This is a genomic window from Sulfitobacter sp. PR48, from assembly GCF_028807335.1.
GTDB lineage: Bacteria > Pseudomonadota > Alphaproteobacteria > Rhodobacterales > Rhodobacteraceae > Sulfitobacter.
This window is the reverse complement of the sequence record NZ_JARAMM010000004.1, coordinates 111,733-167,406: the sequence shown is the minus strand read 5'-3', so window position 1 is coordinate 167,406 and position 55,674 is coordinate 111,733. Positions and strand designations below refer to the sequence as shown.

General features: G+C 63.2%; 57 protein-coding genes (2 of these 57 cut by a window edge). 42 read left to right on the top strand and 15 right to left on the bottom strand.

Annotation, left to right across the window (positions count from 1 at the left end; genetic code table 11):
* From PVW51_RS07190 to PVW51_RS07175, 4 genes are all read right to left on the bottom strand, one after another.
* Positions 1-477 carry the beginning of an extracellular solute-binding protein gene (locus PVW51_RS07190; RefSeq protein ID WP_274574273.1) on the bottom strand. Its footprint begins 618 nt before the window's first position, so 477 of the gene's 1,095 nt are visible here — the first part of the coding sequence; its start codon is at positions 475-477; the stop codon falls past the left edge of the window.
* Between the two features lie 112 nt (positions 478-589).
* Positions 590-1,690 (bottom strand): ABC transporter ATP-binding protein, encoded by a 1,101-nt coding sequence (locus tag PVW51_RS07185; protein WP_274574272.1) that lies wholly within the window; start codon positions 1,688-1,690, stop codon positions 590-592.
* A gap of 152 nt (positions 1,691-1,842) precedes the next feature.
* Positions 1,843-3,219: an aspartate aminotransferase family protein gene (locus PVW51_RS07180; RefSeq protein WP_274574271.1), complete on the bottom strand. Its 1,377-nt coding sequence runs from the start codon at positions 3,217-3,219 to the stop codon at positions 1,843-1,845.
* A gap of 13 nt (positions 3,220-3,232) precedes the next feature.
* On the bottom strand, positions 3,233-4,453 hold the full coding sequence (locus tag PVW51_RS07175) for an aminopeptidase P family protein (RefSeq protein ID WP_274574270.1): 1,221 nt from the start codon (positions 4,451-4,453) through the stop codon (positions 3,233-3,235).
* Positions 4,454-4,643: 190 nt separating this feature from the next.
* On the opposite strand from PVW51_RS07175, the gene PVW51_RS07170 reads away from it, so the two are divergent.
* From PVW51_RS07170 to PVW51_RS07135, 8 genes are all read left to right on the top strand, one after another.
* Positions 4,644-5,825, top strand: coding sequence for a M24 family metallopeptidase (locus PVW51_RS07170; protein WP_274574413.1), 1,182 nt, complete (start codon positions 4,644-4,646; stop codon positions 5,823-5,825).
* A gap of 2 nt (positions 5,826-5,827) precedes the next feature.
* Complete coding sequence (gene argE, locus PVW51_RS07165) at positions 5,828-6,985, top strand: acetylornithine deacetylase (protein WP_274574269.1); 1,158 nt, start codon at positions 5,828-5,830, stop codon at positions 6,983-6,985.
* Between the two features lie 263 nt (positions 6,986-7,248).
* A complete protein-coding gene (locus PVW51_RS07160; RefSeq protein WP_274574267.1) occupies positions 7,249-8,262 on the top strand; it encodes an NAD-dependent epimerase/dehydratase family protein in 1,014 nt (337 codons plus the stop codon).
* Between the two features lie 10 nt (positions 8,263-8,272).
* Positions 8,273-9,547, top strand: coding sequence for a Vi polysaccharide biosynthesis UDP-N-acetylglucosamine C-6 dehydrogenase TviB (tviB, locus tag PVW51_RS07155; protein ID WP_274574266.1), 1,275 nt, complete (start codon positions 8,273-8,275; stop codon positions 9,545-9,547).
* 252 nt (positions 9,548-9,799) lie between these two features.
* A complete protein-coding gene (gene hisD, locus PVW51_RS07150) occupies positions 9,800-11,107 on the top strand; it encodes a histidinol dehydrogenase (RefSeq protein ID WP_274574265.1) in 1,308 nt (435 codons plus the stop codon).
* Between the two features lie 90 nt (positions 11,108-11,197).
* Positions 11,198-11,704: a thiamine pyrophosphate-binding protein gene (locus PVW51_RS07145; RefSeq protein WP_274574264.1), complete on the top strand. Its 507-nt coding sequence runs from the start codon at positions 11,198-11,200 to the stop codon at positions 11,702-11,704.
* Positions 11,701-12,255 carry a sulfopyruvate decarboxylase subunit beta gene (gene comE, locus PVW51_RS07140; protein WP_269365747.1) on the top strand — a complete coding sequence of 185 codons (555 nt, stop codon included), beginning with the start codon at positions 11,701-11,703 and terminating at the stop codon, positions 12,253-12,255. The genes PVW51_RS07145 and comE overlap by 4 nt, the downstream gene beginning before the upstream one ends.
* Positions 12,256-12,313: 58 nt before the next feature.
* On the top strand, positions 12,314-14,164 hold the full coding sequence (locus PVW51_RS07135) for an FAD-dependent monooxygenase (protein WP_274574261.1): 1,851 nt from the start codon (positions 12,314-12,316) through the stop codon (positions 14,162-14,164).
* Here PVW51_RS07135 and PVW51_RS07130 read toward each other — a convergent pair.
* The gene (locus tag PVW51_RS07130) at positions 14,161-15,087 is read right to left on the bottom strand and encodes a carbohydrate kinase family protein (protein ID WP_274574260.1); all 927 of its coding nucleotides are present in this window, start codon (positions 15,085-15,087) and stop codon (positions 14,161-14,163) included. The genes PVW51_RS07135 and PVW51_RS07130 overlap by 4 nt on opposite strands.
* Before the next feature lie 355 nt (positions 15,088-15,442).
* On the opposite strand from PVW51_RS07130, the gene PVW51_RS07125 reads away from it, so the two are divergent.
* Positions 15,443-17,074 carry an alpha-D-glucose phosphate-specific phosphoglucomutase gene (locus PVW51_RS07125; RefSeq protein ID WP_274574259.1) on the top strand — a complete coding sequence of 544 codons (1,632 nt, stop codon included), beginning with the start codon at positions 15,443-15,445 and terminating at the stop codon, positions 17,072-17,074.
* Between the two features lie 42 nt (positions 17,075-17,116).
* Here PVW51_RS07125 and PVW51_RS07120 read toward each other — a convergent pair whose 3' ends face one another.
* Positions 17,117-17,917 (bottom strand): helix-turn-helix domain-containing protein, encoded by an 801-nt coding sequence (locus PVW51_RS07120; RefSeq protein WP_274574258.1) that lies wholly within the window; start codon positions 17,915-17,917, stop codon positions 17,117-17,119.
* 149 nt (positions 17,918-18,066) lie between these two features.
* Here PVW51_RS07120 and PVW51_RS07115 point away from each other — a divergent pair, with 149 nt between their 5' ends.
* The 6 genes from PVW51_RS07115 to PVW51_RS07090 all read left to right on the top strand — a co-directional run bounded on the left by PVW51_RS07115 (position 18,067) and on the right by PVW51_RS07090 (position 25,041).
* The gene (locus PVW51_RS07115) at positions 18,067-19,146 is read left to right on the top strand and encodes an ABC transporter ATP-binding protein (protein WP_240313039.1); all 1,080 of its coding nucleotides are present in this window, start codon (positions 18,067-18,069) and stop codon (positions 19,144-19,146) included.
* Between the two features lie 4 nt (positions 19,147-19,150).
* A complete protein-coding gene (locus tag PVW51_RS07110) occupies positions 19,151-20,062 on the top strand; it encodes an ABC transporter permease (protein WP_269365738.1) in 912 nt (303 codons plus the stop codon).
* The gene (locus PVW51_RS07105) at positions 20,055-20,855 is read left to right on the top strand and encodes an ABC transporter permease (protein WP_269365736.1); all 801 of its coding nucleotides are present in this window, start codon (positions 20,055-20,057) and stop codon (positions 20,853-20,855) included. The genes PVW51_RS07110 and PVW51_RS07105 overlap by 8 nt, the downstream gene beginning before the upstream one ends.
* A gap of 18 nt (positions 20,856-20,873) precedes the next feature.
* A complete protein-coding gene (locus tag PVW51_RS07100) occupies positions 20,874-21,893 on the top strand; it encodes an ABC transporter substrate-binding protein (protein WP_269365735.1) in 1,020 nt (339 codons plus the stop codon).
* 108 nt (positions 21,894-22,001) lie between these two features.
* Positions 22,002-23,681, top strand: a complete 1,680-nt coding sequence (locus PVW51_RS07095; protein WP_274574256.1) for an amidohydrolase — start codon at positions 22,002-22,004, stop codon at positions 23,679-23,681.
* A gap of 61 nt (positions 23,682-23,742) precedes the next feature.
* Complete coding sequence (locus tag PVW51_RS07090; RefSeq protein WP_274574255.1) at positions 23,743-25,041, top strand: flavin-dependent oxidoreductase; 1,299 nt, start codon at positions 23,743-23,745, stop codon at positions 25,039-25,041.
* 46 nt (positions 25,042-25,087) lie between these two features.
* On the opposite strand, the gene PVW51_RS07085 is transcribed toward PVW51_RS07090, so the two are convergent.
* On the bottom strand, positions 25,088-25,795 hold the full coding sequence (locus PVW51_RS07085; protein WP_274574254.1) for a D-lyxose/D-mannose family sugar isomerase: 708 nt from the start codon (positions 25,793-25,795) through the stop codon (positions 25,088-25,090).
* A 25-nt stretch (positions 25,796-25,820) separates the two neighbouring features.
* Positions 25,821-27,044, bottom strand: coding sequence for an ROK family transcriptional regulator (locus tag PVW51_RS07080; protein WP_269365731.1), 1,224 nt, complete (start codon positions 27,042-27,044; stop codon positions 25,821-25,823).
* Positions 27,045-27,174: 130 nt separating this feature from the next.
* Here PVW51_RS07080 and PVW51_RS07075 point away from each other — a divergent pair, with 130 nt between their 5' ends.
* The 5 genes from PVW51_RS07075 to PVW51_RS07055 all read left to right on the top strand — a co-directional run bounded on the left by PVW51_RS07075 (position 27,175) and on the right by PVW51_RS07055 (position 31,440).
* Complete coding sequence (locus tag PVW51_RS07075; protein ID WP_269365729.1) at positions 27,175-28,194, top strand: sugar ABC transporter substrate-binding protein; 1,020 nt, start codon at positions 27,175-27,177, stop codon at positions 28,192-28,194.
* 169 nt (positions 28,195-28,363) lie between these two features.
* Positions 28,364-29,425 (top strand): ABC transporter permease, encoded by a 1,062-nt coding sequence (locus PVW51_RS07070; protein WP_269365728.1) that lies wholly within the window; start codon positions 28,364-28,366, stop codon positions 29,423-29,425.
* Positions 29,425-29,556, top strand: a complete 132-nt coding sequence (locus tag PVW51_RS07065; RefSeq protein ID WP_274574251.1) for a hypothetical protein — start codon at positions 29,425-29,427, stop codon at positions 29,554-29,556. The genes PVW51_RS07070 and PVW51_RS07065 overlap by 1 nt, the downstream gene beginning before the upstream one ends.
* On the top strand, positions 29,556-30,320 hold the full coding sequence (locus PVW51_RS07060; RefSeq protein WP_269365725.1) for an ATP-binding cassette domain-containing protein: 765 nt from the start codon (positions 29,556-29,558) through the stop codon (positions 30,318-30,320). The genes PVW51_RS07065 and PVW51_RS07060 overlap by 1 nt, the downstream gene beginning before the upstream one ends.
* Positions 30,321-30,861: 541 nt before the next feature.
* Complete coding sequence (locus PVW51_RS07055) at positions 30,862-31,440, top strand: nucleoside/nucleotide kinase family protein (RefSeq protein WP_274574250.1); 579 nt, start codon at positions 30,862-30,864, stop codon at positions 31,438-31,440.
* Between the two features lie 102 nt (positions 31,441-31,542).
* Here PVW51_RS07055 and PVW51_RS07050 read toward each other — a convergent pair whose 3' ends face one another.
* The 3 genes from PVW51_RS07050 to edd all read right to left on the bottom strand — a co-directional run bounded on the left by PVW51_RS07050 (position 31,543) and on the right by edd (position 35,193).
* Positions 31,543-32,493 (bottom strand): 2-hydroxyacid dehydrogenase, encoded by a 951-nt coding sequence (locus PVW51_RS07050; RefSeq protein WP_274574248.1) that lies wholly within the window; start codon positions 32,491-32,493, stop codon positions 31,543-31,545.
* A 246-nt stretch (positions 32,494-32,739) separates the two neighbouring features.
* Positions 32,740-33,378: a bifunctional 4-hydroxy-2-oxoglutarate aldolase/2-dehydro-3-deoxy-phosphogluconate aldolase gene (gene eda, locus PVW51_RS07045; RefSeq protein ID WP_274574247.1), complete on the bottom strand. Its 639-nt coding sequence runs from the start codon at positions 33,376-33,378 to the stop codon at positions 32,740-32,742.
* A gap of 15 nt (positions 33,379-33,393) precedes the next feature.
* Positions 33,394-35,193, bottom strand: a complete 1,800-nt coding sequence (gene edd / locus PVW51_RS07040) for a phosphogluconate dehydratase (RefSeq protein WP_274574246.1) — start codon at positions 35,191-35,193, stop codon at positions 33,394-33,396.
* Positions 35,194-35,451: 258 nt separating this feature from the next.
* Here edd and phnC point away from each other — a divergent pair, with 258 nt between their 5' ends.
* From phnC to PVW51_RS06995, 9 genes are all read left to right on the top strand, one after another.
* Complete coding sequence (gene phnC / locus PVW51_RS07035; RefSeq protein WP_114274978.1) at positions 35,452-36,246, top strand: phosphonate ABC transporter ATP-binding protein; 795 nt, start codon at positions 35,452-35,454, stop codon at positions 36,244-36,246.
* A 57-nt stretch (positions 36,247-36,303) separates the two neighbouring features.
* Positions 36,304-37,215, top strand: a complete 912-nt coding sequence (gene phnD / locus PVW51_RS07030; protein WP_274574245.1) for a phosphonate ABC transporter substrate-binding protein — start codon at positions 36,304-36,306, stop codon at positions 37,213-37,215.
* A 119-nt stretch (positions 37,216-37,334) separates the two neighbouring features.
* Positions 37,335-38,162 (top strand): phosphonate ABC transporter, permease protein PhnE, encoded by an 828-nt coding sequence (phnE, locus tag PVW51_RS07025; RefSeq protein ID WP_443069614.1) that lies wholly within the window; start codon positions 37,335-37,337, stop codon positions 38,160-38,162.
* Complete coding sequence (gene phnE, locus PVW51_RS07020) at positions 38,159-39,442, top strand: phosphonate ABC transporter, permease protein PhnE (RefSeq protein ID WP_274574244.1); 1,284 nt, start codon at positions 38,159-38,161, stop codon at positions 39,440-39,442. Before phnE (PVW51_RS07025) ends, phnE (PVW51_RS07020) begins: the two co-directional genes overlap by 4 nt.
* Positions 39,442-40,059 carry a chloramphenicol acetyltransferase gene (locus PVW51_RS07015; RefSeq protein WP_274574243.1) on the top strand — a complete coding sequence of 206 codons (618 nt, stop codon included), beginning with the start codon at positions 39,442-39,444 and terminating at the stop codon, positions 40,057-40,059. Before phnE (PVW51_RS07020) ends, PVW51_RS07015 begins: the two co-directional genes overlap by 1 nt.
* Positions 40,060-40,135: 76 nt before the next feature.
* Positions 40,136-40,774, top strand: a complete 639-nt coding sequence (locus PVW51_RS07010; protein ID WP_269365711.1) for a lysophospholipid acyltransferase family protein — start codon at positions 40,136-40,138, stop codon at positions 40,772-40,774.
* A complete protein-coding gene (locus tag PVW51_RS07005; protein ID WP_269365709.1) occupies positions 40,767-41,708 on the top strand; it encodes a phosphatidate cytidylyltransferase in 942 nt (313 codons plus the stop codon). Before PVW51_RS07010 ends, PVW51_RS07005 begins: the two co-directional genes overlap by 8 nt.
* Complete coding sequence (locus tag PVW51_RS07000) at positions 41,705-42,106, top strand: hypothetical protein (protein WP_274574242.1); 402 nt, start codon at positions 41,705-41,707, stop codon at positions 42,104-42,106. The genes PVW51_RS07005 and PVW51_RS07000 overlap by 4 nt, the downstream gene beginning before the upstream one ends.
* Positions 42,099-42,743: a CDP-alcohol phosphatidyltransferase family protein gene (locus PVW51_RS06995; RefSeq protein WP_274574241.1), complete on the top strand. Its 645-nt coding sequence runs from the start codon at positions 42,099-42,101 to the stop codon at positions 42,741-42,743. Before PVW51_RS07000 ends, PVW51_RS06995 begins: the two co-directional genes overlap by 8 nt.
* A 6-nt stretch (positions 42,744-42,749) precedes the next feature.
* Here PVW51_RS06995 and phnF read toward each other — a convergent pair whose 3' ends face one another.
* Positions 42,750-43,460, bottom strand: coding sequence for a phosphonate metabolism transcriptional regulator PhnF (phnF, locus tag PVW51_RS06990; protein WP_274574240.1), 711 nt, complete (start codon positions 43,458-43,460; stop codon positions 42,750-42,752).
* A 103-nt stretch (positions 43,461-43,563) separates the two neighbouring features.
* Here phnF and phnG point away from each other — a divergent pair, with 103 nt between their 5' ends.
* The 8 genes from phnG to phnN all read left to right on the top strand — a co-directional run bounded on the left by phnG (position 43,564) and on the right by phnN (position 49,217).
* Positions 43,564-44,019, top strand: a complete 456-nt coding sequence (phnG, locus tag PVW51_RS06985) for a phosphonate C-P lyase system protein PhnG (RefSeq protein WP_269365701.1) — start codon at positions 43,564-43,566, stop codon at positions 44,017-44,019.
* Positions 44,019-44,579, top strand: a complete 561-nt coding sequence (gene phnH / locus PVW51_RS06980; protein WP_274574239.1) for a phosphonate C-P lyase system protein PhnH — start codon at positions 44,019-44,021, stop codon at positions 44,577-44,579. The genes phnG and phnH overlap by 1 nt, the downstream gene beginning before the upstream one ends.
* Positions 44,579-45,664 carry a carbon-phosphorus lyase complex subunit PhnI gene (locus PVW51_RS06975; RefSeq protein ID WP_274574238.1) on the top strand — a complete coding sequence of 362 codons (1,086 nt, stop codon included), beginning with the start codon at positions 44,579-44,581 and terminating at the stop codon, positions 45,662-45,664. Before phnH ends, PVW51_RS06975 begins: the two co-directional genes overlap by 1 nt.
* 231 nt (positions 45,665-45,895) lie before the next feature.
* On the top strand, positions 45,896-46,240 hold the full coding sequence (locus tag PVW51_RS06970) for an endonuclease domain-containing protein (RefSeq protein ID WP_274574237.1): 345 nt from the start codon (positions 45,896-45,898) through the stop codon (positions 46,238-46,240).
* Positions 46,241-46,301: 61 nt separating this feature from the next.
* The gene (locus tag PVW51_RS06965; protein ID WP_274574236.1) at positions 46,302-47,177 is read left to right on the top strand and encodes an alpha-D-ribose 1-methylphosphonate 5-phosphate C-P-lyase PhnJ; all 876 of its coding nucleotides are present in this window, start codon (positions 46,302-46,304) and stop codon (positions 47,175-47,177) included.
* Positions 47,174-47,944 carry a phosphonate C-P lyase system protein PhnK gene (gene phnK, locus PVW51_RS06960; protein WP_269365693.1) on the top strand — a complete coding sequence of 257 codons (771 nt, stop codon included), beginning with the start codon at positions 47,174-47,176 and terminating at the stop codon, positions 47,942-47,944. The genes PVW51_RS06965 and phnK overlap by 4 nt, the downstream gene beginning before the upstream one ends.
* Positions 47,945-47,994: 50 nt before the next feature.
* Positions 47,995-48,675, top strand: a complete 681-nt coding sequence (gene phnL, locus PVW51_RS06955; protein ID WP_274574233.1) for a phosphonate C-P lyase system protein PhnL — start codon at positions 47,995-47,997, stop codon at positions 48,673-48,675.
* Positions 48,672-49,217, top strand: coding sequence for a phosphonate metabolism protein/1,5-bisphosphokinase (PRPP-forming) PhnN (gene phnN / locus PVW51_RS06950; RefSeq protein WP_274574232.1), 546 nt, complete (start codon positions 48,672-48,674; stop codon positions 49,215-49,217). Before phnL ends, phnN begins: the two co-directional genes overlap by 4 nt.
* Here phnN and PVW51_RS06945 read toward each other — a convergent pair.
* Positions 49,199-49,867, bottom strand: a complete 669-nt coding sequence (locus PVW51_RS06945; protein ID WP_274574231.1) for a DUF1045 domain-containing protein — start codon at positions 49,865-49,867, stop codon at positions 49,199-49,201. The two genes, phnN and PVW51_RS06945, sit on opposite strands and share 19 nt — an antisense overlap.
* A gap of 56 nt (positions 49,868-49,923) precedes the next feature.
* Between PVW51_RS06945 and PVW51_RS06940 the strand changes: the two genes are divergently transcribed.
* The 5 genes from PVW51_RS06940 to PVW51_RS06920 all read left to right on the top strand — a co-directional run bounded on the left by PVW51_RS06940 (position 49,924) and on the right by PVW51_RS06920 (position 54,943).
* Entirely contained in the window at positions 49,924-51,069 is a 1,146-nt protein-coding gene (locus tag PVW51_RS06940; protein ID WP_274574230.1) for an alpha-D-ribose 1-methylphosphonate 5-triphosphate diphosphatase, read from the top strand.
* A gap of 636 nt (positions 51,070-51,705) precedes the next feature.
* Positions 51,706-52,725, top strand: coding sequence for a Fe(3+) ABC transporter substrate-binding protein (locus PVW51_RS06935; protein ID WP_269365687.1), 1,020 nt, complete (start codon positions 51,706-51,708; stop codon positions 52,723-52,725).
* A gap of 81 nt (positions 52,726-52,806) precedes the next feature.
* Positions 52,807-53,625: a ChaN family lipoprotein gene (locus PVW51_RS06930; protein ID WP_274574229.1), complete on the top strand. Its 819-nt coding sequence runs from the start codon at positions 52,807-52,809 to the stop codon at positions 53,623-53,625.
* A gap of 9 nt (positions 53,626-53,634) precedes the next feature.
* Positions 53,635-53,946, top strand: coding sequence for an antibiotic biosynthesis monooxygenase family protein (locus PVW51_RS06925; RefSeq protein WP_274574228.1), 312 nt, complete (start codon positions 53,635-53,637; stop codon positions 53,944-53,946).
* A gap of 76 nt (positions 53,947-54,022) precedes the next feature.
* Positions 54,023-54,943 (top strand): MBL fold metallo-hydrolase, encoded by a 921-nt coding sequence (locus PVW51_RS06920; RefSeq protein ID WP_274574227.1) that lies wholly within the window; start codon positions 54,023-54,025, stop codon positions 54,941-54,943.
* A gap of 16 nt (positions 54,944-54,959) precedes the next feature.
* Here the strand turns inward: PVW51_RS06920 and PVW51_RS06915 are convergent, their stop codons facing one another.
* Positions 54,960-55,409 carry a methyltransferase family protein gene (locus PVW51_RS06915; protein ID WP_274574226.1) on the bottom strand — a complete coding sequence of 150 codons (450 nt, stop codon included), beginning with the start codon at positions 55,407-55,409 and terminating at the stop codon, positions 54,960-54,962.
* A protein-coding gene (locus PVW51_RS06910; RefSeq protein ID WP_274574225.1) for a DUF302 domain-containing protein crosses the window boundary here: on the bottom strand, positions 55,409-55,674 show its 3' portion. It continues 163 nt past the right edge of the window; the window shows 266 of its 429 coding nt (coding positions 164-429); its start codon lies beyond the right edge, outside the window; it ends in the stop codon at positions 55,409-55,411. Before PVW51_RS06910 ends, PVW51_RS06915 begins: the two co-directional genes overlap by 1 nt.

Below are 55,674 nucleotides of genomic sequence, written 5' to 3'. Positions count from 1 at the left end.
TTCGCTGGGCGCCGCAGCACCTTCGGGCACCATGTCTGTGCGGTAGCCGAATGTGGTCGAATAGACGATCTGCGGGATGTAGCAGTCAGAGACGATCAGGTCGCCGAAGTCATCTTCTGCGGATGTGCCGTCGGCGCCTTCGGCCAGCAGCTCATTGGGTTCGTATTCCATCGCCAGACCTTCGTCACAGAGGCGAATGGCGTCAGACGCCACCACGTCAACGAGATCCCAGGTGATGTTGCCCGCTTCGTTCATCGCGCGCAGCTTGGCCACGGCTTCATTGGAGCTTTCATCCCATACGACATTCACTTCGGGGTGCAGCGCCTGATAGGGCTCAACATAGGCCTTCAACTGGCTGTTCTGATAAGCCCCGCCCCAGGACACGATGGTCATGTCGTTGGACATTTCCTGTGCCACGGCAACGCCTGCGACTGCGCTGAGCGCGGTCGAAGTTAGTAGGATTTTGGTGAATTTCATTTGGTATTCTCCCAATTTTCTTCCCGTTTTTTCAAGTAAGGCCAATAACAACGGGTTTAGTTACGGGCTTCGTGTTCATCGCGGGCTTGCGCCCGCGACATGACACGCGCGCCTATGCGTCCAGCGCGCGGCAATCTTCTGCCTGCCAGCCGATCTCGACGGTCTGGCCCGGCTCCAAGCGCACCTGGTCGGGCGCATTGCGTGTCTTGACGATGAAGGAATCGTTCCCCGCGACCCTGAGCCGGGTGCGGAAGATGTCCCCCATGTAGATGAATTCGAGCACCTCGGCCTGCAACGTATGCGCGCCGGGGTTGAGACGCTCCATGTTGAACTCGACCCTTTCGGGCCGGATCGACAGCTGCGTGCGCTCGCCTGCCTTGTTCACGTTGACGGGCATCGCGTCGATCAGACTGCCATCGTCCAGCTTGACGACCGCCAGCCCGTTCTTGATTTCCTTGACCTCGCCCTGCAGCGTGTTGTTCTCGCCGATGAACTGCGCCACGAAACTGTTGCAGGGTTTCTCATAAAGCTCGTCCGGCGGGGCAAGCTGCTGAATGCGCCCGTCTTCAAAGACCGCAACGCGGTCCGACATGGTCAGCGCCTCGGTCTGGTCGTGGGTCACATAGACCACGGTGATGCCGAGGTTGTCGGCAATGTGCTTGATCTCGAACTGCATATGCTCGCGAAGCTGCTTGTCGAGCGCGCCCAATGGTTCGTCCATCAGCACCAGATCGGGTTCGAAAACCAGCGCCCGGGCCAGCGCCACGCGCTGCTGCTGACCACCGGAAAGCTGCGCGGGCCGACGGCCGCCGAAGCTTTCCATCTGCACCATGCCAAGGGCGCGCGCGACTTTCTCTTCGCGCTCGGACTTGCCCATCTTGCGCACTTCCAGCGGGAAGCTGAGGTTCTCTGCAATCGTCATATGCGGGAACAGCGCGTAGTTCTGGAACACCATGCCGATGCCGCGCTTGTGGGGCGAGATGTTGTTGATCGGCTTGCCATCCAGCAGGATGTCGCCATGGGTCGCCGTCTCGAACCCGGCCAGCATCATCAGGCATGTGGTCTTGCCGGAGCCCGATGGCCCGAGCATTGTCAGGAATTCGCCCTTGCCTATCGACAAGTTCAGGTCTTTGACCACAAGCGTTTCGCCATCGTAACTTTTCTGTACGTGATCGAACACGACGAAATCGCCGCCAGTGGCTTTCTCAGACAAATCGCACCTCCCCAGGTGTTATGTTTGTTCCCGCCAATTCAGCGAGTGTTTCCGCCGTTTCGGCAGGTTGGCTTTTAGACAACCACATGCCTCAGGGCTTTGCAACCGGGCAGGTGTGACAAGATACGCTCCGGGGAAAGTGCGATTATTCTTTATGCGACGCCTATGACCTCAACGACCGCTTGGGTTGTTTTTGCGACAATCTCGTCCGCTTCTGCCTCGGTCAGACAGAAGGGCGGCGCGAAACCGATGATGTCGCTTTGCGGCATCGCCCGCCCGATGACACCTTTTGACAGCAGCGCTGCCGCCACCTGTGGGCCGATTTTCCTGGCCGGATCATAGAACGCCCGGTCGCCCCGATTCTCGACCAGCTCCACCGCACAGAGCATCCCGGCACCCCGGATGTCGCCCACATGCGGGTGGTCGCCAAGCGCCTCCTGCATCTTGCGGTGCAGATAGGGCCCCACGGTGGCGGCATTCTCTACCAGTTTCTGATCCTCGATCACCTGCAGGTTTGCGACCCCTGCCGCCGCCCCGATGGGATGCGCGGAATAGGTCCAGCCGTGGCCGAGCGGGCCGTTTTCATCCGTGCCCTGCTCTAGCACCTTCCAGACCCGGTCGGACACGATGGAACCCGACAGCGGCGCATAGGCCGAGGTGAGGCCCTTCGCGATGGTGATGAAATCGGGTTTCAGCCCGTAATGATCGGAGCCGAACATGGTGCCCAGACGGCCAAAGCCCGTCACGACCTCATCGGCAATCAGCGCGATGTCGTGCTTTTGCAGCACCGCCTGGATGGCATCCCAATAGCCCTCCGGTGGCGGCACGATGCCCCCGGTGCCCAGAACCGGCTCCCCGATGAACGCCGCGATGGTATCGGCCCCCTCCCGGTCGATGATCGCCTCCAGGTCGGCCACGCAATGGGCCACGAACTCCGCCTCGGTCTGGTCGAGGTTCTCGCGGCGGAAGAAGTCCGGCGCGACCGTATGCAGGACCCCCGCCATCGGCAGATCGAACTTGGCGTGGAACAGCCCCAGCCCGGTCAGCGAGCCGGTCATCAGGCCCGATCCGTGGTAACCGCGCCAGCGGCTGATGATCTTTTTCTTCTGCGGCCGGCCCAGGATGTTGTTGTAGTACCAGAGCAGCTTAATGTTGGTCTCGTTCGCGTCCGATCCGCCAAGCCCGAAATAGACCTTCGACATATGCGCAGGCGCACGTTCCATCACCATCCGGGCCAGCGTGATCGCGGCTTCTGTCCCGTGACCGGCGTAGGAATGGTAATAGCTCAGCTCATGTGCCTGAGCGGCGATGGCATCGGTGATCGCGCGCTGGCCATAGCCCGCGTTCACGCAATAGAGCCCGGCGAACCCGTCGAGGAGCCGGTTGCCGTCACGGTCGATGATGTGACTGCCCTCGGCCCCCTTGATGATCCGCGCCGGGCTTTCGCCGCGCGCATGCTGCGCCAGATGTGTGGACGGGTGAAAGAAATTCTCGCGGTCCCATTTGTCCAATACGTCGTTCGTCAGCATGTTGCGCGTCCTTCTATGCGTCGATGATGTTCGCTTCCGGGCCATAGGCGAATTTGGTGATATTCTCGACCCCGTTGCCGCCAACCACAAGGATGTCGTGCTCGCGGTAGCCCCCTGCCCCGGCAATGCCCTGCGGCACCCAGATCATCGGCTCCATCGACACCACCATGCCCGGCTCCAGAACGGTATCAATATCCTCACGCAGTTCCAACCCCGCCTCCCGGCCATAGTAATGTGACAGGATGCCGAAGGAATGGCCGTAGCCGAAGGATCGGTATTGCAACAGACCCTGATCCGCGAAGAAGCGGTTGATCTCGTCGCAGATCCCCGAACAGGTCGCACCGGGGCGGATCAGCGACAGGCCCAGTTCATGCGCCGCCACATTCGCCTCCCACATCCTGCGGCTGGCCTTGTCCGGTTCGCCCAGAAACAAGGTGCGTTCCAAAGCGGTGTAATAGCCCGAGATCATCGGAAAGGTATTGAGGCTGAGGATATCGCCCCGCTCCAGTTTGCGCGTCGTGACAGGGTTATGCGCCCCGTCGGTGTTCAGCCCCGACTGGAACCACACCCAGCTGTCGCGCAATTCGCTGTCGGGATGGGCGCGGGCAATCTCAAGCTCCATCGCATTGCGCCCGGCCATGGCCACGTCGATCTCCCGCGTGCCAGCCCTGATCGCGGCGCGGATCGCCTCTCCGCCATGGTCGGCAATGCGCGCGCCTTCGCGGATCAGGGCAATTTCCTCCCCGGATTTTATCATCCGCGCGGCCATGGTATCGCCCGCGATATCCACCAGTTCGGGCGCGCCCAACATCTCGGCCAGCGTGTCGCGCGCAGCGAGGGTCAGGTGATCGGCCTCTATCCCCAATCGCCGCGCGCCACCAATCAACCCCGCCACCGCACGCCAGTAATTGTTCCGCGCCCAGTCGGTGTAGATGACATTATCGCCATGCGACCGCCGCCAGGGCTGTCCCGCGTCGATATTGGCGCTGACGGTGGTGCAGGTATCCTGCGTCACCACGCACCCGTAAGGCCGCCCGAAGCTGCAATAGAGAAACCCAGAATAATAAGCGATGTTGTGCATCGACGTCAGCAGCACCGCGGGAATGTCCCGCGCCGCCATGATGTTTCGCAGCCCGGACAGCCGCCGGTCATATTCGGCCGCCGAAAAAGGCAGCGGTGCCTTGTCGCCATTGTGGCTGGTGAAGGTCTGCGGGCGGTTGGAAAGGTCAGGCATCGAAGTATCCTCAATTGGATCGGACGCGCAGGGCGCGGCCAGGTCAAAGAAAATATCCGGGCGTACAGGATGGGGAAAATGGCCGGAAACTGCGACGCCATCGCGGGCCATATACAAACTGGCTAATGTATTGTGTGCCGACCTGTCAACGCGTAGCCTCCGCTGACAACTGCAGGAGGCCCCCTTGACCCTGACCGATCCAACGCCGTTTTCACCACAGGAATATGAGCGCCGCCTGAACCTGACCCGTGCCGCCATGGCGCGCGCCGGGATCGACGTGCTGATTGCCACCGATCCATCGAACCAGGCCTGGCTGACGGGCTATGACGGCTGGTCCTTCTACGTCCATCAGGCCGTGATCCTGCCCATTGACGGCACGCCCTTCTGGTGGGGCCGCAGGCAGGACAGCAACGGCGCCCTGCGCACGGTGAACCGGGCCGTCACGGATGTGGAATTCTACACCGATGATTTTGTGCAATCGACAGAGCGTCACCCGATGCAGGACCTCTCCGCCAAGCTTGCGGCGCGCGGGCTGGCACGGGGGCGGATCGGTGTCGAGATGGACAATTACTACTTCTCCGCCAAGGCCCATACGACCCTTGTCACCTCCCTGCCCGACGCGACAATCGTCGATGCCACGGCCCTGGTGAACTGGCAACGCGCCATCAAGTCGGAGGAAGAGCTGACTTTCATGCGCAGGGCCGCGACGATCACCGAAAAGATCATCCAGCTGGCCATCGACCGCGCCGCACCCGGCCTGCGCAAGAATGAACTCGCGGCAGAGATCATGGCATCGGGCATCACAGGCGTTGGCGAAACCTGGGGCGATTACCCCGCGATTGTGCCGCTGATGCCCTCCGGCACCGACGCGGCCGCCCCGCATCTGACCTGGAACGGCGATGTGATGAAGACGGGCGAGGTGACCTTCTTTGAACTCGCCGGCTGCTACCGCCGCTATCATGTGCCGCTGTCACGCTCTGTCATGCTCGGCACCCCGCCCGACCACATCAAACGCGGCGAAGAAGCGCTGATCGAGGGGCTGGAGGCAGGGCTGGACAAGGCGCACGCAGGCAACCGGACCCAGGATGTCGCCAACGCCCTTGGCGCCGCGATGGACAAGGCCGGCATCGAACGCGGCGCGCGCTGTGGCTATTCCATCGGCCTCAGCTATCCGCCCGACTGGGGCGAACGCACCATGTCGCTGCGCCCCGAGGACGAAAGCGTGCTGAAACCCGGCATGACCTTCCATTTCATGCCCGGTCTCTGGATGGACGACTGGGGGCTGGAAATCACGGAAAGCATCCTGATCACCGAGGACGGCCCGGCGCAGCCCTTCTGCGGCATCGAACGCAAGCTCTTCATCAAGGACTGACCATGCTACCTCTAGACTCCACCACGGCAATCCTGTCCGATCTCATCGGCTATCCCACCGTTTCCTCGGACAGCAACCTTGCGATCATCGACGATCTGGCCGCGCGTCTGGAAGACGCAGGCGCGCGGGTGGATGTGTATCACGACGACAGCGGGGCCAAGGCCAACCTATATGCCACCATGGGGCCGGAAGTGCCGGGGGGCATCCTGCTGGCCGGACATACGGATGTGGTGCCGATCACCGATCAGATCTGGGCGAGCAATCCCTTTGCCATGACCGAAAGGGACGGCCGCCTGTACGGGCGCGGCACCTGCGACATGAAGGGCTTTATCGCCGCCACTGTCGCCCTTGCCCCCCTGTTTGCGGCGAAAGCCACCCGCCGCCCCGTTCACTTTGCATTCACCTATGACGAGGAAACCGGCTGCCTGGGCGCCAAGGCGCTGGCCGACCAACTGGCAACGCGTGGCGACCGTCCTTCGCTTGCCATCATCGGGGAACCCACCGAAATGCGGGTGATCGAAGGCCACAAGGGCTGCTGCGAATATTCCACGCATTTCACCGGGCGCGAGGGCCACGGCTCCCTGCCGCACCTTGGCGTGAACGCGGTGGAATACGCCGTGCGCTACATCACCCGGCTGATGGAGCTGAACGACGAATTGAAAGCCCGCGCGCCTGCGGGCAGCGCCTTTGATCCGCCGCACAGCACCATCAACGTCGGCTCGCTGCACGGGGGCGTGGCGCACAACGTGATACCGGGGTTTGCATCGGTGGAATGGGACATGCGCCCGGTCCAATCCGCCGATTTCCACCACATCAACAAGACAATGCGCGACTATGCCTCCAACGTCCTGCTGCCGCGGATGCGCGCGGTCTGGCCAGACGCCGATATCGTCACCGAAGTCATCGGCGAAACCATCGGGCTTGAGGTCATGGCCGAGAACGCCGCCCGTGACCTGGTGATGTCGCTGACCGGCGCGAACGGGACCGATGTGGTGTCTTTCGGGACGGAGGCAGGCATTTTCCAGCAGCTTGGCATGGCCGCCGTTGTCTGCGGGCCGGGGTCCATCGAGCAGGCCCACAAACCCGACGAATACGTCGCGATCAGCGAACTTGCGGCCTGCATCGACATGCTGGAAGGGCTGGCAGACCGTTTGGGATAGTGCTGCATCGGGATTGTCCGCCGCCCGGCACAGCGGCGTCTTCAGCCGTGCCAGCGGGCGCATGCATAGCACCCTTGCGCTTGTATTCCCGCCCCGGCAGGTTGTAAGTGGCCCGCAATTGCCTATTTCCCTGAGGGTCGCCGAAACGCGAGCCCAGCCACCGTGGCACAAAACAAACCCAATCATGTGTCAGGTGTCGCCTTGATCCATTTCCAGATTCACACCCCGGCCCGCCCCGACGCGGGACATGCGGGAACAGGCCGATGACACGCGTACTTGTCACCGGCACCGCCGGCTTCATCGGCTTTCACCTTGCCCGCCGCCTGCTGGCCGAAGGGTTCGAGGTGCAGGGCTATGACGCGCTGACCGATTACTACGACGTCACGCTGAAGGAAAAGCGCCACGAGATGCTGCTGGAGAACCCCCGTTTCTCGGCCACGGTGGGCAAGCTGGAAGACGAGGAACTGCTGTGGTCCGTAGCCGAGGCGTTCCAGCCCGAGATCATCGTGCATCTCGCCGGACAGGCCGGCGTGCGTTATTCGCTGGAAAACCCGCGCGCCTATCTCGACAGCAATGTGATCGGCACGTTCAACGTGATGGAAGCGGCGCGCAAGCTGAAGGTCAGACATCTGCTGATGGCCTCGACCTCTTCGGTCTATGGCGCCAACGAAGAAATGCCCTTTGCCGAGATGGACCGGACCGAAACCCAGCTGACCATCTATGCCGCCACCAAGAAGGCGAATGAGAACATGGGCCATGCTTATGCCCATCTGCATGACCTGCCGACGACGATGTTCCGCTTTTTCACGGTTTACGGCACCTGGGGGCGGCCCGACCTTGCGCTGTTCAAATTCGTGGATGCCATTCTGGATGGCCGGCCCATCGACATCTACAACCACGGCGACATGTTCCGCGACTTTACCTTTGTCGACGACCTGGTGCGCGGCATCATGCTGCTGATGGAGGCGGTGCCCCAGCGCCCCGCCAGCAAGGACGACATTCCCGAATGGGACAGCCTGTCGCCGGTGGCACCCTTCCGGGTGGTGAATATCGGCAATTCGCAGAAGGTGCGCCTGCTGGATTTCATCGACGCGATCGAGGCCGAACTGGGCATCGAGGCCAAGCGCAACTACATGCCGATGCAGACCGGCGACGTGCCCGCGACCTGGGCCAATGCGGAGCTGCTGCGCAACCTCACCGGTTACCAGCCCCGGACAGATGTGCGTGACGGCATCGCGCAGTTCGTGGCATGGTTCCGCGACTATTACGGCAGGTAAGGTGGCCAGGATGGGTGCCGGGGCGGAAAAGATCGCGATCATCGGACTGGGCTATGTCGGCCTGCCGCTCGCCGTGGCCTTTGGCAGGCAGCGCCCCGTGGTCGGCTTTGACATCAGCGCCGAGAGGATCGCGGACCTGCGCGCGGGCCGTGACCGCACGCGCGAGACCTCGGCGGAGGAGCTGGCAGAGGCCCGGCACCTCGGCTTTGCCACCGACCCGGCAGAGATCGCCGATTGCACCATTTACATTGTCACCGTGCCCACCCCCATCGACGCCCACAAGCACCCCGATCTGGGGCCCCTGCGTGGTGCCGCAGAGACCGTCAGCCGGGTGCTGAAACCCGGCGACCTCGTGATATTCGAAAGCACGGTCTATCCCGGTGCGACCGAAGAAGACTGCGTGCCGATCCTCGAACGTGGCTCCGGCCTGCGGTTCAACGTCGATTTCTTTTGCGGCTACAGCCCCGAGCGGATCAATCCCGGCGACAAGCTGCACCGCCTGCCCGACATCCGCAAGGTCACCGCCGGTTCGACGGCCGAGGCGGCGGACCGCGTTGACGCGCTTTATGCCCAGATCATCACCGCGGGCACCTACAAGGCCGAAAGCATCCGCGTGGCCGAAGCCGCGAAGGTGATCGAGAACACCCAGCGGGACCTGAACATCGCCCTGATGAATGAACTGGCGATCATCTTTGGCCGGATGGGCATCGACACCGACGCGGTATTGCGCGCCGCCGGGACCAAGTGGAATTTCCTGCCCTTCAAGCCCGGTCTGGTGGGCGGACATTGCATCGGGGTCGATCCCTACTACCTGACCCACAAGGCCGAGCAACTGGGCTATGATCCCCAGATCATCCTGGCGGGGCGGCGGCTGAACGACGGGATGGGCGCCTATATGGCGGGCCAGCTGGTCAAGGCAATGATCAAGCGTGACATCGCCATCGGCGGCGCGCGGGTGCTGGTGCTGGGGCTGACCTTCAAGGAAAACTGCCCCGACCTGCGCAATACCCGCGTGATCGACCTGATCCGCGAATTGCGCGACTATGGCGCGGAGGTCGATGTGCATGACCCCTGGGTCGATCCGGCAGAAGCCCAGCGCGAATTCGGCATCGACATGGTGCAAACCCCCGCCGAGGGTGCCTATGATGCGGTTGTCCTCGCCGTTGCCCATGCGGAGTTCAGCGAGGCCGGAGCCGCCGCCCTGCGCGCCCATGGCAAAGCTGCGCAGGTTTTCTACGACATCAAGAGCGTCTTTGGCCCCGGGGACAGCGACCTGCGGGTCTGAACCTGCCGCGCCCCCGCGGGACGCCCCGATATTTCGCATAGCCAATTGACAGATTTCGATTTGCTTAATCTGAAAACTGGACTCATAAGATTATCCGCAAAAACGCCGCGGCTGCATTGACGCGGCACATCCTCCAGATGCACAGATTAACTGCGACTTCTGGCAGGAACCGCCGGGACGCTCTCTGACAGATCGCCAGAGGGCAGCCCTTCCGGACATGCCGTTTTCTGAAAACTGCAAACAGGAATCCCCATGGCCCGTGAATACCTGAAGAAAGCCACGCTGACCGCAAAATCCGATGCCTCCGAAGTGCATGAGACGGTCAAGACGATCCTTGCCGACATAGAGACGGGCGGCGATGCCAAGGCGATGGAATACGCCGCCAGGTTCGACCGCTACGAAGGCAATGTGCTGATGACCCCGGAGGAGATCGAAGCCGCCTGCGCGCTGGTGCCGGAGAAACTGAAAGCAGATATCCGGTTTGCACATGACAACGTGAAACGCTTTGCCGAAAAGCAGAAAAGCACCATGTCGGACATGGAGATCGAGATCGTGCCCGGCCTGATCGCGGGGCAAAAGGCGATTCCGGTGGATGCGGCGGGCTGCTATGTGCCCGGCGGGCGCTACAGCCATATTGCCAGTGCGATCATGACGGTGACCACCGCCAAGGTCGCAGGTTGCCGTCACATCACCGCCTGTTCGCCGCCGCGCCCGGGTGTCGGCGTGGCCCCTGCCATCGTCTATGCCGCCCACATCAGCGGCGCGGACCGGATCATGGCAATGGGCGGTGTGCAGGGCGTGGCCGCGATGACCTTTGGCCTGTTCGGCCTGCCGCCTGCCAATATCCTTGTCGGTCCCGGCAACCAGTTCGTCGCCGAGGCCAAGCGCATCCTGTTTGGTCGCGTGGGCATCGACATGATCGCCGGCCCCACGGACAGCCTTATTCTGGCCGATGCGCAGGCCGATCCGATGGTGGTGGCGACCGACCTCGTGAGCCAGGCGGAACATGGCTACAACTCTCCGGTCTGGCTGGTCACCGATGACCGTGCGCTGGCAGAGAAGGTCATGGAACTGGTGCCGGGGCTGATCGAGGACCTGCCCGAGGTGAACCGCGAAAACGCCTTTGCCGCGTGGCGCGACTATGCAGAGGTGATCCTGTGTTCCGACCGCGCGGAAATGGCCGCCTGTTCCGATGGTTATGCGCCCGAGCACCTGACCGTCCAGGCGGATGATCTGGATTGGTGGCTGACGCATCTGACCTGCTACGGCTCGCTGTTTCTGGGCGAGGAAACCACCGTATCTTATGGCGACAAGGCAACCGGGACCAACCACGTGCTGCCGACCTCCGGTGCGGCCAGCTATACCGGCGGGCTTTCGGTCCACAAGTACATGAAAATCGTGACATGGCAGCGCGCCACGCGCGAAGGCTCCAAACCCGTGGCGCTGGCCACCGCCCGCATTTCGCGGCTGGAGGGGATGGAGGGACACGCCCGCGCGGCAGACGTGCGTCTGGCGAAGTATTTCCCGGACGAAACCTTTGATCTGACCGCGGATGGCTGATCGCCGCAGCCGCCGCATGTTACAGTGCGTGCCAGACCTCTTCCCGTTAATCGCGCGCCCCGGCGCGCCCACCGAAAGGCAAGACAACCGATGAACATCGACAGGAAGATCGCGGATGATCTTGTTGCCAACGACATCTCCTTTGTCACCACCGTGCCCTGCAAGCAGCTGGCCGGCGTGATCGAGGAGATCGACGCGCGCGACGACATCTTCCACATTCCCTCCAACAAGGAGGACGAGGGCATGGGCCTCTGTGCCGGGGCCTTCATGGGCGGCAAACGGCCTGCCATCATCATGCAGAACACCGCCATCGGGGTGACGATCAACACGCTCGCCACGCTGATCCAGTATTACCGGATGCCGCTGCCGATGATCATCTCCTACCGGGGCGAATTGCGCGAACCCGTGGCCTGTCAGGTGGAGATGGCGGTGCACACCAAGGCACTGCTGGCGCAGCTGAACATCCCCACCTACCACTTCCACTGGCAGAAGGATGTCGAGGAGTTCGACAACATCCTGAAATACACCTTCATGTGCAACAAACCCGTGGCGATCCTCACCGATGCCAATTTCTGGGGAGGCTATGGCGACCAATGATCCGTTCCGAAATCCTGAAAGAGATCGCACCGATCATCCGTGACCATCTGGTGGTCTGCAACATCGGCATCCCCAGCCAGGAGCTGCATGCCATCGACGACCAGCCCACCAATTTCTACATGCTGGGCACCATGGGGCTGGCCTCCTCCATCGGGCTGGGGCTGGCGCTGGCGCAACCCAAGCCGGTGATCGCCATCGACGGCGACGGTTCCGTCCTGACCAACCTCGGCACCCTGCCCACCATCGCCAATAACGTGGCAGACAATTACATCCTGATGATCATCGACAATGGCTCCTATGGGTCCACCGGGGATCAGCCGACCTATGCGGGCAAGAAGACCAGGCTTGAGAAAGTGGCCGAGGCCTGCGGCTGCGAAAACGTGGTGACCTGTCAGGGCGAAGATACCGGCAAGGTGCTTCAGGCGGCGCTGGCGTCGGGAAAGATGACCGTGATTGTCGTCAAATGCGACAGCGGCAATGCCAGGCATCCGGTGATCACGATGGACCCGGTGGTGATCCGCGACCGCTTCATGAAGGCCGTGCAGGCATAAGGCGCAGCCCTGGGGGACCTGTCAGGCGCATACCACCCTGGCCGCAAGGAGGACTTTCATGCAATTCCATCTGAACGGTTTCCGCCCCGGCGACCCGGCAGTCGCTGACCATACCGCCAGGCCGGCACCGACCGATACATTGGACGTGCTGATCGTGGGCTGCGGCCCGGCCGGGCTGACGCTGGCCGCGCAATTGTCCGCCTTCCCCGAGATCGCCACCCGCATCCTGGAACGCAAGCCCGGTCCGCTGGAGGTTGGTCAGGCCGATGGCATCGCCTGCCGCTCTATGGAGATGTTCGAGGCATTCGGATTTGCCGAAAAGGTGCAAAAGGAAGCCTATTGGGTGAATGAGGTCGCCTTCTGGCGGCCCGGTCCCGATCGCAAGGAGATCACCCGCGCCGACCGCATCCTGGACACGGAGGAAGGCCTGTCGGAATTCCCCCATACCATCCTCAATCAGGCACGGGTGCATGATTTCTACCTCGACGTCATGCGCAACAGCCCGACCCGACTGGCACCGGATTATAACCGGTCACTGGTGTCCCTGACCCGGACCGATGATGCCGATTACCCGGTCCGGGCCGTCTTTGACTGCCTTGACGCCCCCGGTACGCAGGAAACCCTGCGCGCCCGCTATGTGGTCGGATGCGACGGCGCGCGCAGCACGGTCAGGGCCGGAATGGGCCTTCACCTCAAGGGCGAAGCGACCCGGCAGCTGTGGGGGGTGATGGACATTCTGGCAGTCACCGATTTCCCCGACATCCGTCTGAAATGCGCCATCCAGTCCGCGGATCAGGGCAGCATCCTGATCATCCCGCGCGAGGGCGGCTACATGGTGCGGATGTACATCGAAATGGACGTGCTGCATGGCGATGAGCGCGCCGCCGACAAGAACCTGACCGCCGAGGCGCTGATCGCCCGGGCGCAGGCCATCATGGCCCCCTATGCGCTTGACGTGAAACAGGTCGCCTGGTGGTCGGCCTATGAGATCGGGCAGCGGGTCTGCGACAGTTTCGACGATGCAGCTGAAGGCGGGCAGACCCCGCGCATCTTCATTGCGGGTGACGCCTGCCATACCCATAGTCCCAAGGCGGGACAGGGCATGAATGTCTCCATGGCCGATGCCTTCAATCTGGGCTGGAAGCTGGCCGCCGTCTTGCGCGGACAGGCGGATGCCGCGCTGTTGAATACCTATTCAGAAGAACGCCGCGCCAAGGCGAAGGAGCTGATCGACTTTGACCGCGACATGGCCCGGCTGTTCAGCGCCAAACCGGCCTCCCCCGCCGAGGCCGCGCAATTCCAGCGCTATTTCCGTCAGCACGGCCGTTATACCGCAGGGGTCGAGACCCGATATGACCCGTCGGTCCTGACGGCGGACGGGACGCATCAAGCGCTGGCAACCGGTTTGCCGATCGGGATGCGGTTCCATTCCGCCCCGGTGATCCGTGTGGCCGATGCAAAACCCCTGCAGCTTGCCCACACGATCAAGGCCGATGGCCGCTGGCGTCTCTTCGCCTTTGCAAGCCGGGACGATACCGGCGCTGAGGACGGGCCGATGGCTCAGCTTTGTGCGGGGTTGGCACTGCGGGTGCCCGACGGTGACCCGGACGGGGTGCTCGACGTCAGGGGTGTTTTCCAACATCCCCACCGCAGCCTGCAGATCGACCGGATGCCTGCCCTGCTGCTGCCCCGCAAGGGACGATATGGCCTGATCGACTATGAGAAAATCTTTGCCGCCGATCCCGCAGCGGGCCGGGATATCTTCGACCTGCGCGGCATCGACCGTGACAGGGGCGCGATGGTGCTGGTGCGGCCCGACCAATATGTCGCGGCTATCCTGCCGCTGGGCGATCGGGCGGGGTTTGATACCTTCCTTGAAGGCACGCCCCTGCGCTGGGGTAGGCCTTAGAGTTCCCGCGCCCAGGGCGGGTTCGCGCCCGCGCGGGAGACGGTCACCGCCGCCACGCGCGCGCCAAAGGTCAGCGCATCAGTCACCGCCTGTGTCGTCAGCCCGCGCAGGGCGTCTTTGCTGAGCAACCCCTGCTCGGTGAGGCTGGCCAGAACGCCCGCGTTGAAAGTATCGCCGGCCCCCACGGTATCGACCACCTCGGCCCGCAAGGCGGGCACGGTCACCTCGGTGCCATCGGCCAAATAGGCCGTCGCCCCTTCCCCGCCGCGCGTCACAATGACCAGCGCCGGCCCGTGACCCAGCAGCGCCCTGACCTTGTCCGGCACGGGCATCGGATCAGGGTGAAGCCAGGTCAGATCCTCGTCAGAGACCTTGACGATATCCGCCTGCCGCAGCATCGCCCCCAGCCGGGTGCGAAAGCGGTTCGCATCGCGGACAAAACCGGGGCGGATGTTCGGGTCGATCATCACCGCACGTCCCGCCCCCGCCTGCGCCAGCAGATCCGCATAGGTATCGGCACAGGGCTCGCAGGCCAGGCTGATTCCGCCAAAATAGAGCGCCGTCACATCATCGCCCACCTGCGGCAGTTCCTGCGGCGACAGCATCCGCCCGGCAGAATTCTCATCATAGAACATGTAGCTGGCCTGCCCGCCGTTCAGCTCGACAAAGGCCAGTGTCGTCGGTCGGTCGGCATGGACCACATGGGCGGTATCCACCCCGTTTGCCGTCAGCGCCGCCGACAGCAGCTTGCCGAAGGAATCGGTCGAAATGCCCGTCAGCATCCCCGCAGGCACGCCAAGACGCCCCAGCGCGATGGCCGTGTTGAAGATCGCCCCGCCCACATGCGGCGCAAACCCGCTGCCGCCCGATGGACCGGGGATTGGCAACATGTCAATCAGGGCCTCGCCCGCGCACAGGATCATGAACCTTCCCCCCGGAGTACCGCCGCGCCCGCGCGCGGCCTTGCCCCATAGGGGATGAAAGCCTGGCCTCCGGATGTCAAGAATAATAAATCAATCTAGTTTATTAATTCGGCAAATCAGGTAGCGCAGCACCGGTTTTCCGTTGAGGCCCATGGATGTCCGCTCTATTCGGATCAGGTGTGGTGCTGCATCGCGGCACAGGCCGGAACCCTTTCGTGCCGCCGGGTGTTCCCTGACCAGCGTGGTTACGCCGGCCTGCTCAACCGCCCCTTGCACGGGCCGCCAACTTGCTGTCCGATGCAGCCAGGCCAATTCCAGACCGAAGAACAGTTAGTTTAAGACAAAAGGTTATTTCATGACGACACTCACCCAGGACTGCACCCCTTTCGAGGGGCAAAAACCCGGCACTTCGGGCCTGCGCAAGAAAACCCGCGTCTTCATGGAGCCGGGCTATGTGGAATGTTTTGTCCAATCCGTTTTCAACGCCATCGAAGGGGTCGAGGGCAAGACCCTTGTCATCGGGGGGGATGGCAGGTTCTTCAACGCCGAGGCGATCCAGACCATTCTGCGGATGGCTGCAGCCAACGGGGCGAAACGCGCCATTGTCGGCAAGGACGGGCTGCTCTCCACGCCGGCGGCTTCGCACCTGATCCGCAAGCGCGGCGCCTCCGGCGGGCTGATCCTGTCGGCCAGCCACAATCCCGGCGGGATCGATGCGGATTTCGGCCTGAAATACAACGTCTCCAACGGCGGCCCGGCCCCCGAGAGCGTGACCGCCGCGATCTATGACGAAACCAGGACCATCAGCAGCTACAAGACGCTGGACACCGACGACATCGACCTGGGCGATCCGGGCGAGACGACACTGGGCGGCATGACGGTCGAAATCGTCGACCCGGTTGCCGCCTATGCCGTGTTGATGGAAAAACTCTTTGACTTCGACGCCATCAAAGGGCTGTTTCAGGCCGGGTTCACCATGCGCTTCGATGCCATGCATGCCGTCACCGGCCCCTATGCCAGGGCGATTCTTGAGGAAAAGCTGGGCGCGCCCGAAGGCACCGTGCTGAACGGCGTGCCCTCGGTCGATTTCGGCAAGGGCCATCCGGACCCGAACCCGATCTGGGCAAAGCCGCTGGTCGACATGGTGATGGCCGAAGACGGCCCCGATTTCGCTGCCGCCTCGGATGGGGACGGGGACCGCAACATGATCCTCGGCCGCGGCGTTTACGTGACCCCCTCTGACAGCCTTGCCGTGCTGGCGGCGAATGCCCATCTGGCGCCGGGCTACAAGGCGGGGATTGCGGGCGTTGCGCGCTCGATGCCCACCAGCCGCGCCTGTGACCGCGTGGCAGAGGCCATGGGCATCGCCTGTTTCGAAACCCCCACGGGGTGGAAGTTCTTCGGCAACCTGCTGGACGCGGGCAAGGTGACGCTCTGCGGCGAGGAAAGCGCCGGCACCGGCAGCAGCCATGTGCGCGAAAAGGATGGGCTCTGGGCGGTGCTGCTCTGGCTCAACATCATCGCGGTGCGCGGCCAGTCGGTGCATCACATCCTCAAGGATCACTGGAAGGAATACGGCCGCAACTATTACTCGCGGCATGATTACGAGGCCGTCGACGCCACTGCCGCAGCCGGGCTGATGGGTGCGCTCGAAGCGGCATTGCCCGACCTGCCCGGCCAGCGCCCTGCCGGGCTGATGATCACGGAGGCTGACCAGTTTTCCTACCACGATCCGGTGGACGGTTCGGTGAGCGAGAACCAGGGCCTGCGGATCAATTTCGAAGGCGGCGCGCGCGGCGTGCTGCGCCTGTCCGGCACCGGGACCGAAGGGGCGACGCTGCGGGTCTATCTGGAACGCTATGAACCCTCCGGGGGCGATCTGGAGATCGAAACGCAAGCAGCCCTGGCCCAGGTCGCGGCGGCGGTGGCGGAACTCAGCGATCTGGAAAAACGCACAGGCAGGACAAAACCGGACGTGATGACCTGAGGGTGGCGGGTGGTGTGACCTGAAGTGCCGCACCCCACCCGTTCAGAACAGGTCTTTCAGCGCTGCGAACAGTTCCGCCTGCGAGGAAATGTCGAGCTTTCGGTAGATGTTGCGCCGGTGCACCTTGACCGTTGCGCGCGCGATACCAAGGTCAAGCGCCGCCGACAGGTTCGAATGCCCCTGCAGGATCAGCGCAGCCAGTTGCGCCTCCCGCCGGGTCAGGACCGTGCCGGACAGGGCGGTGACGTGATCGCGGATGATCGTGTCCAGCGGGCTGTGGACCGGCGGCTGAACCCTTTCGCCCAACTGGTCCTGACGAAACTCGCAGTACTGGCGCAGCAGTTCCAGCATGACAGGGCTGAAATGGCGCAGGCATTGCAACTCCTTGCGTTTGAAACGCCCCTGCCCGGCTTGCCTGCTCATCGACAGATGGCCCGTGGCACCACCCTTGAGATCGACCAGCAGACCAACCTCGTCGCAGATTTCGGTCTTGCAGTAGTATTGAAGGTAATATTCCCCGGAAAAGAACCGGTCCGGCGCGATCTCGGACAGCCGGTACATTGCACCGGGCGAGGCCCGCTTGCGCATCTGGAAAAACGGATCAAGCCGATAGGATCCGTCGAGGTAATGGCGCGGATAGGAGGTCTTGAGCGAGCAATCCGCCAGCCAGCTGTCCAGCGCCTGCGGCGTGCCGCTGTCGCTGAACCGCAGGATCAGGAAGGTATCAAAGCGCAGTCGCGCGCGCAGCAGCCTGCGAAAATGCTCAAAGAACGATTCGTCCTTGCAATGGGCAAATGCCCGCTGGAGGCGAAGCACATCACCCTCTCTGAGCATCTCTGTCATTTCTAACCCCCAAAAGACCAAACATTAGTCATTTAATACCCCCGTGGGGGTATTTTTTCGCCAGACTATTGCAGCAATCATTCGATTGCATGGTGTTTGCCCAAGTCTCGGGCGACGTTGAGAAGACCATAACAGGGGGAACGCTAAAAGTGGCGACAGCCATCAGTGTACGCAATCTGCGCAAGGTCTATCCGGGACAACCGCCCGTCGTTGCGTTGGCGGATGCCAGCATCGACATCAAGGACAACGAATTTTTCACCCTGCTGGGTCCGTCGGGCTGCGGCAAGACAACCTTGCTGAGGATGATCGCCGGGTTCGAGCATCCGACGGCGGGCAGTCTGACCATGCATGGTGAAAACCTGCTGGAGTTGCCGCCCTACAAGCGGCCGGTGAACACGGTATTCCAGAGCTATGCCCTGTTCCCGCATCTGACCGTGGCCCAGAACATCAGTTTCGGCCTTGAGATGCTGGGCAAACCCAAAGCGGAGATCAGGCAGACCGTCGACGAGATGATGGCGCTGGTCAAGATGACGGAGATGGCAGACCGCCAGACCGGTCAGATCTCCGGCGGCCAGCAGCAGCGCGTGGCACTGGCCCGTGCCCTGGCCCCCAAGCCGCGTGTGCTGTTGCTGGACGAACCGCTCAGCGCGCTGGATTTCAAGCTGCGCAAGGACATGCAGCTGGAACTCAAACGCCTGCAGATGGAGACCGGGATCACCTTTGTCTTTGTCACCCACGATCAGGAAGAGGCGCTGACCATGTCGGACCGGATCGCGGTGATGAACGCGGGCGAAATCCGGCAGATCGGCAACCCCCGGCAGATCTACGACCAGCCCGCCGAGCGCTTTGTCGCGGATTTCATCGGGGATACCAATTTCCTGCCAGCAGAGCTGATCGAGACTGCCGGGCAAACCGCCACGATACGCCTGTCATCCGGCAAACAGATCGCGGCCCGCGCCGCCGAAAGCGGATCGCAAAAGGGCAAGGTCACGCTCGCCGTGCGGCCCGAACACGCCAGCATCGGCCCCGAGGCCGAGGGCCTGCTGGCCGGCACCCTGGGCGAAGTTGTCTATTTCGGGACCGACACGCATTACCATGTGGCGCTGGAGGACGGGACCGGCTTCGTGGTGCGTCAGCAGAACCGCCCGGATGCGACCGCGCAGTTTTCCTCCGGCGACCGGGTCGGCGTGCATTTTGCACCCGGCATCGGTCAGGTCCTGAAGGATTGACCTGATGGCCGATCTGTCCTCTGCCGCCGAGACTCAGGCCAGCCGCCGCCGCTGGCTGCTGCTGGCACCTGCCCTGTTCATCCTTGTCTTCGCCGCAGCCGGGCCTTTGCTGATCACGCTGGTCTATTCCTTCCTGACCCCCGGCGATTACGGCGGTGTCGAATGGCAGGCTTCCTGGCAGGCCTGGTTCAACGTGGTCATGGAACGCGACATCTTCGACGATACGCTGGGCTGGTCCGACGCGCATCTGAGCATCTTCTGGCGCTCGGTGAAACTGTCGCTGATGACCACGGTGCTCTGCCTTTTCTTCGGCTTTCCCACCGCCTATTTCATCGCGACCCGCCCGAAAAAGCAGCGCGATCTGTGGATGCTGCTGATCATCATTCCGTTCTGGACCAACCTGCTGATCCGCACCTTCGCGGTGGTGGAGCTGATCCGGGCGGAAGGCACGGTCAACACGCTGCTGATCTGGCTGGGTATCATCGACACACCGATCCAGATGCTGTTCACCGAATTCTCGATCCTGCTCGGCATGGTCTATGTCTATCTGCCCCTGATGGTGCTGCCGCTCTATGCTTCGATGGAGCGGCTGGATTTCAGCCTGGTCGAGGCGGGATACGACCTTTACGCCACGCGCCTGAAAGTGCTGCGCCGGGTGATCCTGCCGCTGGTCAAACCGGGGGTCATCGCCGGGTCGATCCTGGTCTTCGTGCCTTCGCTGGGCGCCTACGTGACGCCCCGCGTCATGGGCGGCGGCAACCAGCTGATGATCGGCAACCTGATCGAGCTGCAGTTCGGCCAGGGCCGCAACTGGCCGCTGGGGGCGGCGCTGTCGATCACGCTGCTGGCCATCGTGATGGTGGCCCTGATGGCCTATGTCCGCGCCGCCGGAAACCAGGAGCCGCATCGTGTCTAAGGCATTCAACGTCAGCCGGCAAAACGGCTTCACCACCATTGCGATCACCTGTTTCGTACTGCTTTACCTGCCGATCATCCTGCTGGTGGTCTATTCCTTCAACTCCGGCACCTCCGTCGCGATCTGGGAGGGGTTCTCCTGGCGCTGGTATCAATCCGCATGGCAAAACGACCAGGTGCAGGAGGCCACCGTGCGCAGCCTGATCATCGCGCTTTGGGCCTCTGCCATCTCGACCACCTGCGCGGTGCTGGCCGCCCTGGCCACAACCCGCACGCGCAAGTTCAAGGGGCAGGCGGCGGTCTTTGCCATGATCAACCAGCCCCTGATGGTGCCCGAGATCGTGACCGCGGTGGCGCTGCTGATCTTCTTCGCGATGATAAAGGTCGCGACCGGCTATACCGGGCTGGCCTATCTGATCGTCGCGCATTCCGCCTTTTGCATCCCCTTTGCCTACCTGCCGATCCGGGCGCGGCTGCAAGGCATGGACCTGAGCCTGGAACAGGCCGCCGCCGACCTCTATGCCACCCCTTTCAAGGTGTTCCGCCGGGTCACCCTGCCCCAGCTCTGGCCGGGAATTCTGGCCGGGGCGATGCTGGCCTTCGTGATTTCGCTGGACGATGTGGTGATCACGGAGTTTGTTAAATCCGCAGGACAGGATACGCTGCCGACCTACATGCTCGGCCAGTTGCGGCGGGTGGTCACGCCAGAGGTCAATGCGATCTCGACCGTACTGTTTGGCATCTCGGTGACCTTCGTCATCGCGTTCACCGTGCTGGGCAAAATCAAAAACTAAGCCAACGGGAGTAAGACAATGAAAAAGACACTGACGGCCCTGACACTGGTGCTGGCCACACCTGCCTTTGCCGAAGGGCAGCTGAACATCTACAACTGGGGCAATTACACCAGCCCCGAGATGATCGAGAAGTTCGAGGCAGAAACCGGGATCAAGGTGACGATCACGGATTATGACAGCAACGATACCGCGCTGGCCAAGATCAAGGCCGGCGGTCACGGGTTTGATATCGTGGTCCCCTCGGGCACCTATGTGCCGATCTTCATCGGCGAGGGGCTGCTGATGGAAAGCAAGCCCAACGAGATGGAGAATTTCAAGAACATGGATCCGCAATGGGTCGATGTGGAATTCGACCCGGGCCGGAACTACACCGTGCCATGGCAATGGGGCACCGTGGGGGTGACCGTGAACACCTCGATTTATGACGGCGACATCAATACCGCTGCCATGGTCTTTGACCCGCCCGAAGAGCTCAAGGGCAAGATCAACGTGGTCCCTGAAATGAATGACGTGATGGGCATGGCGATCCATTATGTCGGTGGCGACCAATGCACCGCTGACAAGGAAGTCCTGAAAAAAGTGCGCGATACCCTTGTCGAGGCCAAGAAGAACTGGCTGTCGATGGACTATGGCATGATCGAGAAATTCGCCAAAGGCGATGTCTATGCCGGCGTGAACTGGAACGGCGCCTCCATGCGGTCGCGCAACCAGAACCCGGACATCGCTTTCGGCTATCCGCAGGAAGGCTATCCGGTCTGGATGGACAATGCCGCGATCCTCACGGATGCGCAGAACGTGGAAGAGGCCAAGACCTTCCTCAACTTCATCATGGACCCCGAAAACGCCGCGATGCTCTCGGCATTTGCCCGTTATGCAAACGGGATCGCAGGGTCCGAGGCCTTCATGCCCGACGACATGAAGACCGCGCCGGAAATCGTGGTCCCGGAAGAGCTGAAAGGGGCCGCCTATGTGGCCAAGACCTGCCCGCCGGAAGCAACCAAGATCTACACCGCGATCTGGACCGAACTGCAGAAATAAGCTGAGAGGCAGCCGCGATCCTGCATCGCGGCTGCCGCCTGCCCCGGAGTTTTCAAAAACTCCGGACCGATTTCTTCAAAGAAATCGCCCCCTCCACGGAGCTATTGAATGACCCCCGACATCATCATCCACAACGGCAAGCTGATGACCTTCGACCCCGATCAGCCCGAGGCGCAGGCGCTTGCGATCACGGGTGGGACGCTCACCGCCGTGGGCACCGATGCGGAGGTAACGGCGCTGGCCGGTGACACCACCCGCATGATCGACGCAAAGGGCGGCACCGTGCTGCCGGGTCTGATCGACAGCCATGTGCATCTCTTCGGGGGGTCGGTCGAACTGGAAAGCCTCAGCCTTTACGGCGTTGAAGGGCTGGAGGCGATGGCCGAAATGATCCGCCCCCATGCCGCGGCCAATCCCGGTGATGACCTCGTTTTCTGCGTCATGGCCGATTACGGCATCCTTGGCACAGGCCGGACCCCGACCCGCCATGACCTCGACACCATCCTGCCGGACCGCCCGCTGGCGATGTTTGCGCCGGATCACCACACCGTCTGGGCCAATACCGCCGCCCTGCAGGCCGCGGGCCTGTTGCAGGGCGGCGCGGTCGATGCCGGATCGGAAATCGTGATGGGCGACGACGGGCTGGCCAGCGGTGAACTTCTGGAACCCGGCGCCTACAGCCCGGTTCTCGCCCTGACCCGTCACGCGGGACGCGAGATGATGGGGCTGACCACGGGCAAGGATCCGGTCCCGGCCCCGACGCCCGCGCAACGCGAAATGGACAAGGACGTGATCGCCCGGGGCCTTGCACATTGCGCTGCACAGGGCATCACCGGGCTGCATCTGATGGACGGCAACCTCTACCAGCTGGAACTGCTGAGCGAGCTTGAGGCCGAGGGCCGCCTGCTCTGCCGCTGCATGGTGCCCTTCCACTTCAAGGGCACCGATCCGATTGACCGCATCGCCGCCGAAGGCGTGCCCATGCGCGACCGCTACCGGGGTGACAAGGTCTGGTGCGGGCATATGAAGATGTTCATCGACGGGGTGATCGAAAGCGGCACCGCGCTGATGCTGCAACCCTATCCCGGTGATCTGGGCAAGGACGGCAACATGGGTGATGAGGTCTTTACCCAGGCGCATTTCGTCGCCGCGGCGCAGGAGGCCGACCGCCACGGGATGCAGATTGCCGTCCATGCCATCGGTGACGCAGGCGTGCGCCGCACGATCGACGCCTATGCCGCCGCCCAGGCCGCCAATGGCAAGCGCGACAGCCGCCACCGGATCGAACACCTTGAGGTCATGCATGTGCAGGATATCCCGCGGCTGGCCGAACTGGGCATCGTCGCCTCGATCCAGCCGGGCCACGCCCCGCGCGGCCATATCTTCCCCCCCGGCGCGGTGGGACAATATCTGCATGCCGACCAGATCGCCGGGGCCTATGCCTGGCAGGACATCCGCAACACCGGCGCGCGGGTCGTGTTTTCCACCGACTGGCCGGTGATCCCGCTGGATGTCATGCCCAATATCAAGGCCGCGATTGCACCGCTGGACCTTGGCCCCGACTGGCGCGACCAGACCCAAAGCCTGCATGACACGCTGGCCAGCTATACCCGCGACAATGCCTGGGTGGAGTTCAACGAGGACCGCAAGGGGCAGATCAAGGCGGGCATGATGGCCGACATCGCAGTGATGAGCCATGATCTGAACACCCTGCCGCCGGCGGAGATCACCCGGGCGCGGGCGCAGGTGACAATCTGCGATGGCAAGGTGACCTTCGAACGGGGCTGACCCCAGGTGGAAACCTGCCTATAAGGTCGCGACGCAAGCCAATCAGACCAGCCGAGGGACCATGCCAGAGAACAGAGTTATCATCGCCGGGGCCGGTATCGGCGGTCTCGCCCTTGGGCTGACGCTGCACCAGATCGGGGTGCCCTTCACCATTTTCGAATCCGTCAGCGCGCTGCGCCCCCTCGGCGTGGGCATCAACCTGCAACCCAATGCGGTGCGCGAATTGTTCGAGATGGGCATCACGGCCCCAGAGCTGGACAAGGCCGGGGTGCCCGCGCGCGAATGGGCGCTGGTGGGCCAGCAGGGCCAGGAAATCTATGCCGAGCCGCGCGGGCTGGAGGCAGGATACAACTGGCCGCAATATGCGATGCACCGGGGGCAGTTGCAGATGCTTCTGGCACAGGTCCTGATGGACCGGGCGGGTCAGGATGCGGTGCAACTGGGCAGCCGTGTGGCAGGATACGAAAAGACGCCCGGCGGCAGGGTCAGCGCCATCGTGACCTCCGCCGACGGATCGGAACGGCGCGAGGCCGGGGCGCTGCTGATCGGTGCCGACGGCATTCACTCCAAGGTGCGCGCGCAGATGCACCCCGACCAGCCGCCGATCCATTGGGGCGGTGCCGTCATGTGGCGTGGCACCAGCATGGCCAGACCCGTGCGCACCGGGTCATCCTTCATCGGGCTGGGCACCCATCGCCAGCGCATGGTGATCTACCCGATCTCGCCGCCCGATCCCGACACCGGTCTGGCACAGGTCAACTGGATCGCCGAGGTCACCATGGACGATCCCGGCGCGCGCGATGACATCGGCTGGTTCCGGCAGGTGGAGATCGACGACTTTGCCCATCATTTCGACGATTGGGTTTATGACTGGCTCGATGTGCCTGCCCTTCTGCGCGGCGCGGATGTGGCCTATGAAAACCCGATGATCGACCGCGACCCGGTGGAGACCTGGGTTGACGGGCCGGTGGCCCTGATGGGCGATGCCGCCCATGCGATGTATCCCACCGGGTCGAACGGGGCCAGCCAGGCCATCGTCGACGCGCGGGAACTGGGCGCGGCTTTCCTCGCCCATGGGGTGACACCTGCGGCGCTGGCGGCCTTCGATGCGAAACTCTGCGCGCCGATCTCCGCGCTGATCCTGCGCAACCGGGGTGCCGGTCCCTTCGGGCTGCTCAACATGGTGAACGACCGCTGCGGCGGCAGTTTCGACAATATCGACGAGGTGATCTCGGCCGCGGAACGGGCCGAATTCATGGCAAAATACAAGGCCGCCGCCGGTTTCGCCATCGAGGCACTGAACAGCGCCGCGCCCACCATCCCCGAAGGCGCGCAGGTGCATCAGCGCGCCGCCGAATAGCGCTAACGCGCCCCGCCTTAAACGTGAATCGCCGATACCGGGTGTTTCAGGTTAAAGGCGGGACGCTGTCACCAGCCAATGCCGCGTAATCGCTGACCAGCAGGCGGCGGGGGGCCACGTCTTCTTCCACCTTTGAGAACCGGGCGATCGGTTCGCGAAAGACATTGTCGGTCTCATCGTCGTTCACCGTGCTGACCTCACCGATCAGCACATCGCCCCCCTCGCCCCAGAAGGCATGCCAGTCCCCGGGCCGCAGGGTCACGCTTTGCCCCGGTGCCAGACGCAGCTTTTCTCCCGGCTGATAGGGGCGCAGCAGACCGTCGCACATGACCTGGCCGCCCCGGTCGGGGGCAAATGCCCCGGTCTCGTCCGAGCCGAAAAGCTCGACCACCAGGGTCGCACCGCCCCGGTTGATGATGTCTTCGGCCTTGATCACATGGGTGTGCATGGGCGACAATTGATCGCGCTTCGAGATCAGCAGTTTCTCGGCATAGCACATGCCGCGCCCCGCGGTGAGATCGCTCGGCAGACCATTGCGCAGGGTGAACAGCACCAGCCCCATCTCATCGAAACGCCCGGCGCCGTAGTCGGTCACATCCCAGCCGCAACGCGCGGTGACGACATGGGGCGCGGCGGCGGCGCGTTCCGGGAATTCTTCCGGTGTCCAATCGGCAAAGGGCGGCAGGACAAAGCCGTGACGGCGGATCATTTCATCTGCCTCGGCCAGCAGTTCGTTGATGCGGGAGCGTTTCATCTAGGGTGCCTTTGGTATCGGACGGTCAGTCCACGGAAAAGGAATGGGCCATCAGAAAATACTGGCTGAAGATCGGCGCGCAAGCCGCCCCGATGGCGCGGGCATCCCCGCCGATCCCCCCCGCCTCCAGGCGTGGCAGGATCAGGCCGCGGCTGTCCTCGGTCGCCATGCAGGCGCGGACCTGCTCCACAAGCCTGCTGCGAATGGTCTGGGGGAAGGCACCGTCGATGACCACCGCCTCGAAATCAATCACCGCGCAGGCGGACAGGGCCGCGCGCGCGATTTCGGAGGCAATTTCCTCGATCCATTCCGCAACCAGCGGCTCGAAGTCGGACCAATCCTGCGGCTGCACCCATAACGCGCGGGGGTCGATCCCTGCCGCGCTCAGCTTGGTTTCCAGAAGATGAATGGATGCCACATCGACCAATTGCCGCGTGCGCCCGTCCTTGTCACCCACACGCAGTGACCCCAGGGCGCCTGCATTGCCGGAAGCCCCCTCATAGACCGAATGGTTCAGGACAATCCCGCCGCCAATGAAGGTGGAGACAAAGAAATAGGCGAAGTCCCGGAACTCCTTGCCCCGGCCATAGACATATTCGGCCCAGCAGGCACTGGTCGCGTCGTTCACCATGAAGACGGGCAGATCGGAAAACTCCGCCACACGCTCTTCGAATACCGTGTCTTTCCAGGTCATGAACTGATCGTCCGCATTGCCCCCGGACACGGCCCATTTCCAGATCTCGAAAGGCGCCGCGATGCCGATGCCGCAGAGCCGTTCGGCCTGCGCCGGACCGATTTCCGCCACCGCCGCCTCAAAGGCCTCTTTCATGAAGCCAAAGACCCGGTCCGGGATCGCCATATCGTAAGCGATGCGGCGTTCGAACAGGATTTCGCCGGTCAGATTGGTCAGCAGCAGCTCACTGCTTCGTCGCCCCAGCTTGAAGCCGACCGAAAGCGCCCCGGCAGGGTTCACCACCATCGGCACCGAAGGCTTGCCCACCCGCCCCTTGACCGGTTCCCCCTTGAGCACCAGACCGTCGCTTTCCAGTTTGCGCAGGATCACCGACACGGTCTGGGCCGACAGATGGGTGTCGCGGGCGATGTCGCTGCCCGGCATCTGACCATGGCGATGCAACAGCGACAGGATCAGCCGCTCGTTGTGATTGCGCAGACCTTTCTGGTTCGCACCATTGCTGAGCGGGCGGATCGCGACCGAAGAGTCCATGTCATTTTCTTCCGGGTTCTGCATGGGCCAACCTTGATCTGGATTAATTAGTAAATCAAGTTTATTTATTAATTGACACACGCTATGGTTTTGCTCAGTCTCTACACAGCAGCACTCGATTCGAGGCGCTTGTTGGACATTCTGGGAGGAAACCATGAAAAAACTCATCGCCGGCACCGCATTGGGCCTGATCGCCATGACCGGAGCAGCCTTTGCCGACGCACATGCCGTATCGGCCTGCCTGATCACCAAGACCGATACCAACCCCTTTTTCGTGAAAATGCGCGAAGGGGCCACCGCCAAGGCTGAAGAGCTGGGCATGACCCTGAACACCTATGCCGGCAAGATCGACGGCGACCACGAAACACAGGTTTCCGCCATCGAAACCTGCATCGCCAATGGCGCGAAGGGCATCCTGCTGACCGCCTCCGACACCTCTTCCATCGTGCCTGCGGTCCAGCAGGCGCGCGATGCGGGCATTCTGGTGATCGCGCTGGACACCCCGCTTGACCCGATCGACGCGGCAGACATGACCTTCGCAACCGACAACTTCCTGGCCGGTGAGCTGATCGGGAAATGGGCCGCTGCCACATTGGGCGACGACACCGCCGATGCCAAGATTGCGATGCTGGACCTTGCCGTCAGCCAGCCCACCGTCGGCGTGCTGCGCGACCAGGGATTCCTGCAGGGTTTCGGCATTGACCTGGCCGACCCCAACCGCAACGGCGATGAGGAAGACCCCCGCATCATCGGCAACGATGTGACCGCCGGCAATGAAGAAGGCGGGCGCAAGGCGATGGAGAACCTGCTGGCGCAGGATCCGATGATCAACGTGGTCTATACCATCAACGAACCGGCAGCCGCGGGCGCCTATGAGGCGCTGAAAGCCATCGGTCGTGAAAACGACGTGCTGATCGTCTCTGTCGATGGCGGCTGCCCCGGTGTCGCCAACGTCGCCGATGGCGTGATCGGTGCCACCTCGCAGCAATATCCGCTGCTGATGGCCTCCAAGGGCATCGAAGCCATTGCCGCCTTTGCCAAGGACGGCACCAAACCCGCCGCGACAGATGGCAAGGACTTCTTCGACACAGGCGTGGCTCTGGTGACGGACAAGCCCGTGGAGGGCGTCGAGAGCATCAGCGTCGCGGAAGGCAAGGAACTTTGCTGGGGCTGAGCAAGCGCCAGGGAGGCGGATCTTTTGACCTGCCGCCTGCAAATACGTTAATCTCGGGCCAGTAACGACACGCTGGCCGACAACCCAAACGCAGACCGGGGGCGGGCCACGGCCCGCCCTTCTTGCATCCGGCGCCTGACAGGTCGCGGATTTTCAACGGAGAGAGCACATGTCGCAATCCGATAATTTCGAGGCCGCAGCCTCCACCGCCGCGACCGATGTGGCGCGGTTCGAAGAAGACGACAAGGGGCTGTTCGGCCGCTTCCATCACGCCCTGCATACGACACCTTCGCTTGTACCGCTGATCGTGTTGCTGGCATCCATCGTGGTCTTCGGCAGCATCCTGGGCGCCAAGTTCTTTTCGCCCTTCGCGCTGACGCTGATCCTGCAGCAGGTGCAGATCGTGGGCATCGTCGCCGCTGCGCAAAGCCTGGTGATCCTGACGGCAGGCATCGACCTGAGTGTCGGCGCCATCGCGGTGATCTCTTCGGTGATCATGGGGCAATTCACCTTCCGCTACGGGCTGCCTGTCGAGATCGCGGTGGTGTGCGGCCTGGCCTTTGGCACCGCCATCGGGGCGGTCAACGGCTGGCTGGTGGCGGCCATGAAACTGCCCCCCTTCATCGTGACCCTGGGCATGTGGCAGATCGTTCTGGCGGCGAATTTCCTCTATTCCGCTAATGAAACCATCCGCAGCCAGGACATCGCCGAACAGGCGCCGCTGTTGCAGATGATGGGGGCCAAGTTCAATATCGGCGGGGCGGTCTTTACCTTCGGCGTGGTTTTCATGCTGCTTCTGGTGCTGGTGCTTGCCTATGTGCTGAAACACACGGCCTGGGGCAGACATGTCTATGCCGTGGGCGACGATGCGGAGGCCGCCGAACTGTCCGGCGTCAACGTGCGCGGCACGCTGATCTCGGTCTATGCCATCGCCGGGCTGATCTGTGGATTTGCCGGCTGGGCGCTGATCGGACGGATCGGATCGGTCTCGCCCACCTCCGGGCAGCTTTTGAACATCGAGAGCATCACCGCCGTGGTGATCGGGGGCATCTCGCTTTTCGGCGGGCGCGGCTCGATCCTCGGCACCTTCTTCGGCGCATTGATCGTGGGTGTCTTCACCCTTGGTCTGCGGCTGATGGGGGCGGACGCACAATGGACATTCCTGCTGATCGGCCTGCTGATCATCGCAGCGGTGGCCGTCGATCAGTGGATCAGAAAGGTGGCAGCATAATGGAACAGATCAAATTCTCACATCAACCTGTCCCCGACATCGTGACTGTGGACCAGTGCCCTCTCGGCGATGCAGGCATCGCCTGCCGGGTACGCGGCAAAGCCGCTGAGATCAGAAAGGTGGCAGCATAATGGAACCCATTCTCAAAGCACGCGGACTGGTCAAACGCTACGGGAAGGTGACCGCGCTGGATCACTGCGACTTCGATCTTTATCCAGGTGAGATCCTGGCGGTGATCGGCGACAACGGCGCGGGCAAGTCATCGCTGATCAAGGCGGTGTCGGGTGCAGTCATCCCCGACGCAGGCACCGTAACGCTGGAGGGGCGCGACATCCGCTTCACCTCGCCCATCGACGCACGCAATGCTGGAATCGAGACGGTCTACCAGACCCTGGCCATGTCCCCGGCCCTGTCGATCGCGGACAATATGTTCATGGGCCGCGAGATCCGCAAACCGGGGTTCCGGGGCAAGGTGCTGCGCCAGCTCGACCGCAAGCGGATGGAAGAAATCGCCCGCGAAAAGCTGAGCGAGCTTGGCCTGATGACGATCCAGAACATCAACCAGGCGGTTGAAACCCTGTCCGGCGGCCAACGCCAAGGCGTGGCAGTGGCGCGGGCAGCGGCCTTTGGCTCCAAGGTGATTATCCTGGACGAGCCGACCGCCGCACTTGGCGTCAAGGAAAGCCGCCGGGTGCTGGAACTGATCCAGGACGTGAAAAGCCGGGGCATCCCGATCATCCTGATCAGCCACAACATGCCGCATGTCTTTGAAGTGGCAGACCGCATCCATGTCCACAGGCTGGGCAAACGGCTCTGCGTCATCGACCCGAAAGAACACACGATGTCCGATGCCGTGGCCTTCATGACCGGGGCCAGGGAACCGCAGGCGGCCTGATCCCTTGCTGGAGAAGCTAGTATTGCGGAAACGAAATGCGCACCATTTCCCCATGCCTCCGGATCGCTTGCGATCCGGTTCGCACCCGACCCCGCCCCCCAGGGCGGGTGCGAAACTCCGACCTCGCAAGATGCTGCGAAGTATGGAAAAATGGAGATGCCCCGCCAAATGGAGGGCCGCCCTCGGGGTCGGGCGCGAACCTGCCGTTGAGAGCTGCATTCAATGAACCGAACTTTGAGTCCGGCTGACTAGGGCCTGTGGACATTCATCTTCGCCCACCCGCGCGAGACGGATTTTGCCGCTGGCACCCTGATGTGAGCACAGCAATGTGATCATTGGAAGCGAACATCCGGGAGGGCAGAGGCAAAATCCGCCGCGCCCCGATGGGGTTTCGCCAAAATTACCCATTTCTGCGCAAAGAGAGCTTGAAGTAGCTGACTATTCCGCGCTCTCTTGCCTGGAACTGAGCAACTTTGGACTGAAACGGGTGGGCGACACTGAATGTCAACACGACCTAGTCACCCGCATCAAGGCGGCCCCGATGCGCGGCAAACGCAGGCTGGTCGCCGTGGCGGGTGCCCCGGCCAGCGGTAAATCCACGCTGGCGGAGGTTCTGGCAGGGGCGGATGCCTCCTTTTGCATGGTGCCGATGGACGGGTTTCACCTGGACAACGGCGTGCTGCGGGACCGCGACCTGCTGCACCGCAAGGGCGCGCCGGAAACCTTCGATGTGGCGGGGCTGCGCCATCTGGTCACCCGGCTGGCGCAGGAGGACGAGGTGATCTATCCCGGCTTCGACCGCAGGCTGGACCGCGCGATTGCGGGCAGCGGGGTGGTCGGGCCGGCCATTGAAACCGTGATCCTGGAAGGAAACTATCTGCTGCTGGATCGCCCCGGATGGCGCGATCTGGCAGCACTCTGGGATCTGTCGATCCGGCTGGATGTCCCGGCGGAGGTTCTGGAAACCCGGCTGATGCAGCGCTGGCTGGACCATGGATATTCACCGCAGGACGCTGCCCGCAAGGTCCATCAGAACGACATGCTGAACGCAAACACCGTGATTGCCGACGCGCTGCCCGCCGATATCACCCTGACACCCGACGATGTGCAACAGCGCTAGAGCGTTGTGGGATATACATAAATCACGCATTCGCGGCCTCACCCTTTGGTTGAAGGCGAAAAGTGATCTGCGACTTCTCAAGTTTATCCCGAAACGCTGTGGTCAGACCGGGTTCAGCACCTTGCCCTCTTTGAAGAAGGCAACGAGATTGGCCACTGCCATCAGCCCCATGTCCTCGCGCACCTCCTGCGCCGAGGTGCCCAGATGCGGCAGCAGCGTGACATTCTCCATCCTGCGCAGGGCTTCCGGCACCTTCGGTTCGAACTCGTAGACATCCAGCCCCGCCCCGGCAATGCGCCCCTGCTCCAGGGCTTCGATCAGCGCCGCTTCGTCCACCACATCGCCGCGCGCGATGTTGATGAGCACGCTCTCGCGCTTCATCATGCCAAGTGCGGCGGCGTCGATCAGGTGATGGGTCTCGGGCGTGGCAGGCACCGCCAGCACGACCACATCAGCCGCTTGCAGGACATCTTCCAACCCGGCCAGCTGTGTGGCGTCAAAGGGCAGCCCCGCCACGGTGGAGCGGTTGTAGAATACGATCTTCATGCCAAAGCCCAGCGCCGCCCGCTGCGCAATCGCCTGGCCGATCCGCCCCATACCGATGACGCCCAGCGTCTTGCCGGTGACATGCATGCCCAAAAGCTGCGTCGGATGCCAACCGGGCCAGTTGCCCGCACGGACCATCCTTTCGCCCTCGCCCGCACGGCGACAGGTCATCAGCATCAGGGTCATGGCGATGTCAGCGGTTGCATCGGTCACGGCACCCGGCGTGTTGCTGACCGCCACCCCGGCGACGCGGGCGGCCTTTGCGTCAATGTGATTGAACCCCACACCAAAATTGGCAAGGATCCGGCATCGTGGCCTATCCTTGAAAAAGGACGCATCGAATGCATCCCCAAGGGTCGGCAGAACAGCGTCGAATTCAGCCAGCGCGCGCAGCCGTTCGGCTTGGGTCAGGGGCAGGGTTTCCGCCCGGACTTCCACGTCGAAATGCCGCCGTGCCTCGGCGATCACCTTGTCCGGCAGGGGCCGCGTGATCCATAGTTTCTGCATGTTGTCCTCCGGCTGCTCCGCGACCTGTTTAAGCCGGGTGCCTGGCAGAGACCACGGCTTCCGCACGTCTTTCTGCGCAAAACACGCCAAAGTATGCGCCGCAGCGGGACCATGCGCCATCGGTACAGCCCAGCCCGCCCGGAACGATGACATGTCAAAAATGACATGTCATCATTTGCAGTGCCGAAGGTCCCGCACCTGCGGCCCCGCGCGGCGCTTCCCGATTTTAGAGAGACTTCCGCTAGGTTACGCCAGCGCCGCTGCTTCCCGCGCCAGTTCGGTGATGGCACGCCAGTCGCCAGCCTTGACCAGCGCAGCGGGCGCAACCCAGCTGCCGCCGGCGCAGACCACATTTGGCAGGCTCAGATAGGACTGGGCATTCGACGGGCTGATCCCGCCCGTGGGGCAGAAACTGATCTGCGGCAAGGGGCCACCCAGAGATTTCAGCATCCCCGCGCCGCCCGCCGATTCCGCAGGAAAGAATTTCAACATGTCATAGCCCCGCGCCAGCAGGCGCATGGCCTCGCTCGCCGTGGCCGCCCCCGGCAACATCGGCAGATCCGCCGCCTCTGTCGCTGTCAGCAATGCATCCGTCGCCCCCGGCGACACGCCAAACCGTGCCCCGGCCTTGACGGCAGCGGCCACATCCTGCGCGGTGATCAAAGTCCCGGCGCCCACAACCCCGCCTTCGACTTTCGCCATCTCGGCAATCGCCGCCAGTGCAGCCTCGGTGCGCAAGGTCACCTCAAGCACCGGCAGCCCGCCCTCGACCAGGGCTTCGGCCAGGGGCCGGGCATGGGCCACATCCTCCACCACGAGCACGGGAATGATGGGGGCCATCTGGCAAAGCGCGCGGGCCTCCCGGCTGCTTTCGGCTGGGGTCATGATAGGTCTCCGATCCTAGATGCTGCTTGCGCCGGTATCGGCAGAGCCGACCAGCGTTCTGAAATGGTTGAACAACTCGCGGCCCTGGCCAAAGCCGTTCGCAGTCAGGTCCGCCGTCACGCAGTCACGCTCCAGCACGCCTTCGGTCAAGATATCCAGCCTGCCCTTTGCCGCGTCCACACGCAGGATATCACCGTCGCGCAGCTTGGCGATGGCACCGCCATCGACGGCCTCGGGGCAGACATGGATCGCGCTCAAGACCTTGCCCGAGGCACCGGACATCCGGCCGTCCGTCACCAGCGCGACCTTCAGCCCCCGCGCCTGCAGATTCGCCAGCACCGGCGTCAGGCTGTGCAGTTCCGGCATGCCATTCGCCTTGGGCCCCTGGAAACGGACCACGACGATCACATCCTCCACGAACTCCCCGGCCTGATAGGCCGCCTTCACGGCCTCCTGATCGTGGAACACCCGCACCGGCGCCTCGATCACGTGATGCTCGGGCTTGACCGCCGACACCTTGGTGACGGCCGCCCCCAGCGCGCCATCCAGCCGCTGCAATCCGCCGGTGGGCTGGAACGGGTCTGTCACCGGGCGCAGGATGCGGTCGTTCAGCGTCTCTGCCGCGCCTGCTTCCCAGGTCAGGGCACCGTCCTTCAGACGGGGTTCGCGCGTGTAACGGTCCAGCCCAGGCCCCATGATCGTCTTCACGTCCTCATGCAGCAGACCCGCCGAAAGCAATTGCCCCATCATGAAGCCAAGCCCCCCCGCCGCGTGGAAATGGTTCACATCCGCCAGCCCGTTGGGATAGACCCGCGCCAGCAGCGGCGTCACATCGGCGAGGTCCGAAAAATCCTGCCAGTCCAGGATAATCCCCCCCGCCCGCGCCATGGCGACCAGGTGGATCAGCAGGTTGGTGGATCCGCCGGTCGCATGCAGCCCGACGATGCCGTTCACAAAGGCTTTCTCGTCCAGCACCTGGCTGGTCGGGATATATTCATTGCCCAGATGGCTGATCGACAGGGCGCGCCGCGCCCCCGCATCGGTCAGCGCATCGCGCAGCGGCGTGTTCGGATTGACAAAGCTGGACCCCGGCAGATGCAGCCCCATGAATTCCATCAACATCTGGTTGGTGTTCGCGGTGCCGTAAAAGGTACAGGTCCCCGGCCCGTGATAGGCGCCCATCTCTGCCTTCATCAGCGCGGCGCGGTCCACTTCACCCGCCGCGAATTTCTGGCGCACCTGTGCCTTTTCGTCATTGGAAATGCCCGAGGTCATCGGCCCCGCAGGCAGAAAGACCGCCGGCAGATGGCCAAAGACCTGAGCCGCGATCACCAGCCCCGGCACGATCTTGTCACAGACGCCCAGATAAACCGTTGTGTCGAAGGTGTTGTGGCTGAGCGCCACCCCGGCGGCCAATGCGATCACATCGCGCGAAAACAGGCTCAGCTCCATCCCGGCGGTGCCCTGGGTCACGCCATCGCACATCGCGGGCACCCCGCCCGCCACCTGGGCGGTGCCGCCTGCGGCGCGGGCCGCGGCGCGGATCAACTCGGGATAGCGCTCAAACGGCTGATGCGCCGAGAGCATGTCGTTATAGGCGGTGACGATCCCGATATTTCCCGCCGACTGCGTCGCCAGCGCCTCCTGGTCCGGGCCTGCCGCCGCATAGGCATGGGCCTGTCCGCTGCAGGACAGATGCGCGCGCGCCGGGCCGTCCTGCGCGGCCCTTGCCATCCGTCCGAGATAATCAGCCCGACCCGCGCTGCTGCGGGCGATGATACGGTCCGTGACGCGGGCAACGGTCTGGTTCAGCATGGGATCCTCCATCGATTCGTATCAGGGCCGCCCATCGCGGGCGCACCGGCCAATCACGTATTGTGCATGTGTTCTTCACGCTTCGTCAGCGCCTTGTTAGCGCTAACAGATCGAAAAGTCCAGCACCTCCACATCATCGCGCAAACCTTCGCCCCCTTGCAACCGGGGCTGCGCGCCCGGCGTTACAAAAGTTTCGTCAAACCGACATATCTCTGAAAGCCCGCCCTGACAGATGGTGCCTCAAACCACGGGGGCAACATGCTGAAACTGACCGACCTGACCAAGTCCTTTGGTCCCAATGTCGCGGTACGCGCCGCGAACCTGGACATCGACCGCCCGGCCATGATCGGGATCATCGGCAGGTCGGGTGCCGGCAAATCCACCTTGCTGCGGATGCTGAACCGCCTCACCGACGCGACCTCGGGCGAAATCAATTTCGAAGGCCGCAACATCACCGCACTCTCCGGCAAGGACAAGCGCGACTGGCAGTCCCGCTGCGCAATGATCTTTCAGCAGTTCAACCTGGTGCCGCGCATGGATGTGGTGTCGAACGTGCTGCACGGCACCCTCAACCGCCGTTCGACCCTTGCCAGCATGTTCAGCATCTACCCGACGGCAGACGTGCACCGGGCCATCGACATCCTCGACCGCCTCGGCATCGCCGAACATGCCACCAAACGGGCAGAGGCGCTGTCGGGCGGCCAGCAACAGCGCGTGGCGATTGCCCGCGCCCTGATGCAGGATCCCCGGATCATCCTCGCGGACGAACCCATCGCATCGCTTGACCCGATGAACGCCCAGGTGGTGATGCAAAGCCTGCGCCGCATCCACGAAGAGGACGGCCGCACCATCATCGCCAACCTGCACACCCTCGATACCGCGCGCCGCTACTGCGACCGCGTGGTGGGGATGCGCGACGGCAAGATCGTCTTTGACGGGCTGCCCGAACAACTGACCACCGCGATGGCGCGCGAAATCTACGGCGCCGACGCCTCCTTTTCAGAAGCTGCAACCTCGACCTCGATCGAGACCCTCGACCATGCGCTTGCCTGAATGCCCAAGCCGCACCGGCAAGACCGGGCGGAACATCCAACCAACCGGAGACAACATATGAACAAGCTTCTCGCAGCTGCACTCGCCACCACCGCCCTGAGCACGGGCGCGCTGGCCCAGACCAACGACATTAGCGAATTCCGCATCGGCATCCTGGGCGGCGAAAACGCGCAGGACCGCATGAACAGCTTTCAGTGCCTGGCCGACTACACGTCCGAGGAACTGGGCGTCGAAACCAAGCTTTTCGCCCCCGCCGACTACAACGGCGTGATCCAGGGACTGCTGGGCGGCACGCTTGACATGGCATGGATGGGCTCTTCCGGCTACGCCGCCGTCTACCTTCAGGACCCCGAAGCGGTCGAGCCGGTGCTGGTCAAGATCAACCTCGACGGCTCCTACGGCTACCATTCCATCGGCTTTGCCCGCAAGGACAGCGGCATCGCCTCGCTTGCCGACATGAAAGGCAAGGTCTTTGGCTTCGGCGACCCCAACTCCACCTCCGGCTACCTGATCCCCTCCATCGAGATCCCGCAGGCGGGCGAAGGCATCACCATGGACTCCGGTGACTACTTCGGTGAGGTCAAGTTCACCGGCGGTCACGAACAGACCATCGTCGCGGTCGCCAATGGCGAAATCGACGGCGGCGTGACCTGGGCCGACGGCCAGGGCAACTGGGAAGACGGCTATAACTCCGGCGCGCTGCGCAAGGCCGTGGACGCAGGCCTGGTCGACATGAACGACCTGGTGGAAATCTGGCGCTCCAAGCCGATCCCGGAAGGCCCCGTTGTCCTGCGCAAGACCCTCCCCCAGGAGGTCAAGACCAAGATGACCGCATTGGTCGACAACCTGTATGAGACCGACCCCGATTGCGCCTATGGTGTGGCGTCGGGCGATACTCTGGGGTTCGATCCGATCACACATGACGCCTATGTGTCGATCGTCGAAGCCCGCAAGGCGAAATCGAATTGATCAAAGACATTTAAGTTGAGCTGCAGGTCCCGGTGTCACATCGGGGCCTGCAATTTTTTGAAAGGGGTGGGGTAATGGCCGAAACGGTCCAGGACATCCGCACGGAGTACGTCGCGGCGATGCGACAGAAACGTGTGTTGAACATGCTTTTGCTGGTCATCTTCGTGGCCCTGATGGTGGCGGGTTTCGCCACCGCAGATGCGCGCAATGCCGGTGGCTTCTGGGACGGATGGCGCAATGTCCTCGACTTTCCCGGTGACGTGATCGGCGAGGCGCTGTCCCGCGCCCAGCTGCTGCCCGGCTATTTCCTGAAATACCTGCCGTCGCTGATCGAAACCATCAACATCGCCGCCGCAGCCACGCTGCTGGGCGCTTTGCTGGCGTTTTTCGCGGCCCTGCTGGCCACACGTGGCCTGGCCCCCCTGCCCTGGATCGTCGCGCCCGTCCGCCGGGTGCTGGACATCCTGCGCGCGGTGCCGGAAATTGTCATCGCCCTGATCCTTATCTTCCTGCTGGGCGGCGGCCCGGTGCCCGCCATGATTGCGATCTGCCTGCATACCATCGGCGCGCTTGGCAAATTGTTCTCCGAAGTGAACGAGAACGCCTCCCTCAAACCGGTCGAAGGGCTGGCCTCTGTCGGTGCGTCCTGGCTGCAACGCATGATGCTGGGCGTCGTGCCCCAGGTCGCGCCCAACTACCTCAGCTATGCGTTGCTGCGGTTCGAGATCAACATCCGCGCCTCCGCCATCCTCGGCTTCGTGGGTGCCGGCGGCATCGGCTATGACCTGCGCAACACCATGTCCTGGGGACAGGGCAAGTTCGACGAGGCGGCGGCGATCTTCCTGCTGCTCTTCGGGGCCATCGTGATCGTGGATCAGCTCTCCAGCTACGCCCGCAACCGCCTGACCCATGGCAAGGCCTACAAGGACAAGGGAGCCCTCCTGTGACCACCGCAACCCTCACCCTGCAGGCCGAGCGCCTGATTGCCCGCAAGAAACTGGTCGCGCTTGCCGCCCCTCTGCTGATCGCGGCCTATCTGATCTATGTCTTCTTCGCCTTCGACGTGCCGGGCCTGCGCGACCGGGTCAGCCTGGACAACATGAACACGCTTTTGCGCGACACCTACAGCTACAAGACCCATGTCACGCAGGACAACCGCAACGGCGAGGTCAGCATCGCCATCGAGGGCGAGCGCAAGGGGACCTACCCGCAGGGCGACAGCCCGGACTGGGTAAAACTTGGACCTGCCACATCCGTCGATCTGGGCGACGGCCACCTGATCACGCTGGGCGAAACCGTGCGCTACGACATTCCCGGCTATGGCACCGTGACGGCACGGCCGGGCCGCAGTGGCGTCAACGCCGAACTGCCCCCGGGCGCGGTGCCCGACTGGATCAACGCCGCAAGGAACCGTATCGCAATCACCACCGACGCGGGACGACTGACCATCACCCGCAACCGGACCGAGGTGTTCCGCTATTTCACCGGCTGGGAGTTGTTCTTCTTCACCCTCGACAGCCCGTTCCATGACCTCAGCCTGACGCAACTCATCGCAAACGGCGACTACGGCGGGATGTGGTCGGATTTCTGGAACAACAAGATGTGGCGCCACGCCGATGTCGCCTGGGCGCTGGTCGAAACCGTGCTGATGGCTTTCCTCGGCACCTTCGGTGCCGCCATCATCGCCCTGCCCATGGGCTTTCTCGCCGCGCGCAACTTCACGCCGCTCGGCGCCGCCCGCTTTGCCGCGCGCCGCATCTTCGACTTCCTGCGCGGGGTTGACGGGCTGATCTGGACCATCGTGCTCAGCCGCGCCTTTGGCCCCGGCCCGCTGACCGGGTCGCTGGCGATCATGCTCACCGACACCGGCACCTTCGGCAAGATCTTTTCCGAGGCGCTGGAGAACGTGGACGACAAGCAGATCGAGGGCCTGACCTCCACGGGGGCCAGGCCGCTGCAACGCTACCGCTTTGGCGTGATCCCCCAGATCACCCCGATATTGCTGAGCCAGGTGCTCTATTACCTTGAATCCAACACCCGCTCTGCCACCATCATCGGCGCGATCACCGGCGGCGGCATCGGATTGTTGCTGACACAGGCGATCATCACGCAGAAGGACTGGGAAGAAGTGACCTATTACATCGTGCTGATCATCCTGATGGTCATGATAATGGACAGCCTGTCAGGCTGGCTGCGGCGGCGTCTGATCTCCGGAGACGCGTCCTGATGGCACGGCTGAAACCGCACGTTCCCTACCTGCACCCCGATTGCGAGATCACCGACAGCACATTTGGTGCCTATGTGGAGATCGGCCGCGCCTCGCGCGTGGCGCACAGCCACATCGGGGATTATTCCTATTGCGACCGCTTCGCCGACATCGCCAATGCCGAGATCGGCAAATTCTCCAACATTGCCTCCGCTGTGCGCATCGGCGCGACCGACCACCCGATGGAAAAAGCCAGCCTGCACCATTTCCACTACCGCTCTGCCGATTATTTCGACGATGCGGAGCCGGACCACGCATGGTTCGCCCACCGCCGCAGCCGCCGCGTGCAGATCGGGCATGACACCTGGCTGGGCCACGGCGCGCAGGTCCGCCCCGAAGTCACCATCGGCCATGGTGCGGTGATCGCAGGCGGCGCCATCGTCACCCGCGACGTGCCCCCCTATATGATCGTTGCCGGCATCCCCGCCGTGCCCCTGCGTGCCCGGTTTTCCGACAGCATCGCAGAGCGCATGATGGCGCTCGCCTGGTGGGACTGGCCCCATGTCCGCCTGCGCGAGACCTTGCAGGACTTCCGCACATTGCCCGCCGAGGCGTTTTTGGAGAAATACGAAGGCTGAAAACAACTGCGCGGGCCGGGGCCCCAGAGCAACTATTGCGATTGCCTTCGCAAACCCTCTCATGCAAATTCAGCCGATGTTTGGCCAACTTGTCGCATTGCTGATTATCACGTTTGCAAGGCTGATCACGGCAGTGCGCGCGATCTGGCAGGGTGCCGCTCCGCTCCCGGAAAAGCGGGTCTATTTTGCCAACCACGCAAGCAATGGCGATTTCGTCCTGATCTGGACCGTGCTGCCCGGCAAGCTGCGCGAGAAAACCCGCCCCGTCGCCGCTGCGGACTACTGGTTGTCCTCCAAACTGAAGACATTCATCGGCAGATCGGTGTTCAACGCCCTGCTGATTGAACGCAACCCCGAAGAACGCACCGCCGATCCGGTGCAGCAAATGGCGGATGCGCTGGATGCGGGCGACAGCCTGATCCTCTTCCCCGAGGGCACCCGCAACATGACCCAATCGCCCCTGCTCCCCTTCAAGACCGGGCTCTTTCACCTGGCCACAAAAAAACCCGAGGTCGATCTGGTGCCGGTCTGGATCGAAAACCTGAACCGCGTGATGCCAAAGGGAAAGCTGGTGCCGATCCCGCTGATCTGTACCATCACCTTCGGGCAGCCGCTGCGGCTGAAGCAGGGCGAAACCAAAGCAGACTTTCTGGAACGCGCGCAGGCGGCGCTGCTGGCGCTGTCGATAACCGCAAAGGAACAGGTGAATGGCTGACAGCTTTCTCTTTCTGCTGGGCTGCGTTCTGGCGGTGTTGCTGGTGGCATCGGCCATCGGGCAATTCCTGAAATTCAAGGCCGGGCCTGACGGGCCTGATCTGACAATCGAAAACCTGAATGCCCGCATCAATGCCTGGTGGGTCATGGTCGGCCTGACGGCCCTTGCCTTTTCGGCCGGCAACACCGGCGTTGTCATCCTTTTCGCGCTCTGCTCATTTGCCGCATTGCGCGAATTCCTGACGCTGACCAACACCCGTGTCTCGGACCATTGGGCCATTGCCGCCGCCGCCTTCATCGTCCTGCCGATCCAGTTCATCGCGGTGGGCATGAACTGGTACGGCTTCTACTCGATCTTCATTCCCGTCTACGCCTTCCTGCTGATGCCGATCGTCTCCATGCTCAGCGGCGAAACCGACAATTTCCTGATCCGCATCGCAGAGGCGCAATGGGCGCTGATGATCAGCGTCTTCTGCGTGTCGCATGTGCCTGCGCTGCTCAGCCTGAACATCGCGGATTTCGAAGGGCGCAACCTGTTCCTGATCTTCTTCCTGGTGGTCGTGGTTCAGTCCAGCGACGTGTTTCAATATGTCTGGGGCAAGCTGCTGGGAAAACACAAGATCGCGCCAAAGGTGTCACCATCCAAGACCTGGGAAGGGCTCATCGGCGGTGTCGTCACCTCCAGCCTGCTTGGGGCATCGCTCTATTGGATCACGCCCTTTACCGTGATGCAGGCGGTTGGCATGTCCATCGTGATCACCCTCATGGGCTTTCTGGGCGGGCTGGTCATGTCCGCCATCAAGCGGGATCGCGGTGTAAAGGACTGGGGCCATCTGATCGCCGGACACGGCGGTTTCATCGACCGGCTGGATTCGGTCATCTTCTCCGCCCCGATCTTCTTTCACATCGTGCGCTTCTACTGGGACATTCATTGAAGAACGCCCTGTCAGCAGCGTTGAAAAGCACCCCGCTGCATGTGGCCTTTGCCTTTGTCGCGATGGGGGGCTGGGCCATCTTTGCAAACAGCACCCATGCCATGCCCAAACCCTTGCTGGCCGGTCTTGTGCAGGGCAGCATCTCGGCGGCACTGACGCTGTTCCTCAAACGAACGGTGGACTGGATGCGCCCCCGGTTTTCCTATGGGACGGGCCATGTCGCGCCTGCCCTGATCGCCTCTATGGCCTCTGCCATGCTGCTTGTCACAGCGCATCTGCTGGCCGGCACGCCCGAAGTGGCCAGGACAATTGCAGTGCCGCTGCTGGTATCGGCCTCCTATATTTTCACCTACAATTTTCTCAGCCAGCACAGATCGGAAGACAGGACTCATGACTGACCTGAAAAACCGCCGCCCCCTGCAAAGCCGCAAGTCAGGCTGGGCCAACAGGATCACAGCCTTTCTGGCCGAGCGCGCGATCACGCCGAACCAGATCTCGCAGGCGAGCATTGCGGCGGCACTCCTGGCCGGTCTTGCGTTCTGGATGACCGCCTATGCGGACAGCACCAACTTGAAGGGGGCGCTGCTGATCCTGGCCGCCCTGGCCTGCCAATTGCGCCTGCTCTGCAATCTGTTCGACGGAATGGTCGCCATCGAAGCCGGCAAAAGCGCGCCCGACGGGCCGTTCTGGAATGAATTTCCGGACCGTATCGCAGATATCATCATCTTCATCGGCATCGGCTTTGGCCTTGGCTCCCCCACCCTCGGTTTTGCCGCAGCCACATGTGCCGTCCTGACCGCCTATACCCGTGAACTGGGCGCCAGCATCGGACTTGCGCCCGACTTTTCCGGCCCGATGGCCAAGCAGCACCGGATGGCAACTGTCACGCTGGCCGCGGTGCTGGCGGTCTTTGAGCAGCATTTCCTGCCGCAAGGCACAATTCTGACCGTCGCGCTTTGGGTTGTGATCATCGGCTCCATCGTCACGGTCGGACGGCGCGCCAATCATATCCGGGCCAGCCTGCTCGGGGGGTGAAATCCCCTACTCCCCTTCCAAGGTCAGCGTGATCCTGTCCCCGGCAAACCAGGTGCTGCCGAACTCCACCGGCGTGCCCTCCGGATCGACATTGACCGAGGTCGAAAGCAGCACCGGCGCGCCCTCGGCGATCTGCAGATGCAAGGCCTGCGTGGCTGTGGCCAGCTTGGCTTTCAGCCGGGTCGAGGCGCGGGTATAATCACGCACGCCGGAACGGCGCAACGCCTCGGTCACCGAATTCACCTCTTCCAGATACACCGGCAAATCGGGGAAACGCGCCGCCGGGAAGACGCTGTTGAAAACCGCAACCGGCATGTCATCGGCCAGGGACAGCCCATCGACCACATGCACCTGGGCGCCTTCCTCAAGCGCCAGCAGGTTGCGCTCCGTTTCCGTGGCGCTGCGGGTCTGCATGGTGAGGATCCGCCTGCCCGGGACCCGCCCCGCCGAAGCAAGGTTCTGGTGAAACCGCACCCGCTTGCCGAGGGGATATTCCGTCGGCACCTGGGTGACATAGACCCCGGCACCGCGCCGGGCAAAGACCACCCCCTCGTCGGCCAGCGCCGCCAGCGCATGGCGCACGGTGTGCCGGTTCACCCCGAAACGCGCCGCCAGCACGGCTTCGGTCGGCAGCTTGTCCCCGGGGGCGTACTGCCCGGCGCTGATTTCACCGCTCAGCGTGGTTGCAATGGATCTCCAGATCGGGGTGCGGGCCATGTGTCACCAAAGTTTCACAGTTGCGGGGCTTGTGTCAGAACGGCGAATCCGTCATGATTTGTCTAGTTGTATAGTATAGTAGACAAATCCACAAGGTGTCTAGATGACCGTCATTCAAGACCAGAACGCAGACCGCAAGCAATGGATGAGCCTTCTGGCCAAATGCGATCCCGCCGAGCTGGATGTTGCCTGGTCCGCCCTGGACCTCAGCTTTGATCACCAGGTGCTGCGCGCGCCCGAGGTTGGCAGTGTCATGGTCCGCGGCCGTGCGGGCGCGGTGGGTGCCGCCTTCAACCTGGGCGAAATCACCGTCACCCGCTGCTCGGTCCGCCTGTCCTCCGGTCAGGACGGCCACGCCTATGTGCAGGGCCGCGACAAGACCAAGGCCCTGCGCGCCGCGCTGCTTGATGCCGGAATGCAGACCGCCGCCGCCACCGAGATCCGCGAGAAGGTGCTGACACCGCTCTCGACGGCAGCAACCCGCCGCCAGACCACCCGCGCCGCCAAGGCCGCCGCAACCAGGGTCGATTTCTTTACCATGGCCCGGGGGGAAGACTGATGCAGACACAGGCCCTCACAGGCGGCTTTGCCGACGCCCCGATCGAGGCGGCCACCGCCTTTCGCGCCATCATGCAGGTCATGGCCCGACCGGGCGAGATTGCACCCCTCGCAGGCGCCATGCCACCGGCCCCCCTTTCCGTCGCCGCCGGGACATTGATCCTGACACTCTGCGATCCGGACACGCCGATCTTTCTGGCACCGGGCCATGACACGCCGCAGATAAGGGACTGGATCACCTTCCACACCGGCGCACCCTTTACCGGCGCGGCAACTGCCCGCTTTGCCCTGGGCACATGGGAGGCGCTGACGCCCTGCGACTTTGCCATCGGCACCCCGGAATACCCCGACCGCTCCGCCACGCTGATTGTGGAGGTGACACATCTCGCGCAATCCGGCGCCACCCTGCGCGGCCCCGGCATCAGGGATGTCACGCAGCTCTCGCTGCCAGAGATCAAGCGGTTTCAGGACAATGCCGCCCTGTTCCCCCTGGGTCATGATCATTTCTTCACCACGGGCACGCAGATTGCGGCCCTGCCCCGCAGCACAAAGGTGTCCTGATGTATGTCGCAGTAAAAGGTGGCGAGCGCGCCATCGACAACGCCCATGCCTGGCTCGCCGAAGAACGCCGCGGTGACAGCGAGGTGGCGGAACTCTCCGTCGCCCAGATCCGTGAACAGCTGAAACTGGCGGTGAACCGGGTGATGGCCGAAGGGTCCCTTTTCGATCCCGACCTGGCCGCGCTGGCCATCAAACAGGCGCGCGGGGACCTGATCGAAGCCATCTTCCTGATCCGTGCCTATCGCACCACCCTGCCCCGCTTCGGTGCCTCACATCCCATCGACACCGGCGCAATGCGCTGCGACCGCCGTGTCTCGGCCACGTTCAAGGACGCCCCGGGGGGCCAGTTGCTGGGCCCGACCTTCGACTACACGCACCGTCTGCTCGACTTCAAACTGGCCGCCGAAGGTGACGTGCCCGCAGCCCCCGAGAAACCCGCCGATGCCGCCCGGACACCCCATATCATGGGGTTCCTGGATCGGGAAAATCTGATCCGGACCGAGGAAGCGGGTGCGGAAACTCCCCCCGATCTGACCCGCGAACCGCTCGAATTGCCTGCAGAACGCCCCTTGCGCCTGCAGTCCCTGACCCGCGGCGACGAGGGCTTCATCCTCGGCATGGCCTATTCGACCCAGCGCGGCTATGCCCGCAACCACGCCTTCGTGGCGGAACTGCGCATCGGCACCGTCGCGGTGGAAATGGACGTTCCCGAGCTGGGATTCGCGATCGAGATCGGTGAGATCGAGGTGACCGAATGCGAAACCGTAAACCAGTTCAAGGGCTCCAGAACCGAACCGCCGCAATTTACCCGCGGCTATGGCCTGGTTTTCGGCATGTCCGAACGCAAGGCGATCTCGATGGCGCTGGTGGATCGGGCCCTGCGGTGGAAGGAACTCGGAGAAGACAACCTGGGTGCTCCGGCCCAGGACGAGGAATTCGTGCTGAGCCATGCGGACAATATCCAGGCCACCGGGTTCCTGGAACACATCAAATTGCCCCATTACGTGGACTTTCAGTCCGAACTTGAACTGATCCGCAAGTTGCGCCGCGCAGTGTCGGATACAATCAGGGAAGCCGCCGAATGACCGTGTTGCCCCCCTCACCCCCAACCCCCTCTCCCCTTGGGGAGAGGGGACGCCGTACCCCACGCAGCGCAGCGCCCGAAGCAACAGGATGTGCTAACGGCGATAGCGTGGCTCCCCTCTCCCCAAGGGGAGAGGGGCCGGGGGTGAGGGGGTCACGGCGCGACAACAAACTTCGACCTGATACTTGTGTTGTTAATCCGTGGTTCACGAATTCAGTGCCACCCTACCCGGATGGCCAGATCCCATCCGCAGATCAGCAAGGCGCGTGCGCAGCGTCGTTGGATGACGGCGCCCGAAGACAAATTATGGCAGGCCCTGCGCAACCGGCAGCTGGCCGGTTTGAAATTTCGCCGCAAGGCGCCCCTGGGACCCTGCGTTGTGGATTTCCTGTGCCCTGCGGCGCGGCTGGTGGTGGAAGTCACCGTGCAGGCGCAACATCGTGCCTTGCTTGTCCAGCGGGACATGGCGCTGCAGGCGCTTGGATATGGGGTGATCCGCCTCGCCCGCGAACAGGTCGACAGCGATTTTGCCGGCCTGTTGGCAGAGATCGCGGCCATAGCGCATCGCAGGCATTGACGCGGGCGCGCCACCGGGCCTCCCCCCTCAGTTTCCCGGTCAGACAGGAGCGGCATTTCGCATGAATGTTTCAGCCTATAACTTTGCCTATCTCGATGAGCAGACCAAGCGGATGATCCGCCGTGCCATCCTCAAGGGGCTGGCGATCCCCGGCTATCAGGTGCCTTTTGCGAGCCGCGAGATGCCGATGCCCTATGGCTGGGGCACCGGTGGCGTGCAGGTCTCAGCGGCGGTGCTGGTGCCCGAGGACACATTCAAGGTCATCGACCAGGGGGCGGATGACACCACCAATGCCGTGTCCATCCGACGCTTTTTCGAGAAAACCGCAGGGGTCGCCGTGACCGAAGACACCGCCAGGGCCAGCGTGATCCAGACCCGTCACCGGATCCCCGAAATGCCGCTCCGGTCGGATCAGATCCTTGTCTATCAGGTCCCCATCCCCGAGCCGCTGCGGTTCCTGGAGCCTTCCGAGGTCGAGACCCGCAAGATGCACAGCCTGGAGGAATACGGGCTGATGCATGTCAAGCTTTACGAAGACATCAGCCAGCACGGGGCGATTGCCACCGCCTATGCCTATCCGGTCAAGGTCGAGGGGCGCTATGTCATGGATCCCTCGCCGATCCCGAAATTCGACAATCCGAAACTGACCATGGATGCCATCCAGTTGTTCGGCGCCGGGCGCGAGCAGCGGATCTATGCGCTGCCGCCCCATACCCGGGTCGTCAGTCTTGATTTCGAGGATTTCCCGTTCGAGGCCAGCAAGGCGGATCATGCCTGCGATCTTTGTGGCGCCGGGGACAGCTATCTTGACGAGCTGATCGTCGATGACGCGGGCGGGCGGTTGTTCATGTGTTCGGACACCGATTATTGCACAACCCGCCGCGCGGCGGGCCATGTGGGCGCCCAGGGTGTTCCGGCGAAGGAGGATGTGGCATGACGCCCTTGTTGCAGGTTGACGCCGTTTCGAAATTCTATGGTGCGCGGATCGGCTGCGCGGAGGTGTCCTTTGATCTTTATCCGGGAGAGGTCATGGGCATCGTCGGTGAAAGCGGATCGGGCAAGTCGACGCTGCTCAATTGTCTGGCGGGACATTTGCAGCCTGACGCAGGCGCAGTTCGTTTCGACACCCGCGCCGGGGGGTTGCGCGATACGATCACCATGTCGGAGCCCGAGCGCCGGATGCTGGGGCGCACGGACTGGGCCTTTGTCCATCAGCACGCCCGCGACGGGCTGCGCATGAACGTGAGTGCCGGCGGCAATGTGGGTGAGCGGCTGATGGCGGTGGGCGCACGCCATTATGGCGATATCCGCAACACCGCGACGGACTGGCTGGGCCGGGTCGAGATTGCCGCCGATCGGATCGACGACCGCCCCAGCGCCTTTTCGGGGGGCATGCAGCAGCGGTTGCAGATTGCGCGCAACCTGGTCACCGGGCCACGGCTGGTGTTCATGGACGAACCGACCGGGGGGCTTGATGTTTCGGTGCAGGCCCGGTTGCTTGATCTGATGCGCGGTCTGGTGCGCGAGATGGGGTTGAGTGCGATCATCGTGACCCATGACCTTGCCGTGGTGCGGTTGCTGGCCGACCGGCTGATGGTGATGAAGGACGGTCATGTGGTCGAGACCGGGTTGACGGACCAGGTGCTGGACGATCCGCAGCATGGCTATACGCAATTGCTGGTCTCATCGGTCCTGCAGGTATGAGACTGGTTTCGCCGCGAAATCTTTCCCCTTATTAACAACAGGTTAATCTGATGATCCAAGTCGAGAAACTCTGCAAGTCCTTCACCCTGCACAATCAGGGTGGCGCGGTGATCCCGGTGATGCAGGATGCGGAATTTGCAGTGGTGCCCGGCGAATGTGTCGGGCTGGTCGGGGCCTCCGGCGCCGGAAAGTCCACCCTGATGCGCATGCTCTACGGGAATTACCTGGCGGCCTCTGGCCATATCCGGATTGGCGGGGTCGATGTGGCCCGCGCCGAGCCGCGCGAGATCCTGGCGCTGCGCCGGGACAGGCTGGGCTATGTCAGCCAGTTCCTGCGGGTGGTCCCGCGGGTCTCGACGCTGGATGTAGTGGCCGAGCCGCTGTTGCGCACGGGCTGCGGCGCGCAGAGCGCCAGGGCGCGGGCGCAAGAGCTTCTGGAGCGGTTGAACATTCCCCGGCATCTGTGGACGCTCAGCCCGACCACCTTCTCGGGGGGCGAACAGCAGCGGGTGAACATTGCGCGCGGCTTTGCCTATGCCTATCCGGCGCTGCTGCTGGATGAACCGACCGCGAGCCTTGATGCGGGCAACCGGGAGGTTGTGCTGGCGCTGATCGAAGAGGCCAAGGCGCGCGGGGCTGCCATTGTCGGGATATTCCACGATGAGGCCGCGCGGCACAGGGTCTGTGACCGCGAGGTGGATGTGACCCGCTTTACCCCCGGGCTGGCATGAGCGCCGGGCGTTTCATCGCGGTTGTCGGCCCTTCGGGTGTCGGAAAGGATTCCGTCATGGCCGGAATGGTCGCCCGGGCGCGTGATCTTGTGGCGGTCCGCCGGGTCATCACCCGGCCGGTGGCGGCGGGGGGCGAGGATTATGAGGCGGTGAGCGCGGCTGAATTTGCGCGGCGCGTGGCAGAGGGTGCTTTCGTGTTGCACTGGCAGGCGCATGGATTGTGCTATGGCATCCCGGCCGGGGTCGTGGATGTGATGGCGCGGGGGCAGGATGTGCTGGCCAATCTGTCGCGGTCGGTCCTGCCGCTGGCGCAAGCGCGTTTCGACCGCTTTGAGGTGCTGTCGCTGACCGCGACGCCGGAGGTGCTGGAGGCACGTCTGCGCGCGCGCCGGCGCGAGAGTGCGGCAGAGATCGAGACCCGGCTGGCACGGGCGGATTTTGCCCTGCCGGAGGGCATCAGCGCCACGCGGATCGACAACTCCGGCGCGCTGCGCGACACTGTCACTCGCGCGCTGGCCGCGCTTTATCCGGCGAGGGCATAGCGTTGCAGAGCCTCGAACATCCCGTCATGACGCTCTCCCGCCAGAGTCAGGCTGTCGATCAGGAAAGGCTGCGGCAGGACGTCGGCAAAATGGGCGGCCACGGCGGGCAGGATCTGTTTGGGCTGCTTGACACGCCCGCTCAGGGTCATGTGGAAGCGGAAGGCGTCAAGCACATGGGGGTAGCCCCATTCACGCAGATTCCGCTCCTGCTGTGGGGTCAGATGGCTGGCCCGGCGGCGCGTCAGTTCCTCCGCTGTGGGGGGCGCGCGAAACCGGTCGAGCCGCATCACCGCCTCGCCCGCGAGGTGGTTCAGCTGCTCCTGATCTCCGGTCGGGATCAGGGCGAGGAAGCCGCCCAGTTGCGCCACCTGAAGCCCGTCCAGCGTGACCGGGGCGAATTGGGTGCAGAACCGCGCCAGGGCCTGCGAAAGCCCGGCGACATCGGTGCCCGTCGCAAGGGCGAAGGGTGGTTTGATGGTGGCGTGGAAGCCGTATTTACGCGGTGTCGCGGTGAGGCCGGCAAGGTCGAGCCCGGCAATATTCGGGTGGTCAGCGGCGCAGCCCGATGCGATGTCCCATCCCAGCCATGCGGCCCCCTTGTCCGCCAAGGCGCCCTGGGGCGTGAAATAGACCGCAAACCGTTTGAACATGAACCCTTCCTTTCAACTGGCACGCGCAAGCCGTGCCATTCAGATGTGACGTTGCTATGACACAAGAGACCGTTTTGACAAATGCAAGGATCGTCCTGCCGACAGAGGTGATCGAGGGATCGCTTGTGCTGCGGGACGGGCGGATCGCCGATATCTCGCAGGGGGGCAGCGCGGCAGCCGGGGCGCAGGATTGCGAGGGCGATTACCTTTGCCCCGGGTTGATCGAATTGCACACCGATAACCTTGAGCGGCACATGACGCCGCGCCCCAAGGTGGACTGGCCGCATCGTGCCGCGATCCTGGCGCATGACCGGGAGCTGGCGGGCACCGGGATTACCACGGTGTTCGACGCGATCCGGGTTGGGTCCATCGTGTCTTCCAGCAGCAGGCGCTATGGAAAATATGCGCGGCAGATGGCGGATGAAATCCTGGAAATGCGGGAGGCGGGGGTGCTGAAGATCAGCCATCATATCCACCTGCGGGCCGAGATCTGTTCGGAAACGCTGGTGGAGGAAATGGCGGAATTCGGACCGGCGGACAAGATCGGGATCGTGTCGCTGATGGATCATACGCCGGGCCAGCGGCAGTTCCGGGACCTGGGCAAGTTCAAGGATTACGTCTGTGGCAAGCATGGCATGTCCGACGAGGGTTTCGACGAATACCGCGATTTCCTCTATGGGCTGCAGGCCCGGCTGGGGACGGCCCATGAGAGCGCGGCAGTGGCGGCGGCAAAGCGGTACGGGGCGACGCTGGCCAGCCATGACGACACCACCGCAGAACAGGTGGACAAGAGCCATTTGCAGGGCGTGCGCATTGCGGAATTCCCCACCACGGTGGAGGCGGCGGAGGCCTGCCACAGGCAGGGGATCGCCACGATCATGGGGGCGCCGAACCTGGTCAGGGGCGGATCGCATTCGGGCAATGTGGCGGCAAGGGAGCTGGCGGAAGGCGACCGGCTGGACATCCTGTCGTCCGACTATGTGCCCGCGGCATTGATGCAGGGGGCGCTGATCCTGAACGAGATTTGGGGGGATCTGCCGCGCGCATTGGCCACTGTCACCGCCAATCCGGCACGTCATGTGGGGCTGGAGGATCGCGGCGTGCTGGAGGTCGGCAGGCGCGGCGACCTGATGCGCTTCGCGACGCTGGGCCATCATCCGGTGGTCAAATCCGTCTGGGTCCAGGGCGCGCGGGTGTCCTGATGTCGGGTGCCGCCGCGGCCGGGGGGGGTGCGGTGCGTGGTGAGACAGGGGCCCGCCGGACTTGCTGCCTTGAAATCAACACCCGTCACCGGCGACCTGTCAAATAAGACATGTCGAATGTGGCGCAACTCCGGCTCCTGGCGGCGCGTTTGCGGAATCATTTCAGTGGGCCGTGCCAGGCAATTCCGACCCATATGCCAAGCATTTCTGACCCAACCAGACTTTAGACGTGGTATGGGTCAAGGTCAGGTGAGCGGGACACTGCTGCCGTTGGCAACGAAACCCCAAGCCGCGCATTGACGAGCCGTGGTGCGGCGATGCAACCGTCGTGACTGGCACTTTATGGCAGCCAAGCACTTTCAAGCTATCCGTGGAACACGACAGCAGCCAAATCGCCGTGCCAGGGGACGGCCCGGCGATGCGCGGCGGCCTGCGGCCTTGATTCCGCGCGGGGGAAAGCAGCATAACACAGCCTAGGGGATGACAACATATCGCATGCCACAACGGCTTTTCCTTGTCCGCCAGCCGCGTTTCCCACCGGCGGGATATTTCCGAGTATTTCGATAAGTATTCTTGCATCCCAAGTTCAGTCTGGTATCTGATCAAAAAAGTAAGGATTGGAAACCGGAGATCCCCATGCCCCTAAACACACGTTTTACCCCCCTTGCCCTGACCGCCGTTCTGGTGGCTGGCAGCGCTGCCGCCGAAGGGGATGTGAACCTGTATTCCTCACGCCATTATGACACGGACGAGCGGCTCTATTCCGACTTTACCGAACAGACCGGCATCACCGTCAACCGGATCGAAGGCAATGCGGACGAGCTGATCGCGCGGATGCAGGCGGAAGGCGCGAATTCACCCGCAGACGTGCTGCTGACGGTCGATACCTCGCGCCTGCAGCGGGCCAAGGATGCCGGTGTGCTGCAATCGGTCGACAGCGACATCCTGGAAGAGCGCATTCCCGCCAACCTGCAGGACAGCGACAACCAGTGGTTCGGCTTCTCCCAGCGGGCGCGGATCATCTTTTACGACAAGAACGATGTGACCGAGCCGCCGATGGATTACCTGTCGCTGGCAGACCCCAAGTACAAGGGCATGGTGTGCCACCGCTCTTCCACCAATGTCTACAGCCAGACCTTGCTTGCCTCGGTGATCGAGAACCATGGCGCGGAAGCGGCGCGTGACTGGGCCGCTGGTGTGGTGGCCAACTTTGCCCGCGACCCCGAGGGCGGGGACACCGACCAGCTGCGCGGGCTGGTGTCGGGACAATGCGAAATTTCCATCGCCAACAGCTATTACTTTGCCCGCGCCCTGCGCACCGACGTGGATGGCGTGACCGCCGAGGTGGACCGGATCGGCTGGATCTTCCCGGCGCAGGATGCCGAAGGTGCGCATATGAACCTTTCGGGCGGCGGTGTGGCAGCCCATGCGCCGAACCGCGAGAATGCGGTGAAGTTCCTGGAATATCTCGCGTCGGATCAGGCGCAGGTCTATTTCTCTGCCGGGAACGACGAATTCCCGACGGTCGCGGGCGTGCCGCTGAGCGAGAGCGTGGCGAAGCTGGGCGCGTTCAAGGCGGATGAGGTGAACCTCTCGGCCGTGGCCCAGAACCTGCCCGAAGCGCAGAAGATCTTTAACGAAGTCGGCTGGAAGTAAGCCCGGCATCGCAACAATGGGGCCGCAGCGATGCGGCCCTTTTTGCATGGGCTGCAATGCCCGATCCAGCAGGGGGCTGATATGCGCCACTTCCGTCACATGCTCACAGTTTGTCTGGCTGTCCTTGCCGCCGGACCCGGCGTGGCAGAGGTCGACGCCGATGCGGTTGCGCGGATGCGCGCCGCCGATATCGTCATCCTGGGCGAGGTGCATGACAATGCCGCGCACCACATTGGACAGGCGGAACTGATTGCCCGGATTGCGCCAAAGGCCATTGCTTTCGAAATGCTGTCACCGGAGCAGGCGACACAGGTCAATGCGGACAGCCGCGGGGATCTGACCGCGCTGGCGCGGCAGATCGGCTGGGCGGAGTCGGGCTGGCCGGATTTTGCACTGTACCTTCCGGTGTTCGAGGCGGCAGGGCAAACCCCCGTGGTTGGCGCCGCCCTGCCCCGTGACAAGGTGCGTGCGGCTTTTGAACGCGGCGCGGCAGCGGTGTTCGGGGCCGGGGCCGGCCGGTTCGGATTGGATGCCCCCCTGTTGCAGGCCGAGCACGAGGCGCGCGCGGCATTGCAGTTCGAGGCGCATTGCGCGGCGATGCCGATGGAAATGATGGGCGGCATGGTGGAGGCGCAGCGCCTGCGCGACGCCGCCTTTTCCGCAGCGACACTCGACGCGCTTGCCACCTATGGCGCGCCCGTGGTGGTGATCACCGGCAACGGACATGCGCGCAAGGATTGGGCCATGCCGGCCCTGATTGCCCGCGCCGCAGCGCAAACCAGGGTGCATGTGACGGGCTTTGTCGAAGCCCCCGCAGAGGGCGGTGATCCGCGTTATGATACCACCATCGTCACCGCCCCGGCGGACCGGCCAGATCCCTGCGCCGCATTCAACAAGTAAGGACCTGCCATGTACATCGCGATGAACCGTTTCACCGTCCTGTCGGAAAACGCCGAAGCCTTCGAGGCGCTCTGGCTGGGCCGCGACAGCCATCTCAAGGAGATGGAGGGCTTTGTGGAATTTCACATGCTGCGCGGTCCCGAAAAAGACGGCAAGGTGCTTTTCGCATCGCATACGGTCTGGGCGTCGGAGGAGGCCTTTCGCAACTGGACCCGCAGCGACGCTTTCCGGGCCTCGCACAAGAGCGCGGGCACCACGGCAAAGCTGCATGAGGGTGCTCCGGTGTTTGAAGGGTTTTCGACGATCCAGCATATCGCCTGAGCCCCCGGCAGGCTTGCGCTTTGCCTCCCGCCCCTTCATATTCAAGGTTACGAATTTTTAACGGGGAGGACAGGCGATGCATATCACCAGGCGGCGTTTCGTGGCGGGCAGCATCGGCGCGGCGGGCATGGCCGGGATTGGCCTTGGGCCGCGGGTTGCACATGCGCAGATTGATCTGGGCAATGTCCGGCTTGATGTGGTCAGCGACGGCGCGCTTGCCCTGCCGGGCAGCTTTGTCTTTGATCCGATGCCCAAGGATGAACTGCAGGCCGTGTTGGAGGCGCAGGGCATCTCCCCTGAGGTGCTGACCCCGCCCTGCAATGTGACCCTGATGCGCAGCAGTGACCGGACGGTGCTGTTCGACGTGGGCTCGGGCCCGGATTTTGCAGCGACCGCCGGGACCCTGGGTGCCTCGCTGGATGCCCTGGGTGTCGCACCGGAGGAGGTGACGGATGTGATTTTCACCCATGGCCATCCGGACCACCTTTGGGGGCTGCTGGATGATTTCGGCGATCCGCTGTTCGTCGGGGCGCGCTATATGATGGGGCGGGCGGAGTGGGACTATTGGCTCAACCCCGCCACGGTCGATCAGATTGGCGAAGCGCGTGTCGCCTTTGCGGTGGGGGCGGAGCGGCGCTTGCGGATAATCGAAGAGGACATGACATTGTTCGATGACGGCGACGAGGTTCTGCCGGGTGTTCTGGCCCGCGCCACATCGGGTCACACGCCGGGCCATATGGCGCTGGAAGTGCGGGACGGCACGGAATCCGTGATGATCCTGGGTGATTGCATCGGCAACCACCATGTCGCCTTTGCGCGGCCGGACTGGTTGTCTGGGTCGGATCAGGATCAGGAACTTGCCGCCACAACGCGGGTGGCCCTGCTGGATCAACTGGCACATGAACAGACCCGAATCATCGGCTTTCACCTGCCGCAGGGGTTCGGCCGGGTGGAAAAGACGGCGGATGCCTATCGCTTTGTGCCGGGGGTCGACTGACGCGCGGCGGTGCGGGTCAGATCCAGCGCCGGACCCGGGCGCAATAGGCGTCTGCCTCCTCCCCGAAGGTCTGGCGCAGCAGGGCCTCTTCCGGCGCGGCAAAACGACGGTCGAGCACCAGCCAGAGCAGGCCTGTCAGCACAAGGCCCAGCAGTGACCCGTTGCCCATGGCATAGGACAATGTGAGCATCACCAGCGCGAGGTAGATGGGGTTGCGGGACCATTGAAACGGCCCCTCCTCGATCAGGACCTTGGGGATGTGATGCGGTTCTATCGTGGTTTTGCGGGCAAAGAAGTACCAGGCGGACCAGACGATGATCGCCAGCGCCGCCAGAAGCACGAGCCACGACAGGGCATCCAGCCACCAGATGTCCGGGTGCAGGCCGGGCGCGACGAACTTGAACAGATAGATCGCGGCAATGCTGCCAAGCCACCAGACCGGCGGCAGATCGGGAAAGGCGCGCATCAGTTGGCCACGGCCTCTTGCACGATCTCGTCCAGCAGGGCCTGCACCTCCTGCATCGGGCCTTCGGGATAGGTCCGGTATCCCACGACGACCTCTCCCTCGCGGTCCGCCACGAAGATGCCATAGGGGCAATGGGCGATGTTCATCGGATCCGCCTCCATCACCTTGCGGGACAGAACGGCAGAGCAGAACAGGAACACATCCGCGGCATCGAAAATCCTGGTATCGCTGCCGACATCGCTTGCCGTACGGCTCAACATCTCGC

What these genes read in the sequence shown, in the direction of transcription:
- PVW51_RS07075 (WP_269365729.1), top strand. Translation starts at nt 27,175, where the DNA reads ATGAAAAAACTCATCGCCGGCACCGCATTGGGCCTGATCGCCATGACC.
- PVW51_RS07110 (WP_269365738.1), top strand. Translation starts at nt 19,151, where the DNA reads ATGGCCGATCTGTCCTCTGCCGCCGAGACTCAGGCCAGCCGCCGCCGC.
- PVW51_RS07160 (WP_274574267.1), top strand. Translation starts at nt 7,249, where the DNA reads ATGACACGCGTACTTGTCACCGGCACCGCCGGCTTCATCGGCTTTCAC.
- phnF (WP_274574240.1), bottom strand. Translation starts at nt 43,460, where the DNA reads ATGGCCCGCACCCCGATCTGGAGATCCATTGCAACCACGCTGAGCGGT.
- PVW51_RS07005 (WP_269365709.1), top strand. Translation starts at nt 40,767, where the DNA reads ATGGCTGACAGCTTTCTCTTTCTGCTGGGCTGCGTTCTGGCGGTGTTG.
- PVW51_RS07125 (WP_274574259.1), top strand. Translation starts at nt 15,443, where the DNA reads ATGACGACACTCACCCAGGACTGCACCCCTTTCGAGGGGCAAAAACCC.
- PVW51_RS07010 (WP_269365711.1), top strand. Translation starts at nt 40,136, where the DNA reads ATGTTTGGCCAACTTGTCGCATTGCTGATTATCACGTTTGCAAGGCTG.
- PVW51_RS06975 (WP_274574238.1), top strand. Translation starts at nt 44,579, where the DNA reads ATGTATGTCGCAGTAAAAGGTGGCGAGCGCGCCATCGACAACGCCCAT.
- PVW51_RS06970 (WP_274574237.1), top strand. Translation starts at nt 45,896, where the DNA reads ATGGCCAGATCCCATCCGCAGATCAGCAAGGCGCGTGCGCAGCGTCGT.
- PVW51_RS07065 (WP_274574251.1), top strand. Translation starts at nt 29,425, where the DNA reads ATGGAACAGATCAAATTCTCACATCAACCTGTCCCCGACATCGTGACT.
- phnG (WP_269365701.1), top strand. Translation starts at nt 43,564, where the DNA reads ATGACCGTCATTCAAGACCAGAACGCAGACCGCAAGCAATGGATGAGC.
- PVW51_RS07060 (WP_269365725.1), top strand. Translation starts at nt 29,556, where the DNA reads ATGGAACCCATTCTCAAAGCACGCGGACTGGTCAAACGCTACGGGAAG.
- PVW51_RS07135 (WP_274574261.1), top strand. Translation starts at nt 12,314, where the DNA reads ATGCAATTCCATCTGAACGGTTTCCGCCCCGGCGACCCGGCAGTCGCT.
- PVW51_RS07080 (WP_269365731.1), bottom strand. Translation starts at nt 27,044, where the DNA reads ATGCAGAACCCGGAAGAAAATGACATGGACTCTTCGGTCGCGATCCGC.
- PVW51_RS07180 (WP_274574271.1), bottom strand. Translation starts at nt 3,219, where the DNA reads ATGCTGACGAACGACGTATTGGACAAATGGGACCGCGAGAATTTCTTT.
- PVW51_RS07145 (WP_274574264.1), top strand. Translation starts at nt 11,198, where the DNA reads ATGAACATCGACAGGAAGATCGCGGATGATCTTGTTGCCAACGACATC.
- hisD (WP_274574265.1), top strand. Translation starts at nt 9,800, where the DNA reads ATGGCCCGTGAATACCTGAAGAAAGCCACGCTGACCGCAAAATCCGAT.
- PVW51_RS07100 (WP_269365735.1), top strand. Translation starts at nt 20,874, where the DNA reads ATGAAAAAGACACTGACGGCCCTGACACTGGTGCTGGCCACACCTGCC.
- PVW51_RS06920 (WP_274574227.1), top strand. Translation starts at nt 54,023, where the DNA reads ATGCATATCACCAGGCGGCGTTTCGTGGCGGGCAGCATCGGCGCGGCG.
- phnN (WP_274574232.1), top strand. Translation starts at nt 48,672, where the DNA reads ATGAGCGCCGGGCGTTTCATCGCGGTTGTCGGCCCTTCGGGTGTCGGA.
- phnL (WP_274574233.1), top strand. Translation starts at nt 47,995, where the DNA reads ATGATCCAAGTCGAGAAACTCTGCAAGTCCTTCACCCTGCACAATCAG.
- PVW51_RS06940 (WP_274574230.1), top strand. Translation starts at nt 49,924, where the DNA reads ATGACACAAGAGACCGTTTTGACAAATGCAAGGATCGTCCTGCCGACA.
- PVW51_RS07055 (WP_274574250.1), top strand. Translation starts at nt 30,862, where the DNA reads ATGCGCGGCAAACGCAGGCTGGTCGCCGTGGCGGGTGCCCCGGCCAGC.
- edd (WP_274574246.1), bottom strand. Translation starts at nt 35,193, where the DNA reads ATGCTGAACCAGACCGTTGCCCGCGTCACGGACCGTATCATCGCCCGC.
- PVW51_RS06915 (WP_274574226.1), bottom strand. Translation starts at nt 55,409, where the DNA reads ATGCGCGCCTTTCCCGATCTGCCGCCGGTCTGGTGGCTTGGCAGCATT.
- PVW51_RS06945 (WP_274574231.1), bottom strand. Translation starts at nt 49,867, where the DNA reads ATGTTCAAACGGTTTGCGGTCTATTTCACGCCCCAGGGCGCCTTGGCG.
- PVW51_RS07050 (WP_274574248.1), bottom strand. Translation starts at nt 32,493, where the DNA reads ATGCAGAAACTATGGATCACGCGGCCCCTGCCGGACAAGGTGATCGCC.
- PVW51_RS07120 (WP_274574258.1), bottom strand. Translation starts at nt 17,917, where the DNA reads ATGACAGAGATGCTCAGAGAGGGTGATGTGCTTCGCCTCCAGCGGGCA.
- PVW51_RS06935 (WP_269365687.1), top strand. Translation starts at nt 51,706, where the DNA reads ATGCCCCTAAACACACGTTTTACCCCCCTTGCCCTGACCGCCGTTCTG.
- comE (WP_269365747.1), top strand. Translation starts at nt 11,701, where the DNA reads ATGATCCGTTCCGAAATCCTGAAAGAGATCGCACCGATCATCCGTGAC.
- PVW51_RS06925 (WP_274574228.1), top strand. Translation starts at nt 53,635, where the DNA reads ATGTACATCGCGATGAACCGTTTCACCGTCCTGTCGGAAAACGCCGAA.
- argE (WP_274574269.1), top strand. Translation starts at nt 5,828, where the DNA reads ATGCTACCTCTAGACTCCACCACGGCAATCCTGTCCGATCTCATCGGC.
- PVW51_RS07070 (WP_269365728.1), top strand. Translation starts at nt 28,364, where the DNA reads ATGTCGCAATCCGATAATTTCGAGGCCGCAGCCTCCACCGCCGCGACC.
- PVW51_RS06930 (WP_274574229.1), top strand. Translation starts at nt 52,807, where the DNA reads ATGCGCCACTTCCGTCACATGCTCACAGTTTGTCTGGCTGTCCTTGCC.
- PVW51_RS07175 (WP_274574270.1), bottom strand. Translation starts at nt 4,453, where the DNA reads ATGCCTGACCTTTCCAACCGCCCGCAGACCTTCACCAGCCACAATGGC.
- phnH (WP_274574239.1), top strand. Translation starts at nt 44,019, where the DNA reads ATGCAGACACAGGCCCTCACAGGCGGCTTTGCCGACGCCCCGATCGAG.
- PVW51_RS06995 (WP_274574241.1), top strand. Translation starts at nt 42,099, where the DNA reads ATGACTGACCTGAAAAACCGCCGCCCCCTGCAAAGCCGCAAGTCAGGC.
- PVW51_RS06965 (WP_274574236.1), top strand. Translation starts at nt 46,302, where the DNA reads ATGAATGTTTCAGCCTATAACTTTGCCTATCTCGATGAGCAGACCAAG.
- PVW51_RS07130 (WP_274574260.1), bottom strand. Translation starts at nt 15,087, where the DNA reads ATGATCCTGTGCGCGGGCGAGGCCCTGATTGACATGTTGCCAATCCCC.
- PVW51_RS07090 (WP_274574255.1), top strand. Translation starts at nt 23,743, where the DNA reads ATGCCAGAGAACAGAGTTATCATCGCCGGGGCCGGTATCGGCGGTCTC.
- phnK (WP_269365693.1), top strand. Translation starts at nt 47,174, where the DNA reads ATGACGCCCTTGTTGCAGGTTGACGCCGTTTCGAAATTCTATGGTGCG.
- tviB (WP_274574266.1), top strand. Translation starts at nt 8,273, where the DNA reads ATGGGTGCCGGGGCGGAAAAGATCGCGATCATCGGACTGGGCTATGTC.
- PVW51_RS07095 (WP_274574256.1), top strand. Translation starts at nt 22,002, where the DNA reads ATGACCCCCGACATCATCATCCACAACGGCAAGCTGATGACCTTCGAC.
- PVW51_RS07015 (WP_274574243.1), top strand. Translation starts at nt 39,442, where the DNA reads ATGGCACGGCTGAAACCGCACGTTCCCTACCTGCACCCCGATTGCGAG.
- eda (WP_274574247.1), bottom strand. Translation starts at nt 33,378, where the DNA reads ATGACCCCAGCCGAAAGCAGCCGGGAGGCCCGCGCGCTTTGCCAGATG.
- PVW51_RS07085 (WP_274574254.1), bottom strand. Translation starts at nt 25,795, where the DNA reads ATGAAACGCTCCCGCATCAACGAACTGCTGGCCGAGGCAGATGAAATG.
- phnE (WP_443069614.1), top strand. Translation starts at nt 37,335, where the DNA reads ATGCGACAGAAACGTGTGTTGAACATGCTTTTGCTGGTCATCTTCGTG.
- phnC (WP_114274978.1), top strand. Translation starts at nt 35,452, where the DNA reads ATGCTGAAACTGACCGACCTGACCAAGTCCTTTGGTCCCAATGTCGCG.
- phnD (WP_274574245.1), top strand. Translation starts at nt 36,304, where the DNA reads ATGAACAAGCTTCTCGCAGCTGCACTCGCCACCACCGCCCTGAGCACG.